General features: G+C 68.8%; 42 protein-coding genes, 3 rRNA genes and 1 pseudogene (2 of these 46 running past the window's edge). 40 read left to right on the top strand and 6 right to left on the bottom strand.

The features are described from left to right. Nucleotides 1–21, top strand: partial view of a DinB family protein gene (locus F9C11_RS01045; RefSeq protein WP_409183082.1) — the final stretch only. The gene continues 561 nt to the left of window position 1, outside the view; the window shows 21 of its 582 coding nt (coding positions 562–582); its start codon lies beyond the left edge, outside the window; it ends in the stop codon at nt 19–21. Between the two features lie 497 nt (nt 22–518). Here the strand turns inward: F9C11_RS01045 and F9C11_RS01040 are convergent, their stop codons facing one another. Next, nucleotides 519–1,052 carry a methylated-DNA--[protein]-cysteine S-methyltransferase gene (locus F9C11_RS01040; RefSeq protein ID WP_409183081.1) on the bottom strand — a complete coding sequence of 178 codons (534 nt, stop codon included), beginning with the start codon at nt 1,050–1,052 and terminating at the stop codon, nt 519–521. 170 nt (nt 1,053–1,222) lie between these two features. Between F9C11_RS01040 and F9C11_RS01035 the strand changes: the two are divergent. Further along, nucleotides 1,223–1,346: pseudogene (locus tag F9C11_RS01035) on the top strand (diacylglycerol kinase family protein); the annotation flags it as partial. A 175-nt stretch (nt 1,347–1,521) separates the two neighbouring features. Here F9C11_RS01035 and F9C11_RS01030 read toward each other — a convergent pair. Next, nucleotides 1,522–3,243: an NAD+ synthase gene (locus F9C11_RS01030; RefSeq protein WP_409183080.1), complete on the bottom strand. Its 1,722-nt coding sequence runs from the start codon at nt 3,241–3,243 to the stop codon at nt 1,522–1,524. Nucleotides 3,244–3,346: 103 nt separating this feature from the next. Then, on the bottom strand, nt 3,347–5,686 hold the full coding sequence (gene secA2, locus F9C11_RS01025; protein ID WP_409183079.1) for an accessory Sec system translocase SecA2: 2,340 nt from the start codon (nt 5,684–5,686) through the stop codon (nt 3,347–3,349). A 144-nt stretch (nt 5,687–5,830) separates the two neighbouring features. Here secA2 and F9C11_RS01020 point away from each other — a divergent pair, with 144 nt between their 5' ends. Continuing rightward, on the top strand, nt 5,831–7,408 hold the full coding sequence (locus tag F9C11_RS01020; protein ID WP_409183078.1) for an alpha/beta hydrolase: 1,578 nt from the start codon (nt 5,831–5,833) through the stop codon (nt 7,406–7,408). Nucleotides 7,409–7,448: 40 nt separating this feature from the next. On the opposite strand, the gene F9C11_RS01015 is transcribed toward F9C11_RS01020, so the two are convergent. Then, on the bottom strand, nt 7,449–8,084 hold the full coding sequence (locus F9C11_RS01015) for an LppX_LprAFG lipoprotein (RefSeq protein ID WP_409183077.1): 636 nt from the start codon (nt 8,082–8,084) through the stop codon (nt 7,449–7,451). Nucleotides 8,085–8,176: 92 nt separating this feature from the next. Between F9C11_RS01015 and F9C11_RS01010 the strand changes: the two genes are divergently transcribed. The 6 genes from F9C11_RS01010 (at nt 8,177) to rrf (ending at nt 18,306) form a co-directional block, all read left to right on the top strand. Further along, complete coding sequence (locus tag F9C11_RS01010; protein ID WP_409183076.1) at nt 8,177–9,466, top strand: MFS transporter; 1,290 nt, start codon at nt 8,177–8,179, stop codon at nt 9,464–9,466. 64 nt (nt 9,467–9,530) lie between these two features. Further along, entirely contained in the window at nt 9,531–10,874 is a 1,344-nt protein-coding gene (gene glnA / locus F9C11_RS01005) for a type I glutamate--ammonia ligase (RefSeq protein WP_009073159.1), read from the top strand. A gap of 44 nt (nt 10,875–10,918) precedes the next feature. Beyond that, nucleotides 10,919–12,505, top strand: a complete 1,587-nt coding sequence (locus F9C11_RS01000; protein ID WP_409183075.1) for an amidase — start codon at nt 10,919–10,921, stop codon at nt 12,503–12,505. 679 nt (nt 12,506–13,184) lie between these two features. Beyond that, nucleotides 13,185–14,704, top strand: a 16S ribosomal RNA gene (locus F9C11_RS00995). Between the two features lie 285 nt (nt 14,705–14,989). Continuing rightward, nucleotides 14,990–18,107, top strand: a 23S ribosomal RNA gene (locus tag F9C11_RS00990). Nucleotides 18,108–18,189: 82 nt separating this feature from the next. Then, nucleotides 18,190–18,306 (top strand): 5S ribosomal RNA (gene rrf, locus F9C11_RS00985). The 16S, 23S and 5S rRNA genes sit together here, the layout of an rRNA operon. A 123-nt stretch (nt 18,307–18,429) precedes the next feature. Here the strand turns inward: rrf and F9C11_RS00980 are convergent. Continuing rightward, nucleotides 18,430–18,867, bottom strand: coding sequence for an Lrp/AsnC family transcriptional regulator (locus tag F9C11_RS00980; protein ID WP_409183074.1), 438 nt, complete (start codon nt 18,865–18,867; stop codon nt 18,430–18,432). A gap of 126 nt (nt 18,868–18,993) precedes the next feature. On the opposite strand from F9C11_RS00980, the gene F9C11_RS00975 reads away from it, so the two are divergent. The 5 genes from F9C11_RS00975 (at nt 18,994) to F9C11_RS00955 (ending at nt 24,826) form a co-directional block, all read left to right on the top strand. Then, entirely contained in the window at nt 18,994–19,389 is a 396-nt protein-coding gene (locus F9C11_RS00975) for a rhodanese-like domain-containing protein (RefSeq protein ID WP_409183073.1), read from the top strand. A 17-nt stretch (nt 19,390–19,406) separates the two neighbouring features. Further along, a complete protein-coding gene (locus tag F9C11_RS00970) occupies nt 19,407–20,156 on the top strand; it encodes a type 1 glutamine amidotransferase (RefSeq protein ID WP_409183072.1) in 750 nt (249 codons plus the stop codon). Between the two features lie 94 nt (nt 20,157–20,250). Then, nucleotides 20,251–21,381 carry an anion permease gene (locus tag F9C11_RS00965; protein ID WP_409183071.1) on the top strand — a complete coding sequence of 377 codons (1,131 nt, stop codon included), beginning with the start codon at nt 20,251–20,253 and terminating at the stop codon, nt 21,379–21,381. Nucleotides 21,382–21,411: 30 nt separating this feature from the next. Further along, nucleotides 21,412–24,387 carry a bifunctional [glutamine synthetase] adenylyltransferase/[glutamine synthetase]-adenylyl-L-tyrosine phosphorylase gene (locus F9C11_RS00960; protein WP_409183070.1) on the top strand — a complete coding sequence of 992 codons (2,976 nt, stop codon included), beginning with the start codon at nt 21,412–21,414 and terminating at the stop codon, nt 24,385–24,387. Nucleotides 24,388–24,397: 10 nt separating this feature from the next. Further along, complete coding sequence (locus F9C11_RS00955) at nt 24,398–24,826, top strand: acyl-CoA thioesterase (protein WP_409183069.1); 429 nt, start codon at nt 24,398–24,400, stop codon at nt 24,824–24,826. A 64-nt stretch (nt 24,827–24,890) separates the two neighbouring features. On the opposite strand, the gene F9C11_RS00950 is transcribed toward F9C11_RS00955, so the two are convergent. Beyond that, entirely contained in the window at nt 24,891–25,442 is a 552-nt protein-coding gene (locus tag F9C11_RS00950) for a TetR/AcrR family transcriptional regulator (protein WP_409183068.1), read from the bottom strand. Between the two features lie 256 nt (nt 25,443–25,698). Here F9C11_RS00950 and F9C11_RS00945 point away from each other — a divergent pair, with 256 nt between their 5' ends. The 26 genes from F9C11_RS00945 to F9C11_RS00820 form a co-directional block, all read left to right on the top strand. Continuing rightward, nucleotides 25,699–26,151, top strand: coding sequence for a (2Fe-2S)-binding protein (locus F9C11_RS00945; RefSeq protein ID WP_037712534.1), 453 nt, complete (start codon nt 25,699–25,701; stop codon nt 26,149–26,151). Further along, the gene (locus tag F9C11_RS00940; protein WP_409183067.1) at nt 26,138–27,100 is read left to right on the top strand and encodes an FAD binding domain-containing protein; all 963 of its coding nucleotides are present in this window, start codon (nt 26,138–26,140) and stop codon (nt 27,098–27,100) included. The genes F9C11_RS00945 and F9C11_RS00940 overlap by 14 nt, the downstream gene beginning before the upstream one ends. Next, a complete protein-coding gene (locus tag F9C11_RS00935) occupies nt 27,097–29,268 on the top strand; it encodes a xanthine dehydrogenase family protein molybdopterin-binding subunit (protein WP_409183066.1) in 2,172 nt (723 codons plus the stop codon). The genes F9C11_RS00940 and F9C11_RS00935 overlap by 4 nt, the downstream gene beginning before the upstream one ends. Nucleotides 29,269–30,182: 914 nt before the next feature. After that, entirely contained in the window at nt 30,183–33,029 is a 2,847-nt protein-coding gene (locus tag F9C11_RS00930; RefSeq protein ID WP_409183065.1) for an AAA family ATPase, read from the top strand. A 120-nt stretch (nt 33,030–33,149) separates the two neighbouring features. Further along, entirely contained in the window at nt 33,150–34,601 is a 1,452-nt protein-coding gene (locus F9C11_RS00925) for a DUF4157 domain-containing protein (protein ID WP_409183064.1), read from the top strand. A gap of 73 nt (nt 34,602–34,674) precedes the next feature. After that, nucleotides 34,675–35,427, top strand: coding sequence for a BTAD domain-containing putative transcriptional regulator (locus F9C11_RS00920; protein WP_409183063.1), 753 nt, complete (start codon nt 34,675–34,677; stop codon nt 35,425–35,427). A 44-nt stretch (nt 35,428–35,471) separates the two neighbouring features. Continuing rightward, nucleotides 35,472–35,687 (top strand): hypothetical protein, encoded by a 216-nt coding sequence (locus F9C11_RS00915; protein WP_409183062.1) that lies wholly within the window; start codon nt 35,472–35,474, stop codon nt 35,685–35,687. A gap of 55 nt (nt 35,688–35,742) precedes the next feature. Continuing rightward, entirely contained in the window at nt 35,743–37,389 is a 1,647-nt protein-coding gene (locus F9C11_RS00910; RefSeq protein ID WP_409183061.1) for a phage tail sheath family protein, read from the top strand. 15 nt (nt 37,390–37,404) lie between these two features. Beyond that, nucleotides 37,405–37,926: a phage tail protein gene (locus tag F9C11_RS00905; protein WP_409183060.1), complete on the top strand. Its 522-nt coding sequence runs from the start codon at nt 37,405–37,407 to the stop codon at nt 37,924–37,926. Continuing rightward, complete coding sequence (locus F9C11_RS00900) at nt 37,926–38,597, top strand: hypothetical protein (protein WP_409183059.1); 672 nt, start codon at nt 37,926–37,928, stop codon at nt 38,595–38,597. The genes F9C11_RS00905 and F9C11_RS00900 overlap by 1 nt, the downstream gene beginning before the upstream one ends. Next, a complete protein-coding gene (locus tag F9C11_RS00895; protein ID WP_409183058.1) occupies nt 38,594–39,325 on the top strand; it encodes a hypothetical protein in 732 nt (243 codons plus the stop codon). Before F9C11_RS00900 ends, F9C11_RS00895 begins: the two co-directional genes overlap by 4 nt. Further along, nucleotides 39,322–40,557, top strand: a complete 1,236-nt coding sequence (locus tag F9C11_RS00890) for a DUF4255 domain-containing protein (RefSeq protein WP_409183057.1) — start codon at nt 39,322–39,324, stop codon at nt 40,555–40,557. Before F9C11_RS00895 ends, F9C11_RS00890 begins: the two co-directional genes overlap by 4 nt. After that, entirely contained in the window at nt 40,554–42,371 is a 1,818-nt protein-coding gene (locus tag F9C11_RS00885) for an ATP-binding protein (RefSeq protein WP_409183056.1), read from the top strand. The genes F9C11_RS00890 and F9C11_RS00885 overlap by 4 nt, the downstream gene beginning before the upstream one ends. Further along, a complete protein-coding gene (locus F9C11_RS00880; RefSeq protein WP_409183055.1) occupies nt 42,368–42,598 on the top strand; it encodes a hypothetical protein in 231 nt (76 codons plus the stop codon). Before F9C11_RS00885 ends, F9C11_RS00880 begins: the two co-directional genes overlap by 4 nt. Before the next feature lie 78 nt (nt 42,599–42,676). Next, nucleotides 42,677–43,333, top strand: coding sequence for a hypothetical protein (locus tag F9C11_RS00875; RefSeq protein ID WP_409183054.1), 657 nt, complete (start codon nt 42,677–42,679; stop codon nt 43,331–43,333). Nucleotides 43,334–43,343: 10 nt separating this feature from the next. Continuing rightward, a complete protein-coding gene (locus tag F9C11_RS00870) occupies nt 43,344–43,658 on the top strand; it encodes a LysM peptidoglycan-binding domain-containing protein (protein WP_409183053.1) in 315 nt (104 codons plus the stop codon). Next, complete coding sequence (locus tag F9C11_RS00865; protein ID WP_409183052.1) at nt 43,651–44,772, top strand: hypothetical protein; 1,122 nt, start codon at nt 43,651–43,653, stop codon at nt 44,770–44,772. The genes F9C11_RS00870 and F9C11_RS00865 overlap by 8 nt, the downstream gene beginning before the upstream one ends. Continuing rightward, a complete protein-coding gene (locus tag F9C11_RS00860) occupies nt 44,769–45,305 on the top strand; it encodes a phage baseplate assembly protein V (protein ID WP_409183051.1) in 537 nt (178 codons plus the stop codon). Before F9C11_RS00865 ends, F9C11_RS00860 begins: the two co-directional genes overlap by 4 nt. Before the next feature lie 11 nt (nt 45,306–45,316). Next, a complete protein-coding gene (locus F9C11_RS00855; protein WP_409183050.1) occupies nt 45,317–45,643 on the top strand; it encodes a hypothetical protein in 327 nt (108 codons plus the stop codon). 5 nt (nt 45,644–45,648) lie between these two features. Then, nucleotides 45,649–46,008 carry a GPW/gp25 family protein gene (locus tag F9C11_RS00850; RefSeq protein ID WP_409183049.1) on the top strand — a complete coding sequence of 120 codons (360 nt, stop codon included), beginning with the start codon at nt 45,649–45,651 and terminating at the stop codon, nt 46,006–46,008. Further along, complete coding sequence (locus tag F9C11_RS00845) at nt 46,005–48,755, top strand: putative baseplate assembly protein (protein ID WP_409183048.1); 2,751 nt, start codon at nt 46,005–46,007, stop codon at nt 48,753–48,755. Before F9C11_RS00850 ends, F9C11_RS00845 begins: the two co-directional genes overlap by 4 nt. Continuing rightward, nucleotides 48,752–52,000 carry a putative baseplate assembly protein gene (locus tag F9C11_RS00840; RefSeq protein ID WP_409183047.1) on the top strand — a complete coding sequence of 1,083 codons (3,249 nt, stop codon included), beginning with the start codon at nt 48,752–48,754 and terminating at the stop codon, nt 51,998–52,000. The genes F9C11_RS00845 and F9C11_RS00840 overlap by 4 nt, the downstream gene beginning before the upstream one ends. Next, the gene (locus F9C11_RS00835) at nt 51,997–54,123 is read left to right on the top strand and encodes a hypothetical protein (RefSeq protein ID WP_409183046.1); all 2,127 of its coding nucleotides are present in this window, start codon (nt 51,997–51,999) and stop codon (nt 54,121–54,123) included. Before F9C11_RS00840 ends, F9C11_RS00835 begins: the two co-directional genes overlap by 4 nt. Nucleotides 54,124–54,132: 9 nt before the next feature. Then, complete coding sequence (locus F9C11_RS00830; protein ID WP_409183045.1) at nt 54,133–56,340, top strand: DUF6519 domain-containing protein; 2,208 nt, start codon at nt 54,133–54,135, stop codon at nt 56,338–56,340. Then, nucleotides 56,327–57,253: a glycoside hydrolase domain-containing protein gene (locus tag F9C11_RS00825; protein ID WP_409183044.1), complete on the top strand. Its 927-nt coding sequence runs from the start codon at nt 56,327–56,329 to the stop codon at nt 57,251–57,253. Before F9C11_RS00830 ends, F9C11_RS00825 begins: the two co-directional genes overlap by 14 nt. Before the next feature lie 274 nt (nt 57,254–57,527). Next, nucleotides 57,528–57,671: the beginning of a hypothetical protein gene (locus F9C11_RS00820; protein WP_409183043.1), read on the top strand. It continues 732 nt past the right edge of the window; only the first 144 of its 876 coding nucleotides appear in the window; it begins with the start codon at nt 57,528–57,530; its stop codon lies beyond the right edge, outside the window.

The raw sequence follows: 57,671 nt of genomic DNA, 5'->3' as shown, positions 1-57,671 counted from the left end.
CCGTGGAAACCGGGGGAGTGACGCTGCTTTTCGCACCGGGCCCATCGCTCGGTTAGCTGCGCTGTCCGGATTGGTTTTCCGGCAACTGCTGGCTGTCGAGCGCTTTGGATGGCAATGACCCGGCCAGCTGGCGCACTGCGGCGAGCGCCGACCGGGCATTCGGCTGACTAAGTGCCGCGCTCCGGCCGTGTTGGTTGAGCGATCGCCGAGCCAGCCGTTCTTGACCACTAGTCGGATCGGTGGCCTGGTCGGCGAGCGGTCTGCACGGCCGGTTCGTTCGGCTGGCTGGATTGCGGGTTGGACGGAGGCCATCGGCTGACTGACAGCGATGGGGGCGAGCTGCCGACTGGGGCAGCTTCGGCCACCCGCGTCCTTTGCCCGGCGAGTTCGGTGCGCTCGGTTGGCGTCCAGCGGCACTGGGGGTGCGGCGGGAATCCGACCGAGCACATCCAAACTCCCGACGGACCAAGACCTTCCGTTCAAGAACCGAGAGCAGACCGGTCCCCGCGGCCGGTCTGTCAGAACAGCGTCGGCTCCTCCGGAAACGCTCCCTCGATCACCAGCATCCGCCGTTTGGTCTCGACGCCGCCCGGAGCCGAAAAGCCGCCCGTGTTCTTGCCGGCGCCCAAAACCCGGTGGCACGGCACGATGATCGGAAACGGGTTGTTCCCCATCGCCTGCCCGACAGCCTGCGCGGATCCCGGCGCACCCAGTTGATGCGCGATGTCCCCGTACGTCAGCACTTTCCCCGGCGGAATCGCACGCGCGACGTCGTACGCGCGCCGGTTGAACTCCGGCACATCCCGGTAATCCAGCGGAGCCGCACGCAAATCGCGAGCCTCCCCCGACAACAGGGCGACGACATCCTCCACCACCACGCGCAACTCCTCCGGCACCGGCGACTCCACCGCGTCCGGAAAGCGTTTCGCGAGGTTCGCGCGCGTCCGCTCAGCCGTGCTGCCCGGAAGCGCGGTCCCGATCACCGCACCGTCCCGCCAGGCGAGGCCGCACGCACCGATCGGGGTGTCGAACACCGTGTACCCAACCGTCATACCGCCCAGCGTACGACCCGGCACCGACAGAAACTGGCGAGAAAACGACACGACCCTGCAGCCCCCGCCACCCGCAGTGGTGAGCCCGGAAGTGCAGCAGTCAGCCGAGTCGGAAACCGGTCTGTGGAGCCGGAAATCCCAGTCAGCCGGACTTGCCCAGCCGACTTCGCCGCGGGCACGCACTCGCGACAGCCCGTTCGGCGGCGCGATGGCTACGACCTGGTGGTGACGCACGGCGGCGACGGCACGGTCAACGAGGTCGGCAACGGCCTCCTCGCTGATTCCAGCCGCGCCTGTCCGGCTAACCTCGCCGACCGCGCCTCAACCAACGCCACCGACCGGGTCAGTCCGCAGCCGCGCGCCCCCAACGCCACCGGCCGGGTCAGCCCGCAGCCGCGCGCCCCAACCCCAACGACCGGGGCACCCCACCGGCCGCGCGCCCCTCAACCACCGCGGCCACAACCCCCGCTCAGGCCTTCCGCTCCCGCCACCCATTCGTCATCGGCAGCCGCCGGTCCCGGCCAAATGCCTTGAACGTGATCTTCGTGCCCGGCGGGTACTGCCGCCGCTTGTACTCCGCTCGGTCGACCATCCGCACTACCCGGTCGATCGTCTCCGGGTCGAAGCCCGCCTCGATCAGGTCCACGTACCCGCGGTCGTTCTCGACGTAGTCGTCCAGGATGTCGTCCAGCAGTTCGTAATCCGGCAGCGAGTCCGAGTCCTTCTGGTCCGGCCGCAGTTCCGCCGACGGCGGCTTCGTGATCGAGTTTTCCGGGATCGGCGGCGTTTCCCCTCGCTTGACCGCCTCCTCGTTCCGCCACCGCGCCAGCTGCCACACGTGCGTCTTGAACAAGTCCTTGATCGGCGCGAACGCTCCGACCGCGTCGCCGTAAATGGTCGAGTAGCCGACGGCCAGTTCGGTCTTGTTGCCGGTCGCCAGCACCAGGTGTCCGTCCAGATTGGACAGAGCCATCAGTAGCATCCCGCGCACCCGAGCCTGGATGTTCTCCTCCGCGAGCCCGGTCAGCCGCAGCTGGTTGACATAAACGTCGACCATGTCGCCGATCGGCTCGACCCGGTAGTGGGCACCGATCCGCTCCGCCAAGTCCGAAGCGTCGTCCCGTGAGTGCGAGGACGAGTACTTCGACGGCATCGAAACGCCGTACACGTTGTCCCCGCCGAGTGCGTCCGCCGCGAGTGCCGCGCACACTGCCGAGTCGATTCCGCCGGAGAAGCCGAAAGTGACCGTCGAGAAGCCGTTCTTGTGCACGTAATCGCGCAGTCCGACGACCAGCGCCGACCACACCTCGGCCTCGTCCGACAGCGGTTCGCTGATCGTCGGAGCGACCAGCGGCGAGTACTCAGCCAGTGGCGAGTCATTCAAAACCCGCCGGTGCACTTCCAAGCCCTCGAACGAGCCCGTGGCAGCCGCGCCCGAAGCGGGCAGGTCCAGGTCCAGCACCAGCAGGTGCTCCACGAACTGCGGCGCCCGCGCGAGCAGCGTCCCGTCCGCACCGACCACCAGCGAGTCGCCGTCGAAAACCAGATCGTCCTGTCCGCCCACCTGGTTCGTGTACACGAGCGGCGCACCCGCCTCCGCCGCTCGCCGGGCGATCAGCGGCAGCCGCTGTTCGTCCTTCGACCGTTCGTACGGCGACGCGTTCGGCGCGACCACCAGGTCGACCCCGGCCTTGCCCAGCGCGGAGATCGGGCCGCCGTCCTGCCAGATGTCCTCGCAGATCACCATGCCGATGTCGACGCCGTGCAGCCGCAGCACCTCAAGCTCGGTGCCCGGCTTGAAGTACCGGTGCTCGTCGAACACGCCGTAGTTCGGCAGGTGGTGCTTGAACTGCCGGGCCACGACCTCGCCGCGGTACAACGCGGCCGCGGCGTCGCGCGGGCCGACCTCGTCGTGGTCGAGGTAGCCGACGTACGCGAGCACCTCGCCGCAGCCCGCCTCGTCGAGCCGGCGGGCCAGTTCGGTCACCGAACGCCGGGACGCTTCGGCGAACGTGCGCCGGAGCGTGAGGTCCTCGACCGGGTAACCGGTTTGGGACATCTCCGGGAACACGACGACGTGCGCGCCCGCCTCGGCGGCCTTGCGGGCCCACTCGACGGTGAGCGCGGTGTTCCCGTCGATGTCGCCGACGGTGGTGTTGACCTGGGCCAGTGCGATGCGCAGTTGCGGCATACCGCCATTCTGTCCCACCGCACCGACAGAAACTACGCGGAGGTGAGCCAGAGAACGGCGAAGGGCTCCTCACCCGCGGCGAGGAGCCCTCCGAAAGAAGGAATCAGGATTTCTTCATCCGCATCATGCTGCGCACCTTCTTCACCGTCTGCTCGAAGTCCGAGTCGAACGGGTTGTCGTGCACCAGGTACGTCCACGTGGTGTTCGCCCGCCGCACGCCGACTTCCTCGAGGTCGAGGCCGTTGTCGGTGATCTCGGCTTCCTCAAGCGTCTTCGCCGCCCGCGACGCGGCTTCGGCGATGATCTTGTGGAACTCCGGGATCGCCGCGCGGTGGAACTCGTCCAGCGGCGTCTCGCGGGCCAGCGCGCGCAGGTGGATGCTCTCGCGCACGTCGGTGAGGTACGCCAGGTGATCCGACCACAGCTGGTCGAGGTGGAACAGCCGGACCTCGCGGCACACCTGCTCGAGCCGGTCGGAGTCGTCCAGTTTCTCCTTCAGCTCGGCGAACTTCTCCGGCTGCGCCTTCTCCAGCTCCTCGGCCGCGAGCCCGGTGTGCAGCACCTTGTCGCGGTGTTCCAGCAGCTCAGCGCGCTGCCGCTCGATCAGCCGGGTGTAGCGCCAGGTGTTGCGGTGGATCTCCAGGTCGACGCCCTCGGCGACGCGCTGGGCGTGGTTGAGCTGCCGGTGCGCGGCCGGGTCGGTGATCTCGCCGGTCTCCGGGTCCGCGTCGATGCCGTCCGGCAGGTCCGGCGCGTTCGACAGCACGAGGTCGTCGTTGAGGCTCGCGAAGAAGATCGCGCTGCCCGGGTCGCCCTGCCGTCCGGACCGGCCGCGCAGCTGCCCGTCGAGGCGGCTCGACGGATACCGCGCGGTGCCGATCACGTGCAGCCCGCCCAGTGCGGCGACCTCCTCGCGGGACGCGCCGTCGCTGCCGCCGAGCCGGATGTCGGTACCGCGGCCCGCCATCTGCGTGGACACGGTGACCGCACCCTTCTTGCCCGCCTCGGCGATGATCGCGGCCTCTTCGGCGTCGTTGCGCGCGTTCAGCACGACGCACGGCAGGTCGACCTTCGCCAGCTTCTCCGCCAGTTCCTCGGATTCGGCGACGTCCTGGGTGCCGACGAGAATCGGCCGCCCGGTCTCGTGCACCGTCCGGATCTCCTCCTCGATCGCGCGCAGTTTCTGCGACGGCGAGGCGAAGACGCGGTCCGGCAGGTCCTCGCGGACGTTCGGGGTGTTCGGCGGGATGACCGCGACCTCGAGCTTGTAGAACTCGCGCAGCTGCTCGGCGACCGCGACCGCGGTACCGGTCATGCCCGCGACCTCGGGGTAGCGCGCGAGCAGCGCCTGCACGGTGATCGAGTCGAGGATTTCGCCCCGGTCGGTGGCCGTGACCTGCTCCTTCGCCTCGACCGCAGCCTGCAGGCCGTCCGGCCAGCGCTGCAGTTCGGCGACGCGGCCGCGGGCGGCGTTGATCAGCTGCACCTTGCCGTCGCGGACCAGGTAGTCGACGTCCCGGGTGAGCAGCGCGTGCGCGTGCAGCGCGACGTTCACCGCGGCGAGCCGGTCCGAGCCGGACTCGTCGTACAGGTCGACGCCGCCGAGCGACTTCTCCACGACCGACGCTCCGGCGCTGGTCAGCCACGCGTTGCGGCCCTCGGAGTCGGTCTCGTAGTGCAGGCCGAGCCGCAGCCGCCGGACGATCTTGGCGACCTCCTCGTCCGCGTCGTTGTGGTCGATCGAACCGGCCATCACCAGCGGCACGCGCGCCTCGTCGACCAGCACCGAGTCGGCCTCGTCGACGATCGCCACCTCGGGAGCCTTCTGCACCAGGTCGTCGGGGTGCGTGACCAGCCGGTCGCGCAGCACGTCGAAGCCGATCTCGGCGACCGCGCCGTAGGTGACCTCCTTGCCGTAGGCCTCCTTGCGCTCCTCCTTCGCATGCGCCGGTTCGACCCAGCCGACGGTGACGCCGAGCAGGTCGTACACCGGGCCCATCCACTCCGCGTCGCGGCGGGCGAGGTAGTCGTTGACCGTGACCACGTGCACGCGGCGGCCGCGCAACGCGTATCCCGCGGCGGCCAGCGCGCCGGCGAGCGTCTTGCCCTCGCCGGTCTCCATCTGCACGACGTGGCCGGTGAGCAGGCCCATGGTGCCGAGCAGCTGCACGTCGAAGGCCCGCTCGCCGAGCTTGCGCCGGGCGGCCTCGCGGCCGAGCGCGCAGATCTCGATCAGCTGGCTGTCGGTGAACGAGGCGGCCCCGCCGATGGAGTCCCGCAGCTCGCCCGCGCGCTCGGTCAGCTCGGCGTCGGCGAGTTTCTCCAGCTCCGGCTCGAGCTTCTCGACGGCGGGCAGCAGCGCTTCGTAGCGGGTCAGCTCGACGCTGCCCGGCCGCTGGATGATCCGGCGGAGCCGCTTGCCCACTCGGCTGATCAGTGCCACCCCTGGTCTCCTCGTGTCGATGTGTCTCCGGTCGCACCCGCACTGCCCAACGCGCCGACGGTGCGTTCGAGTTCCGCGCCCGGATGGCACGATCAAACCGTGTCCCGTCATCCCAGCGCCAGCCCGAAAGTCCATCCGATAGTCGTGTTAGCGGCTGCCGGCGTGCTCGCGACCACGCTCGCGGCGTGCGCGTCCGACTCCGGCCAGGCCGCGCCCTCGCCGACGGTCGAATCGCACGCGCCGGTCGGCCCGGTGCCCGCCGGACTGGAGCGGTTCTACGGGCAGAGCATGACCTGGTCCGCCTGTGCACCCTACGCGACCTCGGACGACGCCCGGTCCGCCTTCAAGACCCAGGGCATCGAGTGCGCCCGCCTCACCGTTCCGTTGAACTATGACAAACCGGACGGGCAGACGATCGCCATCGGCGTGCTGCGGCACCGCGCGAGCGAGGCGGGCGGCAAAATCGGTTCGCTCGTGGTGAACCCGGGCGGACCGGGCGCTTCGGGCATGGTGGCCGCGGCGAGCCTGCTCGACCAGGTGTCGAAGTCCGATCTCGGCGACCGGTTCGATCTCGTCGGCTTCGACCCGCGGGGGATCGGCGCGAGCGAACCGCAGATCAAATGCCTGACCGGACCTGAGCGCGACGCCGACCGTGCCGACGACAGCGAGACCGACGGTTCTCCCGCGGGTGTCGCAAAGCAGGAAGCGGAACAGAAGGACTTCGCCGCGAAGTGCACACAGCGGACGAAGTACGGCGACGACATGCTCGCGCACGTCGGTACGCGCGACGTCGTGAAGGACATGGACGTGCTGCGAAGCGTCCTCGGCGACGAGAAGCTCACGTACCTCGGTTACTCGTACGGCACGCGCATCGGCTCCACGTACGCGGAGACCTTCCCGAAGAACGTGCGCGCGCTCGTTCTCGACGGCGCTGTCGACCCGACGCAGAGCCCAGAAGAGTCGCTCGTCGCGCAAGGCCAAGGCTTCGGCGGCGCGTTCAACGAGTTCGCGAAGTGGTGCGCGGCGCGTCAGGACTGCGCGCTCGGCCACAACCCGGCCGACGCGACGAAGCAGTTTCAAGACCTCACGCGCCGGCTGATCGACTTCCCGGTTCCGGTGGGCGACGGCCGCAAGCTCTCGTACGAGGACGCCACCACCGGTGCCATCCAGGCCCTCTACCAGCAGAATCTCTGGGAGTACCTGAACACCGGCCTCAACGAGCTGAAGCTGCAGCGCGGCACCACGCTCGAGAAGCTGGCCGACATCTACAACGAGCGCAATCCGGACGGCAGCTACGGCACGACGCAGGACGCCTTCACCGCGATCCGCTGCGTAGACGACCCGCGCGTCACCGATTCGAAGCAGATCCTCGAAGCCCAGGAGAAGTACGTAAAGGCCGCGCCGTTCCTCGATGACGGCCGCGAAGCCAGCTCCGCCCGCGACGCGTGCGCGTTCTGGCCGGTGCCGAACACGTCGAAGCCGCACGAGCCGAACGTCGAAGGCCTGCCGAAGACGCTGACGATCTCCACGACGAACGACCCCGCGACGCCGTACCAGGCGGGCGTGAACCTCGCGAAGGCGCTGAAGGGCTCGCTGCTCACCTTCGAGGGGACTCAGCACACGGTGTTCCTGCAGGGCAACGCGTGCGTCGACAAGGCGGGCACTGCTTACCTGATCGACGGGACGACGCCTCCGGACGGCACTCGCTGCAAGGCCAACTGAGGTTGGTGGCTCGCTTGGGCGAGCCACCAACCGGCGCTTGTCAAGGCTGCTGATCCGTCAGCAGCACCTCGTACATCACCGGGCTGTCGCGCTCCGTAGCCGGCGGCACCTGCAGCCACATCCGAGCGAAGCGGCGCGGCTCCGCGGCCGTCACCCAGACCTTCACGTTCACGTCAGCGCGGATCTGCGGTACCAGCTTCGCCGCGACCGCCTGGGGAACGGTTCCGCCGACGCGGTAGCCGTCGACGTGCTGGATCGTCTCGCGGATTTCGGTCTTCGGCTGCTGGAGCGAGTCGAGGAGACGGACCAGGCCGCCGTGCGGGCCGAGGAACCGGTCGACGGTGAAGGGCGTGGGGCCGTTCGTTTCGCGACCCTTCGTGTCCTTTGTGGTCGCGGTGTGCCCGGAGACGGTGAACGAGAACGACCGATCGGTGAATTCCGCGCTTCCGCTCGCCTGGCCGCCGTTCTTGAGGTTCGCGTTGCCGACGAGCTTCGTCATCGGCAGGCCGGGCAGGACCCCGTTGACGCCGACCGAGAAGTGCAGGCTCGAGACCTGGGCGAAGTTCGTCTTGGCGGCGGCGAGCAACCCGTCCGCCGCGGGCAAGGGGGGTGCCGCGGTGCAACCGCCGACCAGCCCGAGGAGCAGCAGCGCCGGCAGGACACGTCGGCTGAGCATGGCCGAAAGCCTACTCGGCTGGCCCGATCCTTTCGGATAGTGTCCTTCCGGCCACTGTCGACAACGCTTCCGGCACACCAGACTGACTGCTCGTGACCGTTGAGACTCGTCCCGCCCGCCGCCTGCACCGCGCCTGGTTCGTCGCGGCGGCCGCGTTCGTCGCCCTCCTCGCCGCCGCCGGCTTCCGAGCCGCGCCGGGTGTTCTGATCGATCCGTTGCACGAAGAGTTCGGCTGGTCCCGCGCCACGATCGGCTCCGCGGTCTCGGTCAACCTCGTCCTGTACGGCCTCTTCGCGCCCTTCGCCGCCGCGCTGATGGAGCGGTTCGGCATCCGCCGGGTCGCGGCTACCGCGCTGTGCGTCGTCGCTCTCGGCGCGGGCGGCACCGTCTTCATGAGCGCCAGCTGGCAGTTGATCCTCTGCTGGGGCGTGCTCGTCGGCCTCGGCACCGGCTCGATGGCGATGAGCTTCGCCGCGATGGTCGCGACGCGCTGGTTCGTCCGCCACCGCGGCGTCGTCACCGGCGTGCTGACCGCTGCCGGGGCGACCGGACAGCTGATCTTCCTGCCGTTGATCGCGTCGCTCGCGGTGGACGACGGCTGGCGGACGGCGTCGATGGTCATCGCCATCGCGGCTCTCGCGGTGGTCCCGGTCGTGCTGTTGGCCGTACGCGACCACCCCGCCGACATCGGCACTGTCGCGTACGGAGCGCCCGAAGGCACCGAAGTGGAGCGTCCGGCACCAAAGGTCGGCACTGTCCGCCGAGGACTGTCCGTGCTGTTCCAGGCCGCGCGCACCCGGACCTTCTGGTTACTCGCTGTCGGGTTCGCCATCTGCGGGGCGACCACGAACGGGTTGGTCAGCACGCACTTCGTCCCGGCCGCGCACGACCACGGCATGCCGCAAACGACCGCGGCCAGCCTGCTCGCGCTGGTCGGCGTCTTCGACGTGGTGGGAACGATCGCGTCGGGATGGCTCACCGACCGCGTCGACCCGCGGATCCTGCTCGGCGTTTATTACGCGTTGCGGGGAGTTTCGCTCGCCCTGTTGCCGCAGCTGTTCACGGATTCGGTCCAGCCGAGCATGTGGGCGTTCATCCTCTTCTACGGCCTCGACTGGGTCGCGACCGTCCCGCCGACGGTCGCGCTCTGCATCCGCGCCTTCGGCGAAGCCGGTCCGATCGTGTTCGGCTGGGTTTTCGCCTGCCACCAGCTGGGCGCGGCGTTCGCGGCGTCCGCCGCCGGCGCGGTGCGCGACCAGCTCGGCGATTACGCGGTCGCCTGGTACGTCGCCGCCGGGCTCGCGGTGATCGCCTCGGTCGCGTCGTTGTCGATCACCCGATCAGGGAAGACCCGGAAACCCCAGCTCGCGCAGGTGGCGTGACCTCGCCGCCGTGGTGGGTGACCCGTGAAACATGGCGTTAACACGTGCTGGTTAGGGTTCGGCCATGGATCGCCAGCAGGAATTCGTGCTCCGCACCTTGGAAGAGCGCGACATCCGTTTCGTTCGCCTGTGGTTCACCGACGTGCTGGGGTTCCTGAAGTCCGTTGCGGTCGCGCCCGCCGAACTGGAGGGCGCGTTCAGCGAGGGCATCGGGTTCGACGGCTCGGCCATCGAGGGCTTCGCGCGCGTCTACGAGTCGGACATGGTCGCCAAACCCGACCCGTCCACGTTCCAGGTGCTGCCGTGGGAGACCCCGGAGGGCGGCCCGTACTCCGCCCGGATGTTCTGCGACATCGCGATGCCCGACGGATCGCCGTCCTGGGCCGACCCGCGGCACGTGCTGCGCCGCCAGCTGTCGAAGGCCAGCGAAGCCGGGTTCACCTGCTACGTGCACCCGGAGATCGAGTTCTTCCTGCTCGCCAACCTGCCCGACGACGGCAGCGAACCCGAGCCCGCCGACAACGGCGGCTACTTCGACCAGGCCAGCCACGCCACGGCGACGCACTTCCGCCGGCACGCCATCGAGACCCTCGAGGCCATGGGCATCTCGGTCGAGTTCAGCCATCACGAGGGCGCGCCCGGGCAGCAGGAAATTGACCTTCGCTACGCCGACGCCCTGACCATGGCCGACAACGTGATGACGTTCCGTTACGTGGTCAAGGAGGTCGCGCTGACCCAGGGCGTGCGCGCGACCTTCATGCCGAAGCCGTTCACCGACCAGCCCGGGTCGGGCATGCACACCCACGTAAGCCTGTTCGAAGGCGACCGCAACGCGTTCTACGACGCGGAGGACCCGCACGAGCTGTCCGAGACCGGCAAGGCGTTCGTCGCCGGCGTCCTGCACCACGCCAAGGAAATCTCCGCCGTCACCAATCAGTGGGTCAATTCCTACAAACGGCTGATCAGCGGCAGCGAGGCGCCCACGACGGTGTCGTGGGGGAGGGCGAACCGGTCGGCGCTCGTGCGCGTGCCGATGTACTCGCCGGGCAAGGCGTCGTCGCGGCGCGTCGAAATCCGGACGCTCGACTCGGCGTGCAATCCGTACCTGGCCTACTCGGTGATACTGGCCGCGGGGCTGAAAGGCATCGAAAAGGGCTACGAGCTGCCGCCGCCGGCCGAGGACAACATCTGGCAGCTGTCGGACTCCGAGCGCCGCGCCGCCGGTTACTCGCAGTTGCCGCAGAACCTCGGCGAGGCGCTCGCCGAGATGGAGAAGTCGGAGCTGCTGCCGGAAGCGCTCGGCGAGCACGTTTACGACTTCTTCTTGCGCAACAAGCGGGTCGAGTGGGACAACTACCGGAGCGCGGTCACTCCGTACGAGCTCCGGACCCTGTTGCCGATGCTCTGACGCGGGCCCCGGGCCGTGCTCCGACGTTGGGGAGGCATCGGAACATGGGAAAAAGACTGCCCGCCGTACTCGCCGCACTGGTCGCGGCGGCGGGCTTGGCCACCGCGCCGCCGGCGGTCGCGATGGCGGCTGAACCCGAGATCGACGCCGCCGGGCTGCACTTCGACCTCGACCGCGCCGACATCCCGTCGCTGCAGCGCCGGATGGCGTCCGGGCAGCTCACCGCGACCCGGCTGACCAGCGCGTACCTCGCCCGGATCCGAGTGCTGGACCCGAAGGTCAACGCCGTCCTCGCGCTCAATCCGGCCGCGCTCGCGCAAGCCGCGGCCAGCGACGTCCGGCACCGCACCGGCCACACGCTCGGCCCGCTCGACGGGATCCCGGTGCTGGTCAAGGACAACGTCGACACCCGCGACCAGCAGACCACCGCCGGTTCGCGCGCGCTGCGGAGCCGCCCGGCCAAGGACGCCACGCTGATCACCCGGCTGCGCGAGGCCGGCGCGGTGATCCTCGGCAAGGCGAACCTGTCGGAATGGGCCAACTTCCGCGCCGCGAAGCCGACTTCCGGCTGGTCCGGGGTCGGCGGGCAGACCAACAACCCGTACGTCCTGGACCGCAACCCCTGCGGTTCGTCCGCCGGATCCGCGGCCGGCGTCGCCGCGTCGCTCGCGCAGGTCGCGATCGGCAGCGAGACCGACGGGTCGATCGTGTGCCCGGCCGGGATGACCGCGACCGTCGGGCACAAGCCGAGCCTTGGGCTCGTCAGCCGCACCGGTGTCGTGCCGATCTCCGCGGAACAGGACACGGCGGGACCCATCGCACGCAACGTCGTCGACACCGCGCTGACGCTCTCGGTGCTGCAGGGCCGCGACCCGTCCGACCCGGCCACCCTGCGCTACCCGTCGACCCAGCCCACCGATTACGCGAAACTCCTCCGCCCCGGCGTCCTGCGCGGCGCGCGAATCGGCCTGTGGCGGTTGCCGGTGCTCGGCCCGGACACGGACGCCGTGGTCAGCAAGGCGAAGGCTGCGCTGGAACGCGCCGGCGCGACGGTCGTCGAGGTCAGCCTGCCGTACCAGGACCGGCTCTCGGAGCTGGAGTTCCCGGCACTGCTGACCGAGTTCCACCGCGACATCGACGCCTACCTCGCCACGCGCCCGACCGGGCCGCGGAACCTGGCCGACCTCATCGCGTACAACCGCGCTGACCCGCTGGAACGCACCTGCTTCGCTGGTCAGGAGCTGTTCGAGCAGGCGCTCGCCGCGCCCGGCCCGCAGGATCCGACCTATCTGAAGAACCGGGCCGAGCTGACCGACCTCGCGCGCCGGTCGCTGGACGAGACCCTCGCGAAGCACGGCCTGGACGCCATCGCGTCGCCGACGAACCCGCCCGCCTGGAAGACGGACTGCAAGGTCGGGGACAACGACGTGATCCCGTCCTCGACGCCGGCCGCGGTGGCGGGGTATCCGGACGTCACCGTCCCGGCCGGTTCGGTCGGACCGCTGCCGGTCGGGATTTCGTTCATGGGCGGACAGTGGACGGACGGGAAGATGCTCGCGCTGGCCGCGGACTACCTGCGGGTCGCGCCGGTGCGGGTTCCTCCTCGGTATCTGCCCACGTTGCCTCGGTAAGCCGTTCGGGGTTGCCCGGAGTGGGTGAAGGTTTGTGGCCGCCGGTCAATGCACTGCATTGACCGGCGGTTTGCGTTACGGGCGAGCTGGCTCTTGCCGGAAGTTGCCGGGCAGCGCTCTGACCTGCTGAGTTGGGCTGGCTGCCCACTTCTGCGGCAGCGGGAGGTTCGTCCGATGGGGGAGACCTGGGTCACTTGGAGCCCTTCCGCGGCCCCTCCGCGCGCGGTCCGCGGGTCTCGAACCGGCCGGATCCGGCCGCTGGCAACGCTCTGACCAGGCGCGATGCCGTTAAGTGACCCCCCTGTTTTCGGGTGGTTGGAAGGCATGTAATCTTCTCTTCGTCGCCAGGAACACCGGGTCGGCGGGGCCGAAAGCCTCACCGACTAGGAGCCAGGGCCGAGCGGGTTGACACCGCGAAACGGACCAGGTAATGTTCAGCGTCGGCCCACGAGCGGCCGCCGACTCCCTACGACTAACCTCGTAGGTACCGGCATGCTCGACCAAAAGCTTGAAATAACGCATCGAGCTTGGCCTGGTTGATTCCGGGGCTGGTTCGGGGTGTGTTGCTTGAGAACTCAACAGTGTGCTAGTGAACTAAGCCAGTAGAGCTTATATGAAACCCCCTCGTCGGGGTTTCCTTTGAGAATATGATTGAGAGTAGTCTCGATCGAACTGTTCATTGTTGGAGAGTTTGATCCTGGCTCAGGACGAACGCTGGCGGCGTGCTTAACACATGCAAGTCGAACGCTGAACCGGTTTCGGCCGGGGATGAGTGGCGAACGGGTGAGTAACACGTGGGTAATCTGCCCTGTACTCTGGGATAAGCCTGGGAAACTGGGTCTAATACCGGATACGACCACTGGGGGCATCCTCAGTGGTGGAAAGTTCCGGCGGTATGGGATGAACCCGCGGCCTATCAGCTTGTTGGTGGGGTAATGGCCTACCAAGGCGACGACGGGTAGCCGGCCTGAGAGGGTGACCGGCCACACTGGGACTGAGACACGGCCCAGACTCCTACGGGAGGCAGCAGTGGGGAATATTGCACAATGGGCGCAAGCCTGATGCAGCGACGCCGCGTGAGGGATGACGGCCTTCGGGTTGTAAACCTCTTTCGCCAGGGACGAAGCGAGAGTGACGGTACCTGGATAAGAAGCACCGGCTAACTACGTGCCAGCAGCCGCGGTAATACGTAGGGTGCGAGCGTTGTCCGGAATTATTGGGCGTAAAGAGCTCGTAGGCGGTTTGTCGCGTCGGCCGTGAAATCTCCACGCTTAACGTGGAGCGTGCGGTCGATACGGGCAGACTTGAGTTCGGCAGGGGAGACTGGAATTCCTGGTGTAGCGGTGAAATGCGCAGATATCAGGAGGAACACCGGTGGCGAAGGCGGGTCTCTGGGCCGATACTGACGCTGAGGAGCGAAAGCGTGGGGAGCGAACAGGATTAGATACCCTGGTAGTCCACGCTGTAAACGTTGGGCGCTAGGTGTGGGCGACATTCCACGTTGTCCGTGCCGTAGCTAACGCATTAAGCGCCCCGCCTGGGGAGTACGGCCGCAAGGCTAAAACTCAAAGGAATTGACGGGGGCCCGCACAAGCGGCGGAGCATGTGGATTAATTCGATGCAACGCGAAGAACCTTACCTGGGCTTGACATGCGCCAGACATCCCCAGAGATGGGGCTTCCCTTGTGGTTGGTGTACAGGTGGTGCATGGCTGTCGTCAGCTCGTGTCGTGAGATGTTGGGTTAAGTCCCGCAACGAGCGCAACCCTTATCCTACGTTGCCAGCGCGTCATGGCGGGGACTCGTGGGAGACTGCCGGGGTCAACTCGGAGGAAGGTGGGGATGACGTCAAGTCATCATGCCCCTTATGTCCAGGGCTTCACACATGCTACAATGGCTGGTACAGAGGGCTGCGATACCGCGAGGTGGAGCGAATCCCTTAAAGCCGGTCTCAGTTCGGATCGCAGTCTGCAACTCGACTGCGTGAAGTCGGAGTCGCTAGTAATCGCAGATCAGCAACGCTGCGGTGAATACGTTCCCGGGCCTTGTACACACCGCCCGTCACGTCATGAAAGTCGGTAACACCCGAAGCCCATGGCCCAACCCGCAAGGGAGGGAGTGGTCGAAGGTGGGACTGGCGATTGGGACGAAGTCGTAACAAGGTAGCCGTACCGGAAGGTGCGGCTGGATCACCTCCTTTCTAAGGAGCACAACACATCCCGGTCCAGCGTGGCTGGGAGTGGGCTCGGTTTAACATCCGAATGCGGTGTTGCCGGGCTTGCTCAAGGAATTGTGGAACTACTGGTTTATGTGAACTCGTGGTGGCGCTGCCGCCGGTTAGTACTGATCGCTTGCGATCGTGGAATCCCGGGGTGTGGTGCCGGGCGGTGTTCATGTTTGCTGGCGCGCTGTTGGGTCCTGAGGCAACACACGTTGTTTCTGGTGTGGTGTTTGAGAACTGTAGAGTGGATGCGAGCATCTTTGTGGTCAAGTTGTTAAGGGCACATGGTGGATGTCTTGGCTTCAGGAGCCGATGAAGGACGTGGGAGGCTGCGATATGCCTCGGGGAGCTGTCAACCGAGCTGTGATCCGAGGATTTCCGAATGGGGAAACCCAGCACCAGTGATGTGGTGTTACCCGCCGGTGAATATATAGCCGGTGTGGAGGGAACGCGGGGAAGTGAAACATCTCAGTACCCGCAGGAAGAGAAAACAAAAGTGATTCCGTGAGTAGTGGCGAGCGAAAGCGGAAGAGGCTAAACCGTTTGCATGTCAAGCTGTCAGGCGTTGTGCAGGCGGTGTTGTGGGACCCACCTTGGAGAGACTGACATTTCTCCGGATGTACGCGATGGTTAGCGGAACGCCTTGGGACGGGCGGCCGGAGCGGGTGAGAGCCCCGTACGCGAAAGCTGTCGTCGTAGGTCTTGGTGGTGTTCCCGAGTAGCAGCGAGCTCGTGGAATTTGCTGTGAATCTGCCGGGACCACCCGGTAAGCCTAAATACTTCCTGGAGACCGATAGCGGACGAGTACCGTGAGGGAAAGATGAAAAGTACCCCGGGAGGGGAGTGAAAGAGTACCTGAAACCGTGTGCCTACAAGCCGTCAGAGCCTTCGGGTGATGGCGTGCCTTTTGAAGAATGAGCCTGCGAGTTAGTGCTGCGTGGCGAGGTTAACCCGGGTGGGGTAGCCGTAGCGAAAGCGAGTCTGAATAGGGCGAATGTAGTCGCGTGGTCTAGACCCGAAGCGGAGTGATCTACCCATGGCCAGGGTGAAGCGACGGTAAGACGTCGTGGAGGCCCGAACCCACTTAGGTTGAAAACTGAGGGGATGAGCTGTGGGTAGGGGTGAAAGGCCAATCAAACTCCGTGATAGCTGGTTCTCCCCGAAATGCATTTAGGTGCAGCGTCGCGTGTTTCTTGCCGGGGGTAGAGCTACTGGATGGTCTAGGGGCCTTACCGGGTTACCGAAATCAACCAAACTCCGAATACCGGTTAGTGAGAGCGCGGCAGTGAGACGGCGGGGGATAAGCTTCGTCGTCGAGAGGGAAACAGCCCAGAACACCAGCTAAGGCCCCTAAGTGTGTGCTCAGTGGGAAAGGATGTGGGATTGCCCAGACAACCAGGAGGTTGGCTTAGAAGCAGCCACCCTTGAAAGAGTGCGTAATAGCTCACTGGTCAAGTGGTCCTGCGCCGACAATGTAGCGGGGCTTAAGCACACCGCCGAAGCTGTGTCATTCACACAATACATCCGCGAGAGCTTTCGGGCTCTTGTGCAGTGGTGTGGATGGGTAGGGGAGCGTCCTGCATCCAGGGAAGCGGCCGCGGAAGCGAGTCGTGGAGGGTGCGGGAGTGAGAATGCAGGCATGAGTAGCGAATGCAGAGTGAGAAACTCTGCCGCCGGATGACCAAGGGTTCCTGGGCCAGGCTAATCCGCCCAGGGTAAGTCGGGACCTAAGGCGAGGCCGACAGGCGTAGTCGATGGACAACGGGTTGATATTCCCGTACCCGAGCATGTGCGCCCATGGCGAGGCGGTTGACACTAACCACCCGAAGCCGCGGACGATGTCTTCGGACGGAGTTCGTGTGTGGAGCGTGGGACCTGATTCCGTAGTAGTCAAGCGATGGGGTGACGCAGGAAGGTAGCTCCGCCAGGCGATGGTTGTCCTGGTGTAAGCGTGTAGGCCGTCATGTAGGCAAATCCGCATGGCATATAGGCTGAGACGTGATGCGTAGCCGTTTGAGGCGAAGTGGGTGATCCTATGCTGTCGAGAAAAGCCTCTAGTGAGTGCATGCACGGCCCGTACCCCAAACCAACACAGGTGGTCAGGTAGAGAATACCAAGGCGATCGGGTGAACTGTGGTTAAGGAACTCGGCAAAATGCCCCCGTAACTTCGGGAGAAGGGGGGCCAAGCGCTGTGATGCCCCTTGCGGGCGGAGCGGTGGTTGGCCGCAGAGACCAGCGGAAAGCGACTGTTTACTAAAAACACAGGTCCATGCGAAGTCGCAAGACGATGTATATGGACTGACGCCTGCCCGGTGCTGGAACGTTAAGAGGACCGGTTAACTCCTTCGGGGGTGAAGCTGAGAATTTAAGCGCCAGTAAACGGCGGTGGTAACTATAACCATCCTAAGGTAGCGAAATTCCTTGTCGGGTAAGTTCCGACCTGCACGAATGGCGTAACGACTTTCCGGCTGTCTCGACCACAGGCCCGGCGAAATTGCATTACGAGTAAAGATGCTCGTTACGCGCGGCAGGACGGAAAGACCCCGGGACCTTTACTATAGTTTGGTATTGGTTTTCGGTTCGGCTTGTGTAGGATAGGTGGGAGACTGTGAAGCGGTGACGCTAGTCATTGTGGAGTCGTTGTTGAAATACCACTCTGGTCGGATTGGGAATCTGAACCTCGGACCATGATCTGGTTCAGGGACAGTGCCTGATGGGTAGTTTAACTGGGGCGGTTGCCTCCTAAAGGGTAACGGAGGCGCCCAAAGGTTCCCTCAGCCTGGTTGGCAATCAGGTGTCGAGTGCAAGTGCACAAGGGAGCTTGACTGTGAGACAGACATGTCGAGCAGGGACGAAAGTCGGGACTAGTGATCCGGCACCTCCTGGTGGAAGGGGTGTCGCTCAACGGATAAAAGGTACCCCGGGGATAACAGGCTGATCTTGCCCAAGAGTCCATATCGACGGCATGGTTTGGCACCTCGATGTCGGCTCGTCGCATCCTGGGGCCGGAGTAGGTCCCAAGGGTTGGGCTGTTCGCCCATTAAAGCGGCACGCGAGCTGGGTTTAGAACGTCGTGAGACAGTTCGGTCCCTATCCGCCGCGCGCGCAGGATACTTGAGGAAGGCTGTCCCTAGTACGAGAGGACCGGGACGGACGGACCTCTGGTGTGCCAGTTGTCACGCCAGTGGCATGGCTGGTTGGCTATGTTCGGAAGGGATAACCGCTGAAGGCATCTAAGCGGGAAGCCTGTTCCAAGATGAGGTATCCCACCCCTTTGCGGGTTAAGGCCCCCAAGAGACGATTGGGTTGATAGGCCAGAAATGGAAGCACAGTAATGTGTTGTCGAGTTGACTGGTACTAATAGGCCGAGGACTTGCCTACGAAGATGTTGCGCATCCACTCTACGGTTCTGAAACACCACACCGGCCCCACCATGTGGGGGGTGTGTGTTGTTTCGGAGTGTTTCGGTGGTTTTAGCGTCAGGGAAACGCCCGGTCCCATTCCGAACCCGGAAGCTAAGCCTGACTGCGCCGATGGTACTGCAACCGAAGGGTTGTGGGAGAGTAGGACACCGCCGAACTTAACGTGACAGTCTGGGCCCCGGTCCGAGAACCCTCGCTGGTTCTCCCGGGGCCCAGACTCATTTCCCGGTCGGAAAAGGCCCGGACCCCCGCGTGGGTCCGGGCCCTTTGTCGTGTCCGGGTCACAGCGACAGCCCGCGGCCGCGCACCGGAGACGAGAACACCAGCGAGGTCGTCGTCTCGCCGTAGCGTTGGGCCTGTTCCACGAAGTGCTCCAGCTCCGCGGTCGTGCGGCAGTGCACACGGAGCAGCCAGCATTCGTCGCCGGTGACGTGGTCGGCGTCGGTGATTTCCGGCAGCGGCAGGATCGTCTCGCGGAAGCGCGGACCGTCCAGGCTGCGGACTCGGACCCGGACGATCGCCTGGATCGGGCGGCCCAGCTTCTCCGGATCCACGCGGGCCGCATAGCCGGTGATCACCCCGCGCTGTTCCAGCCGGCGTACCCGTTCCGTCACGGCGGGAGCGGACAGCGAGACCCGGCGGCCGAGCTCCGAGAACGTCAGGCGGCCGTCGGTCTGCAGCAGCTCCAACAGGTGCCGGTCGACATCGTCCAGGTCCATCGCGGCAACTCTCTCCAGGAACTCCAGGCCAACTGCCGTCCAGACCCGGGAAACCCTGGTGAGGACGGCGGAACACCTGGATCTTCCCCTGTCCGGAACCCGGACCGGAACGAGAGGATCAACACCGTGAAACCTCGCATCCTCTCCCTCCCCAGCGAAGCCTCCAGCGCCGTCGAGTACTTCGGGCGCGAACTCGCCTTCGAGGTCGACCCGGTCGACCTCGCCCTGGACCTCGCCGACGGGCGCACCGACGGATATGTCCTCGTCGAGACCCGCAGTCCGGGGGCGTACGCGGAAGCTCGCCTGCCGGGCGCGATCTGCTTGCCGTACCGGGAAATCACCGAGGAAAGCACCCGTGACCTCGACCGGAATCTCGTCTACGTCTGCTACTGCGAGAGCATCTACTGCAACGCCGCCACCCAGGGCGCATACCGGCTCGCGCGGCTCGGCTTCACGGTGAAACGGCTCTCCGGCGGCATCACGACCTGGCTCGCCCACGGCTACCCGACGGAGGCCGGATAGGCCGTACCCTGGACGCCGTGACTCGTCTGCTCATCATCCAGCCCGATGCCAGCGATCCCATCGGCCCGCTCGGGGAGTGGCTCACCGAGGCCGGCGCGGAACTCGACGTGCGGCTGCCGCCGGAGCAGGAGCTGCCGGCGAGTCTCGACGGGTACGACGGGGTGGTCTGTCTCGGCGGCGGCATGGGTGCGCTCGACGACGCCGAACACCCCTGGCTCGCCGACGTCCGCAAGCTTCTCGCCGCCGCGGCGGGCAACGCGGTGCCGACGCTCGCGATCTGTCTCGGCTCGCAGCTGCTCGCGGTCGCGATCGGCGGGCAGGTCGCGGAGGGCGGGTCCGGGCCCGAGGTCGGGCCGGGGCTCGTGTCCAAGAAGGACGCCGCGTGGGTCGATCCGCTCTTCGCGGACATGCCCTTCCTCCCGGATGTCCTGCAGTTCCACCGCGACGTCATCACCGTCCTGCCGCAGAGCGCCGAGCTGCTCGCGTCCACGCCGAAGTACCCGCACCAGGCCTACCGGATGAACCGGTGCGTCTACGGCGTCCAGTTCCACATCGAGACGACGCCGGACGTCGTCCGCGCCTGGGCCGAGGCGGAGCCGGAAATGGCAGAACTCACCCGTCCGGGCGCGCTGGAGGACGACACCTTGATCTCAGCGCACGCGGACATCGCCGAGACCTGGCGTCCGTTCGCGCGCCGGTTCGTCCAGTTGGCCGCCGGTCAGCTGGAGGCGGCTCCGGAAAGTCAACGCCAGTTGCCGCTGGCTTAACGGATGACGTCGGAATCACTTACGGCGAGTTAACGGTTCACCCAAACGGTCAGGTACCTTGCGAGAGGTATTTCCGTAGGGTTCGGAGGTCGGGGTGGACCCCTCGCTGCTCGTTGTCGTCGTGATCTGCACGGCGCTGGTTTTCGATTTCACCAACGGCTTCCACGACACGGCGAACGCGATGGCGACCTCGATCGCCACCGGAGCACTCCGGCCCCGCGTCGCCGTCGCGATCTCCGCGGTGCTGAACCTGGCCGGCGCGTTCCTGTCGGTCGAGGTCGCGAAAACGATTTCCAGCGGACTCGTCGACGAGACGAGGATCGGGCCCGCCATCGTGTTCGGCGGGCTCATCGGGGCGATCGTCTGGAACCTCTTCACCTGGTACGTCGGCCTCCCGTCGAGTTCGTCGCACGCGCTGTTCGGCGGCCTGATCGGCGCGACCTGGGTGTCCGCGGGCGCGGACTCCGTCCACTTCAGCAAGATCGTCGACAAGGTGCTCGTCCCGGCCGCCGCGTCGCCGGTGATCGCGGGGGTGGCGGCGGCCGCGGTCACCTACTTCGTTTACCGGTTCTTGGTGCGCAAGCGCGGCGGGCGCGGATTCCGGGTCGGACAGATCGTTTCCGCGTCGCTGGTTTCGCTCGCGCACGGCACCAACGACGCGCAGAAGACCATGGGCGTCATCACGCTGACGCTCGTGGCCGCGGGCAGCCTCCCCGCCGGGTCCGCGCCGCCCGTCTGGGTGATCGTCAGTGCGGCGTCCGCGCTGGCGCTCGGCACCTATCTCGGCGGCTGGCGGATCACCCACACCCTCGGCAAGGGCCTCACCGACATCGAAGGCCCGCAGGGATTTTCCGCGCAGACCAGCAGCGCGGTCGTCATCCTGCTGTCCTCGCACCTCGGTTTCCCGCTGTCGACCACGCACGTCTGCTCGGGCGGCATCATCGGGTCCGGCGTCGGCCGTCGCGAGGCTCCGGTGCGCTGGCGGATGGCCGGCCGGATGGTGCTCGCGTGGCTGTTCACGCTGCCCGCGGCGGCGATCGTCGGCGCGGCGGCGGGCAAGATCGCCTCGCTCGGCGAGGCCGGGACCATCGCGGTCGGCGTCGCCGGAATTCTCTTCGCCGCCGGGATCTACCTGCTCTCCCGGCGCAAACCCGTCACCGCGCACAGCTTCCAGGTCCCCGAACCCTCTGCCGCCGATACCGAACCGGACCGCCTGGCTGCCTGAACCGCCCCGAGTCCGGCTACGGTGTGAGCGATGGCAGAGCGCGCGCGGACCACAGCTTCGGCGGCCAGGTACGGCTTCACCGACACCCGGGCCGACGGTCAACTGCGCGCGGCGGGCTGGTGGACCGAAGGCGGACCGGCCGAGGGCGCCGCCGATGTCCTTCTCGCTCTTTCCCGGGCCGCGGATCCGGACCTCGCGCTGGCCGGGCTCGACCGCATCCGCGAGGCCGACGAACCCGGTTGGCCTGAGCTGGACAGCACGCTCCGCGAGAACCGCACCTTCCGCGGTCGCCTTCTGGGCGTGCTCGGCACTTCCACCGCGCTGGCGGACTTCCTCGTCGCCAATCCGGGCGAGTGGCGCTGTCTCGCGGACAACCGCTGCACGGACCCGGCGAAGTTCGCCGAGCGGCTGCTCGAGCGCGTTCGCCAGGACGACGGGACGTACCTCACCAGGACCGCTGCCGAACACGCGCTGCGGGCCGGCTACCGCGGGCTGCTGCTCGGCATCGCCGCCGCTGACCTCGGGCACCTCGTCGAACCCGGGCTGGAACACCCGCAGTTCCGGGATGTGGCCAGCGAACTGACGACGCTCGCCGAGGCTGCGCTGCAGGCCGGGCTCGTGGTCGCCGAGCAGGAGGTCGGCGCGTCCGCCGAAGGCTCGCTCGCGGTGATCGCGATGGGCAAGACCGGCGGCCGCGAGCTGAACTACGTGAGCGACGTCGACGTCATTTTCGTCGGGGCCGGCGACCTTGCCGTCGCGACCCGGCTGGCCAGCACGATGATGCGGCTGGTCGGCAACGCGTGCTTCGAGGTCGACGCGGCGTTGCGGCCGGAAGGCAAGAGCGGCGCGTTGGTGCGCACGCTCGAAGGGCACACCGCGTACTACCAGAAGTGGGCGAAGACCTGGGAGTTCCAGGCGTTGCTGAAGGCGCGTCCGGTGGCCGGCGACGCCGAGCTGGGCCGGCAGTACGCGGAGATGGTCGCGCCGATGGTGTGGTCGGCAGCGGACCGCGACAACTTCGTGACCGAGGTCCAGCAGATGCGCCGGCGAGTGGAGGAACACGTCGCGTCGGAGCATCTCGAGCGCGAGCTGAAGCTGGGCCGCGGCGGGCTGCGGGATGTCGAATTCGCCGTGCAGCTGCTGCAACTCGTGCACGGCCGGGTGGATCCCGCGTTGCGCTCGCCGTCCACTTTGGAGGCGTTGGCCGCGCTCGGCGACGGCGGGTACGTCGGCCGCGCGGACGCGGCGGAAATGGGTTCGTCGTACGAGTTCCTGCGCACCGTCGAGCACCGGCTGCAGTTGCGTCGGTTGCGGAGGACACACCTGTTCCCCGCTGCGTCGGACACCGATGAGCTGCGGATTCTCGCGCGCGCGTGTGGCATTCGGCCGGTGCGTGGGCGTAGCCAGGGCGAGGCGCTGCTTGCCGAGTTCCGCCGTCACGCACAGGGAATTCGGCGGCTGCACGAGAAGGTTTTCTACCGTCCGCTGCTGCAGTCGGTGGCGAATGTGCCGACGGAAGCGTTGCGGCTCACCACGAAACAGGCCGCCAGCCGGCTCGCCGCGCTCGGGTACGCCGCGCCGGAAGGGGCTCTGCAGCACATCAAGGCGTTGACCTCCGGGGTGTCGCGGCGCGCGGCGATTCAGCAGGCGCTGCTGCCGGTGTTGCTGGACTGCTTGGCCGATACGCCGGATCCGGACGGTGGGCTGCTCTCGTATCGCAAGGTGTCCGAGGCGCTGCAGGACACGCCGTGGTACCTGCGGGTGCTGCGTGACGAGGGCACTGTCGTCGAACGGCTGGCGTTCTTGCTCGGGACGTCGCACCTGGTCCCGGATCTGCTCGTGCGCGCGCCGGAAGTGCTGCAGCTGCTGGGAGATCCGGCTCGGTTGACCGGACGTACGCCAGCCGAAGTGGCGACGTCGCTTCGGGCGGCCGTACGCCGTCAACCCGGGTTGAGTGCGGCGGTCACCGCTGCGCGGTCGCTGCGTCGGCATGAGCTGCTTCGCGTCGCGTGCGCGGATTTGTTGGGACTGCTGGATGTTCCGTCGGTCTGCGAAGCGCTGTCGAGCGTGTGGGTGGCGGTGCTGCAGGGCGCGTTGTCGGCGGCTTATCGGCAACGGCAGGCTGAGCTGGGGCGCACTCCGGCGACGATCGCGGTCATCGGCATGGGGCGGCTTGGCGGGGCGGAACTGGGCTACGGCTCGGACGCCGACGTGCTTTTCGTCTGCGAGCCCGCCGAAGGGGTTTCGGACGCCGAGGCGGTGCGGTTCGCTTCGTCGGTCGCGGAGACCGTGCGGAAGATCCTGGGCGCGCCGAGCGCGGACCCGGCGCTGATCGTCGACGCCGATCTCCGGCCGGAAGGGCGCAGCGGGCCGCTGGTGCGGACGCTGGAGTCGTACCGGGCGTACTACCAGCGCTGGGGCGAGGTGTGGGAGTCGCAGGCCTTGCTGCGGGCCCGGTTCGTCGCCGGCGACGACGAGCTTGGCCAGCGGTTCATCGAGATGATCGACCCGCTGCGTTATCCGGAAGGCGGGCTCGGCCCGACCGACGCGCGCGAGATCCGGCGGATCAAGGCCCGGGTGGAGACCGAACGGCTTCCGCGCGGCGCCGACCCGACGCGGCACACGAAGCTCGGCCGGGGCGGGCTCGCCGACGTCGAGTGGACTGTCCAGCTTCTGCAGCTGCAGCACGCGCACGAGGTGCCTGGCCTGCGGACGACGTCGACGCTGGACGCGCTGACCGCCCTGGCCGAGGCCGGTCTCGCCTCAGCGGAAGCGGCGGACTCGCTGCGTGAGGCGTGGCTGCTGGCCACGCGCGTGCGGAACGCGACGATGCTGGTGCGCGGCAAGGCGGCGGACGAGGTGCCCGGCACCGGCCGCGACCTGGCCGCGGTGGCGCGAGTGTTCGGCTACTCGGTGGACGACGACCCCGGCGAGTTCCTCGACGCCTACCGCCGTGTGACGAGGCACGCGCATGCCGTGGTCGAGGAACTCTTCTACGACAACTAGCCTGGACGTCGTGACCGACCGCGAACCGTTCCGCACCCGGATCAAGGTGCGCCACTACGAACTCGACACGCTGGGCCACCTGAACCACGCCGTGTACCACTCGTACGGCGAGGTCGCGCGGCTGGAAGTCTTCGAGGCGGCGGGCGGCGACGCCCTGCACGAATCGCGGCTGGCGCCGGTGCTGCTCGAATCGAACATCGTCTACCGGCGGGAACTGCGCGCGGGCGACGTGGTGGACGTGACCTGCGACGCCTCGTTCGGCGACGGCAAGGTGTTCTGGATGACCTCGCGCATCCTCAAACTGGACGGAACGCTGTCCGCCGAGATCAAGTGCACGCTGGGGCTGATGGATCTGGACAAGCGCAAGCTCGTGCCGGATCCGAGGGGGCATTTCGAGCGGGCGGGGATCGACCTGAAGGTGTTGTCCACTTCGGAGTGACCGCGGTTCGCCGTGGCCAGTGCCGAACGCCTGCCTGCAAATCCTTGCCCCGGCGGGAAACCGGTCAGTCCATCCGCATCCCGTGCCACACCAGGTCCACCACCCCCTCCGTCTCGGTCTTCCAATCCCCTTGCGGGCTCAGGAAAAACAGCCCGCCAAGGCCCCGCATCAGCGTTTCCGTCTTCAGGTCCGGGCGGATCGTGCCCGCTTCCGCGTTCGCCTTGCGCAGGGTGTCCAGCGCGTCGAGCATCCGGGCGTACGCCTGGGTGGGCAGTTCGCTCTGCGACGCGCGCAACGCGTTGGCCAGCCCGCGTTTCGTCATCATGTAGTGCGCCAGGTGGTCCACGATCCAGACGCGCAACGCCTGATCGGGGGAATGGTTGGCGAGCAATTCGGGCACGATCTCGACGAGCTGGTTCACCTCGCGTTCGTAAACGGCCAGCACCAGCGACTCCGGCGTCGGGAAGTGCCGGTACACCGTGCCGACGCCGACGCCCGCTTCCTTGGCGACCGCGTTGAACGACACTTCTCCCGCGCGGCTCACGGTTTCCGCCGCCACCGCCAGGATCCGTTCGTGGTTGCGCCGGGTGTCCGCCCGCCGCGGGCTCACCGGCATCGCGCCTCCCGCGTTGCTTCGCCTGACCTGACCTGACCTGACCTGATTTGACCTGACCTGGAGCCGCTCCAGCACGACCTGGAGTAGCTCCACTTCGTTGCGTAGCGGATTCTAATCCGCTAGCCTCGGTCAAAGCGAGCCAAGCGGATGAATATCCGGTTTACCCCGGCGGCTCGTGTTCCCGAAGGGCCGTCACCACCACCATCACGCCGCAGGACGTCCGCCGCGGACGGACTGCGGGAAAGCGAACCCTACTGTGGACATTTCCCTTGAAGTCAATGGAAGAACCGAGCAGCTCGGCGTCGAGCCGGGAGTGACCCTCCTGGACGCGCTGCGCGAGCGGCTCGGCATCACCGGCCCGAAGAAGGGCTGCGACCGCGGGCAGTGCGGAGCCTGCACCGTGCACGTCGACGGCAAGCCGGTGCTGTCCTGCCTCACGCTCGCCGCCGCCGTGCGCGGTCCCGTCACCACCGTCGAAGGACTGTCCACTGAGGACGAGCTGCACCCGGTGCAGCAGGCGTTCGTGGACCAGGACGCGCTGCAGTGCGGGTTCTGCACGTCCGGCCAGGTGATGTCGGCGGTCGCCGCGGTGCGCGACGACGTGTCCGACGTCCGCGAGTTCATGTCCGGCAATCTGTGCCGGTGTTCGGCGTACCCGAACATCGTGCGCGCCGTGGAGCAGGCGAGGCAGGCCGATGCGACCGTTTGAGCTGACCGCGCCCGCCACCCTCGAGGACGCGTTGGGCAGCGCGGGCACCTACCTCGCCGGCGGCACCACCCTCGTCGACCTGATGAAGCTCGACGTTCTCACCCCGCAGAAGGTGCTGGACATCAACGATCTGCCGCTGCGGGGCATCGACACCGCCGAAGGCCTGCGGTTCGGCGCGCTGGAGCGGATGGGCGACATCGCCGCGCATCCCGGCGTGTACCCGGCGATCTCGCGCGCGCTGCTGCTGAGCGCGTCGCAGCAGCTGCGGAACATGGCGAGCATCGGCGGAAACCTGATGCAGCGCACGCGATGCTCGTACTTCCGCGATGTCGCGATGCCGTGCAACCGGCGTTCTCCGGGCAGCGGCTGTTCGGCGATTGCCGGCGTCAACCGGATGCACGCGATCTTCGGCACCAGCGATTCGTGCGTGGCCACGCATGCCAGCGACGTCGCGGTCGCGCTGGTCGCGCTCGACGCGGAGGTCGTGCTAGCTAGTGCCGAGGGCACCCGGACGGTCGCGCTGACCGACTTCTACCGGCAGCCCGGCGACACCCCGGAAATCGAGCACGACCTGCGTCCCGGCGAGCTGATCACCGAGGTGCGCGTTCCGCGGCTCGACTGGGCGGAGAACTCGACGTACGTCAAGATCCGCGACCGGCAGTCGTACGAGTTCGCGCTGTGCTCGGCGGCGGTCGCGCTCGACGTGCGCGACGGGAAGATCGCCGACGCCCGCGTGGCGGCAGGCGGAGTCGGGACGGTGCCGTGGCGGCTGCCCGCCGTGGAAGAGGCACTGCGCGGCGCGGAGCTGACCGAAGATGCCTTCGCCGCGGCCGCCGCGGTGGCCGCGGAGGGAGCGAAGCCGTTGTCCGGCAACGTGTTCAAACCTTCGCTGCTGAAGCGGACGATCGTCCGCGCGCTGCTCGAACTGACCGAAGGGAGCCGGGCATGAACGCGCGGCTGGACGCTCCGCGGAAAGTGACCGGCCAGGCCGATTACGCGCTGGACCGCACGTTCCCCGGCATGCTGTACGGGTACCTCGTGCTCAGCACGATCGCGCACGGCGAGATCACCGCGATGGACGTGACCGCGGCGAAGAGCGCGCCCGGGGTGGTGCAGGTCTACAGCCCGTTCGACCCGCTCGAGCTGCACCCGTTCAAGTCGCAGCTGATGGGCGACGTGTGGTTGCCGCTGCACGACCGGGACGTGGTGTTCTACGGGCAGCCGATCGGCCTGGTCGTCGCGGAGACCTTCGAACAGGCGCGGGACGCGGCCGGGCTGATCGAGGTGTCCTATCTGGAAAAGCCCGCGCTGACGTCGATGGAGGACGGGCTCGCGACCGCGGAGGACGCCCCGGAGAGCCGGGGCAGCGAGCCGTCGATCGAGGTGCTCGCCGACGGCGTGGAGTCCATTGCGGACGCGTTGGCGCAAAGTCCCGTGGTCGTTTCGGAGACCTATCGCACCGCGACGCAGAACCACGCGGCGATGGAACCGCATTCGGCGGTCGCGAAGTGGGACGGCGGCGAACTCACGCTCTACAGCGGAAACCAGGCCAGTTACCTGCAGGCGATGGAAATGGCCGGGGTGCTGGGCATCGAGCCGTCGGCCGTGCACGCGGTGAACCCGTACGTGGGCGGGGCGTTCGGCGGCAAGGCGGGCACCTCGGCGCCGGCGATGCTGGCCGCGGCCGCCGCCAAGGCGCTCGGCCGTCCGGTGAAATGCGCGCTCACCCGCGAGCAGGTGTTCACCGCGACGGCGAACCGGCCGGCCACGGTGCAGAAGATCGCCTTGGGCGCGGACCGCGACGGCACGCTGATCGCCGTGCAGCACGATTCCTGGTCGGCCACGTCGATGAGCCGGTCCTTTGTGGAGCCGACGTCGCACGGCACCTCGCGCGAGTGGTACGCGACGCAGAACCTGTCGATCAGCCAGAAAATGGTGCCGCTGCACATTCCGCCGGGCACGTTCATGCGCGCGCCCGGGGAGGCGTCGGGGTCGTTCGCGCTCGAAAGCGCCATCGACGAACTCGCGATCGCGCTCGAGATGGACCCGATCGAACTGCGCAAGCGCAACAGTTCGCTCGCTCCTCCCGGCGTCGATCTGCAGTGGTCGAGCAAGCATCTCGACGAGTGCTACGAGATCGGGGCGCAGCGGTTCGGCTGGGCGAACCGGTCGCCGCGCGGGCACGTCGACGGGGACTGGCTCGTCGGCATGGGCACCGCGACCGCGATGTTCCCCGGGCTGCGCTTCCCGGCGACGGTCGAGATCAAGCTCAACGCGGACGGGACCGCGGACGTGTCCACCGGCGGGGCCGACCCGGGCACCGGGCTGCTCACCGTGCTGGCCACGATCGGAGCCGAATCCCTCGACATCGACCCGGACCGCGTCACCCCGCACCTGGGCGACTCCCGGTTCGCGCCGGGCGGCATGTCCGGCGGCTCGACCGCGACGGCGAGCACCGGCACCGCGATCATGCTCGCGGCCACCGAACTGCTCGACGAACTGGTGGCGCTCGCCGCCGAACCGGGCGCGCCGTTCGAGGGCGAGGTCGTCACGTACGCGGAAGGGCTGCTGCACGGCAACCGCGGCACCATGCCGTTCGGCGAGCTGCTGCGTGCGCTCGGCCGGGAATCCTTGTCCGCCAAGGGTTCCTCCGCGCCCGGCGAGGAGATGACGAAGCACTCGTTCAGCTCGTTCGGCGCGCAGTTCTGCGAGGTCCGGGTGCACCGGCTGACCCGCGAGGTCCGGGTGTCGAGGATGCTGGGCGTCTTCGACGGCGGCCGGATCATCAACCCGACGCAGGCCCGGAGCCAGCTGTCCGGCGGCATGATCTGGGGCGTGTCCGCGGCTCTGCACGAGGGGCTGGAGGTGGAGCCGAACGGACGCCCCGCCAACGCGGACTTCGCGAGCTACCTGCTGCCGGTCAACGCCGACATCCCGGAGATCGACGTCCAGTTCGTGGAGTACCCGGACACGCTGCACAACGCGGTCGGAGCCCGCGGAGTCGGCGAGATCGGCGCGGTGGGCATGGCGGCCGCGGTGGCGAACGCGGTGTGCAACGCGACCGGGATCCGGGTGCGGAGCATTCCGATCATGATCGAGGATCTGCTGGTGGAGTGACCTGGAGGGGGCGTCCGGGGCGGACGCCCCCTAGCCGGGGTTGCTCGGCTGGCTGCCGGGTTGTGGCGAGGGGAGCGCTCGGCGGGGTTGGGGCCGTTGACGGGCGCGCTTGGGGCTGTCTCGCGGCGGCGGTGCCGGGATGCGGGCTTGGCGGTTCTGCGGCGGGCGGGCTGGCGGTGCGGGAAGGGTGCGTTGGCGTCTCGGCGCGGCGTCCGCCGGTTGGTCTGCGGTGGGCGGCGGTGCGAGGGAGTTAGCCAGCGTGGGGCTGGCTTGGCGGGCGCTGGTAGGGCTGTGGCGGGGCGGGCAATGCGGGCGAGCGCTCGTGAGTGCGCGTTTGTCTCGGTGCGGTGGCTGGTTGGTGTGGGCCGGGTGGTTGGTGGCGGGCTAGCTGGCGTGCGTTGTTTCGGCGTGGCGGGTCGGCGGGCGTTGGTGGGGCAGGCAACGCTGGCGAGTGCTCGCGAGTGCGCGTTTGTCTCGGCGCTGCGGTGCTTAGCGGCGGGCTAGCCAGTGTGCGTTGTGTCGGCGTGGCTGGTGGGTCGGCGGCGGTACAGGCAGCGCGGGGGAGTGCGCGCCGTTTCCCGGTTCAGCCCCAGCTGAGCGGATCCGCCGCTCTGGAGGGCGGCCAGCACTCGCCTCGTACGCCCTCGCCGAGTCCGGTGCACTCGAACCGGCACCCCGAACGGGCGCGGTTTTGCCATGGCCCGAACTGCTCCGCGGCCCCATTCACCCCTTTGCTCGCCTCCGGAGAATTGTCCTCAGCTGTGCGGGCGACGCCTGGCCCGAGTGGTGCGGGATGCGTCCTCCGCAGGTCAGCGGCCAGATTCTGGTCGCCATTTCCCTCTGCGAGAAATTCGCTGGTGCCTCCGTCCCCGGGAGGTATGGTTTCGTGGGCACTTGTTCGGGGAGGCTGGCGAATGGACGCAGCACCGGCCGGGAGTGCGGACCTGCCGCGAAGAGGCGGGGTCGGCTCGTATCGAGGATCCGAACCGGGCGTTCCGCTGATCGGCCGGGACGCCGAATTCGCTGTGCTGGCAGGGGCGATTGACGCCGCGGGGGGTGGGCGCGGGGGTGTCGTGCTGGTGCGCGGGCAGCCGGGGATCGGCAAGTCCCGGCTGGCCGCCGAGGCGATCGGGGCGGCTCGGGGCAACGGATTCGCCATTGTCGAGGGGCGGGCGGACCCGTTGTTGTCGGGCCTTTCGTACGCGCCGATCGTCCAGGCTTTCCGCGGCCATCTGAGTGAATCCGCCGGATTATCTCCGGAGCCCGGTAATCTCGGCGCATTGTTCCCCGATCTGCGTCCGGTTTCGCCTGAAGCCGGGGATCCGGGACTGCAGCGCACCCGGATGTGCGAAGCGGTGCTCGCGGCGACCCGGCAGCTCACTGCCCGCGGTCCGGTGCTGCTCGTGGTCGACGACCTGCATTGCGCTGATCGGGGGACCATCGAACTGCTGCACTACCTCGGGCGCAACGCGGAGGAACTGCCGCTGCTCGTGATCGGCTGTTTCCGTTCCGGCGTGGACAACGAGGCGCTCGACGCGATGGCGGAGGCGACCCGGCGGCATCCGGCGGGGCAGCTGCTCGAACTCGCCCCGCTCACCGACCAGGCGGTGCGCGATCTGGTGCAGCACGTCCTCGGCACGCCGCCGCCGCTCGCGTTGCTGCGTGCGGTCACGTCGCGGGCGTCGGGGGTCGCGTTGTTCGTCGTCGCGCTCACCCGGCATCTCGCCGCCAGCCGGATGTGCGGGCCGTTGCCCGAGGTGATCCGGGACGTGGTGCGGGAGCAGATCGGCCGGCTCGGCGAGGTGGACCGGCGGCTGCTGGAGGTGGTCGCGGTCGCCGGGACGCACGGTCGTCCGGAGGTGCTGGCCGACGTGTCGGGAATGAGGCTGCCCGAACTGCACGCGACGTTGCGGCGGCTGGTGGGGCGGCGGCTGGTCGTCGAGCAGCAGTCGGCGGTCGAGCCGCTTTACCAAGTGGCGCATCCTCTTTACGCCGAGGCGGTTTATCACGAACTTCTGCTCGCCGAGCGCAGGGCGCTGCACGCGGCGATCGGGGCGGCGCTGCACCGCGCCGACCGCACCGTCGCGGCCGCCCCGCACTACGCGGCTGGCGGCGACAGCGTTCCGGTGGACCGGGCGATCGAGGCGTTCAGCGCGGCGGGCGCCCGGGCGCTGACCGTCGGGGATTTGGACGAAGCCGCCGAGTATCTCGCCGCCGCGCTCCGGCGGGCGCGGGATGCGCGTCCGGACGCGGTGCCGGCGTTGCTTGTCGATTTAGCGAGATTGCAACAGGGCCGTGGCCGGCTGGACGAGGCCGCCGAACTGCTGCAGGACGCGGTCGCGCTCAGCGAACGGCGCGGGCAGGACACCGAACGGCGGCGGGCGTGGCGGCATCTTCAGGCGTTGCTCGAGGTCGAGCGCGGGAACCTGCCCGCGGCGGTCGGGCTGGCCCGGGCCAGCGGCCGGCGTCCGGACACGGATCCGCCGACGCGGTTGCTGGTCCACTGGATCATCGCGCTGCGGCACGGCGATTTCCCGGAACTGGCGGTGATTTCGCAGGAACTCGTCGCGCTTCCGTCCACAAGCGACACTCCGGCGGCGCATTCGGTCGCGCATCTCGGGGCCGGTGCGCTGGCGGCGTTGGCGGGCGACGTCGAAACGGCGGTCGTGGAATTGCGCAGTGCGCTGGAGCTGGCACTGCGCTGCGGCGACGAAGGGCCGCGGCTCGCGTTCGCGCCGCGGATGATGCTCAACGGTTTGTCGACCCTGCGCGGGGACCTCGTCACGGCGATCCGGGTCGCGGACATCAGCACCACCCCGGCGGTCCGGCAGTGGCTTCCGTCCGCCACGTGCTACCTGCAGACCATGCTCGCCACCACGCGCTACTTCGCCGGCGACCTGCGCACCGCACTGTCTGAAATGGACAGCGCGGTCGCCGAGGCGCGCCGGGTCGGGCAGGACCGGCTGATGGGGCGAACGCTCGCCGGGCGGGCTTTCGTCCGCGCCGAACGCGGGAACCTCGACGAGGCGGCGGCGGATCTGGCCGACGCGCGCCGGCATTACGACCCTTCGCAGATCGACATGCTGGATGCGTTCGATCTGGCGGCGACGGCCTTGGCGGTGCGGCGCGGGGTAGCGGCGCAGGCCCCGGCACTGACCGACACGCTGCCGTTCGGCGACACGCAACTGAACTGCCTTCGGGTTTCCTTCGCCGGATACGCCGCGGTGCAGCGGGGAGATCTCGCCGAAGCGGACCGGGTGGTCGGCCTGCTCCGCGCGGCGGGCTCCAACGCGCCGGTGCTGCACGCGCTCGCCGACCGGCAGCAGGGATTCGCCGCCGCGGCCCGGGGGAACGCGCCGGAGGCGGTCGACCGGCTGCGTGGTTCGGCGACCGTGCTGCGCGGCTTCGGGATGAACCTGCTTGCCGCGCAAGCGGAAGTGGAACTGGCCGAGCTGCTGGACCCGCCGGAGGCGGAGGTGGTGACGTCCGCGGCGACGGCGGCGTTCACCGCGGCGGGGAGCACGCCCTGGCCGGAGCGCATCGTCAAGCGAGGGCATTCGGTGCAGAGGTCCGGGCCGCTCACCCGGCGGGAATCGGAGATCGCCGTGCTCGTCGGCAAGGGGCTGTCGAACGCGGACATCGCGTCGGCGCTGTTCCTCAGCGAGCGGACGGTGGAGACGCATTTGCGCAACGTCTATCGCAAACTCGGGTTCACCTCCCGGGTGCGGCTGGCGCACTGGGTGCAAGACCGCGCGCGGTAACGCCAAAAAAGGAATATGCCGAAATGCGCCGCTGCCGAGGAGAGAAGCCGAGACGGTGACGTCGCGGTGACGGATTCCGCTGACACTGCCCCAGTGGTCCAGTGATCGGGAGGGTCCTCGATGGAGCAGCACGTCCGGGTGCCCGCGCCGGGACCGGCCGCACCCGAACCCGTGGCGAGGCCGGGCGGAAATCCTCTCGAACCGGACATTCGACACTTCATGGAGCGCCGCTTCGGCCAGGACTTCAGCCAGGTGCGGGTGTATTCGGACCGGAGCGCGGCCGAGTCGGCGGCCTGGCTGGGCGCGAAGGCTTACACGGTGGGCGAGCGCATCGTCTTCGGTACTGGGGAATACCGTCCGGAGACGACCTCGGGCAGGCGGTCTCTCGCGCATGAGCTGGCGCACGTCGTCCAGCAGCGCCGGGGCGGCGGACCCGCCGCGGGGCACGCGCTCGAACGGTCGGCGGACGGAGCGGCGGACGCGGTCGTCAGCGGCGGGCCGGTAACGGTCTCCGGAGCCAGCGAGCCCGGTCTCGCCCGGCAGGCCGAGCCCGACGCCCGGGTGGTGGTCACGAACCTCCGCGGCAACCGGATTTTCGGAGCCGCGCGCACCGCGGTCTCTCTACTGTCCGCGCCGCTGAGGTTGCTGGGGTGGGCGATCACCGGCGCGGCGGTCGGGATGCGGGCCTCCGGCAACGCCGGTGCGGTAGTGGGGGCGGGGGCCGGGCAGGACACGATGGTGTTCGTGAACCTCGAGTCCGGCGAGGTGACCACCGACGTCATCGGCTACGCCGAACTCGGGATCGGCGTGACCGCGGGCGGCAGTGAAGCGATCGTCCTGGCGCTCCGGCTCGGTCCGGCCGGCCGGGCGGGAAATGTGTCCGGGGCGTACGCGGGCGGGAGCGTGAACGTCGCGGCGAAACTGCTCGCCGGGGTCGGTTTTTCGGTCAGTACTGGGCTTTTCTCGGGGGAGGAAGGCTGGGTGGCGGCCGCGTTCAGCCTCGGCGCCGAGGCGGGTGCGCGAGCGTCGGGGAGTTACGGCGTGAGCGTGACGGACACGGTGGCCCCGGCGATCGCGGCGTGGACGCAACGGGTCGCGGCCGGGCTGGCGTCGGGAGTGCAGACGGCGGGCGCGATCGGACAGGGCGTCGGCAGTGTGGTGGCGCAGATGTTCGGCAGCGTGCTCGGCATTCTCGACCCGGCCAACTGGAATCTCACCGGGTACACGCCGGCGGAGCAGCAGGCGTGGCGCGAATTCGGCGGGTATCTGTCCCGGGTCATCACCAGCACGACCCTCGACCGGTTCCTCGCCGGGGAAGCTCAGGGGGTGCCGGTGTCGCGGCGGATCGCGTCGATCGGGGATGTCGGAATATTCATTCGGGTCTCGGAGGCCATCAACGCGCGGTACCGCCGAATGGCTGGCGGCGCGTTGCGGCCGGGTGACGAAATCTGGCCGGCGAGCGCGTTCACCGAGCGCACGTATCTCCAGTTCCTTGCTTTCCTGCGGGATCAGCGGCTGCTGGCCGGGGCCGGTCCGGGAGGTTCGTTCGCGCCGGTGCGGGAGCGGCCGTGAGCGAAGTTACGTGGTAGCACGGATGGCGCGGCGACGGGCCGGTCACGATCATCGGAAGACGAGGATCGAGGGGGTGTCGGTTCGGATGGTCGGTTCGCGGATCAAGACGTACGAATCGGGAGAGGGAACTGGAACGGCGGCAGTGCTCGTGGTGCAGACCTTGCCGTCCTTCGCGGTGGACGGCGCGGCCGGAGCGCGGCCGCTTTCCCGCGCGGCGCAACGGTTGGTGACTTATCTGGCGCTGCGCGACCGGCCCGTGCTGCGGGCTGAGGTCGCGCACGCGTTGTGGGCGGATTCGTCGGAGGAACACGGTGCGGCGAGCCTCCGCACCACGTTGTGGCGGATCGGCCGGGTGCATCGGGATTTGGTGCAGGCGACCGGGGAACGGCTGGCGCTCGCCGATACCGCGGCCGTCGACGTGCAGGCCGCGTCGAATCTGGCGCGGTCGCTGGCGTCCGCGGCCGCGGAGCTTCCCGGCGACAGCGTGCCGGTGATCGGCTTGCTGTCGACCGATCTGCTGCCGGACTGGTACGACGACTGGCTGTTCGTTTTCCGCGAGCGGTGGCGGCAACTTCGGTTGCACGCACTGGAATGCCTGGCCGGACGGCTCGGCGAAGCGGGCCGGTTTTCCGAGGCGATCGACGCCGCGCTCACCGCGGTCGACGCCGAACCGTTGCGGGAGAGCGCGCATCGGTGCCTGATCCGGGTGCACCTTCTCGAAGGGAATCGCGGCGAAGCGGTGCGGGCTTACCGGGCCTTGGCGGAGCTGCTGCACACCGAACTCGGCGTGCGGCCCAGCCCCGGCGTACGGGCTCTGCTCGCCTGAGCGAAGTGACGGTGCGGTGACGGGGAACCGTTGTACTGCACCACATGGCAGGTGCGGACCCGGAGCGAATCGCGCTGCACGTCCTTCGGGCGTGGTGCACGTCCGACGGACAGCTGCGGGTCCGCGTCACGACTACCGCGGACGTGCGCGCCGACGCGACCGCGTCGGAGGTTTTCACGAGCCGCGAACAAGTTCTCGCGTCCGTGGACCGCTGGCTGAGCCGGATCGGCGCGCCGGACGGCGACGTGACGCCGCGGTGACGGAACCAGAGCACGCTCACGACCACGGCCGAGCAAGCCGCGGAGGGAGACGGCCATGCCCATCACGCCCACTTTCCCGGGTGTCTACATCGACGAGCTGCCCAGCGCGGTTCGGACCATCACCGGGGTGCCCACCTCGGTCGCGGCTTTCGTCGGCACCGCCTCGCGCGGCGTGCCGGACGTGGCGGTCCACATCACGAGCTGGGAGGACTACGAACAGCAATTCGGCGGCCTCGATCCGGCGAGCGACCTCAGCTACGCGGTCTGGCAGTTCTACCAGAACGGCGGCAGCGAGGCCGAAATCGTGCGGGTGACCGGCACCGCGCCGCCGAAGACGCCGGACGCCCAGCCGGACGCTCAACCGGACGCCGAGCCGGAGGCCGAGGAGCCTAAAAAGCCGGATAAGGCCGTCGCCGCGACGATCGCTTTGCCGGGCGGGCCGACCCTGCACGCGTCCGGCCCGGGGAAATGGGCCAACGGAAAACTGCTGGCGCGCGTCGACTACAACACCGCCGAGGACAAAGACAACAAGCTGTACAACCTGACGATCCGCGACGCGACCACCAACGTCACCGAGCAGTATCTCAACGTCAGCATCGACCAGAATTCCCCGCGCGCGTTGAAGAACGTCCTCGCGTCCTCGACGTTGATCGGCTCGGCTGACGCCCCCGAGAAGCGGCCGTCCGAGCACAGTTCCACGGATCTGGAGGACGGCGCGGACCCGTTCCTGAACAAGGATAAGAAAGGCGTCTGGTACACCGCGGCGGATCAGGGCGACGACGGCCCGAAGCTGAGGCGCGCGGATTATCTGGGCGACCCGGTAAAGCAGTCCGGCCTCTACGCCTTGCTCAAGACCGACATCTTCAACATGCTCTGCCTTCCGGGCGTCCCGGGGCAGATCGGCAATCCGGACAACGTGCTGCAGGAGGCGCTCAAACTCTGCGTGGACCGCCGGGCGATGCTGATCGCGGATCCGGATCCGAAGTGGCAGACCGCGCGGGCGGTCGCCGACGATGTGAAGAAGGACAATTTCGTTCTGAACAACGATTTCGCGCGCAACGCGGCACTCTATTTCCCGCAGGTCAAACTTCCCGATCCGCAGCAGGAGAATTTCGTTCGCCCGTTCCCGCCGTGCGGGATGATCGCCGGAACCTGGGCCCGCACGGACGTCCAGCGAGGGGTCTGGAAGGCGCCGGCGGGCACCGAGGCGACGCTGAACGGGATCAGCGGTCTCACCGTCCGGCTCACCGACCTGCAGAACGGCATGCTCAATCCGCTCGGCGTGAACTGCCTGCGCGGCCTGCCTTCGGTCGGGAACGTGATCTGGGGCGCGCGCACGCAGCGCGGCGCGGACGTGCTCGCGAATCAATGGAAGTACCTGCCGGTGCGGAGGTTGGCGCTCTTCATCGAGGAGAGTCTGTTCCGCGGCACGCAATGGGTGGTCTTCGAGCCGAACGACGAACCGTTGTGGTCGTCGATCCGGCTCAACGTCGGCGCGTTCATGAACACGCTGTTCCGGCAGGGCGCTTTCCAAGGGCGCACGCCGAAGGACGCCTATCTCGTGAAATGCGACGCGACGAACAATCCGCAGAACGACATCGACCGCGGCATCGTCAACATCCTGGTCGGGTTCGCCCCGCTGAAGCCCGCCGAGTTCGTGCTCATCCACATCCAGCAGCTCGCCGGCCAGATCCAGGTGTAGCAGGAGGCAGACGTCATGTCCGACAGCAAGACGAAACGGCGCGATCCGTACAAGAACTTCCGCTTCCGGGTCAAGTTCAGCGGCGGCGACTATCTGCTCGGAGTCAGCAAGATCACCGGGTTCAAGCGGAGCACCGAGGTGATCAAGCACCGGTCCGGCGGCGATCCGGCGACGAGCGCGAAACTCCCCGGTCGCACCGAATACGACGCGATCACCCTCGAACGCGGCGTGACCGCGGACAAGGCGTTCGCGCAGTGGGCGAACCGCGTGTGGAGTTTCGCCAATTCCGGGCAGGGACTGGAGACCTCGCTCAAGGACTTCCGCCGCGACCTCATCGTCGACGTGTTCGACGAGGGCGGCCAGAAAGTGCTGTCCTATCAGGTTTTCAACTGCTGGGTGTCGGAATGGCAGCCGGTGTCCGATTTGGACGCCAACGCCAACGCGGTCGCCGTGCAGCACATCAAGGTCGAGAACGAGGGGTGGGTCGCCGAGGAGGTCACCGAACCGCAGGACGTGTCCTTCGAAGACCCGGCGTGATGGCCGCGTTCACCGAAGCGAGCCTCCTGGACGTCTGGGAGGCGGCGCACGGGCTGAGCGGGGTGCGGCGGGCGCTCGCGCTGGCTGTCGCCGCGGGCGCGGAACCGGCCGGGGTCGGCGATCTCGCGGTGGGCCGGCGGGACGAGTTCCTGCTGGCGCTGCGGGAGCGGTGTTTCGGGACCGCCTTTCCGTGCCTGGTGGATTGCCCTTCGTGCGGTGCGGAACTCGAGCTGGAACTGTCGAGCCGGGATCTGCGTCCGTCGCAAGTGGACTCTGCGCCGGTGTTGGCGGTTGCCGGGTACGAGGTCGAGTTCCGTGCGGTGACGAGCCGGGATGTGCTGGAGGCCACCAGCAGACGAGCGTTGCTCGAACGGTGTGTGGCTGGCGAACTGCCGGAGGCGGTGCTCGCCGCGTTGCCGGAGGCGCTCGCCGCGGCTGATCCGCAGGCCGATGTCCGGATCGAGCTGGACTGTGCGGTGTGCGGTCATCGCTGGGCTTCGCCGTTCGACATCGCGGGTTATCTGTGGACGGAGCTGGAAGCTCGCGCGCGGCGGCTGTTGTACGACGTGCACGCGCTGGCGCTCGCGTATGGCTGGTCGGAGGCCGAAGTGCTGGCGGTGAGCCCGGGACGGCGCCGGCGTTATCTGGAACTCGCGGGGACTGTGGCATGAACGATTTCGTGGACCGGTTGCTGGGCCGGATCGACGCGCCGCCGATTCGGCCGCTGGTGCCGACGTTGTTCGAACCCGCGAGTCCGGTGGGTGCGGAACCTGAGCTGCCGATGGGGACGTTCACCGAAACGGTGCCGAAGCCATGGGCGGCCAAGGAAACCGAGCACGTCCGCGAAATGTCGCTCCGGGAGCGGGTCGAACGCATCCGGGAAACTCCGGGGCTGCGAACGGAATCGGTGGAACACATCCGCGAAGCCCCGATGCCGGTGCCGGGCGAACCCGGTATGAAGACTCACGAACGTGTTGTCGAGTCTCGGACGCATACCGACCGCGAGACCGCCGGGTTCAGCTCGGAGCGCGTCACCGAGTCGTTGCTGGAGCGCGAAGTGCGGACCGAACAGCTGGAGCGGGAGACGGTGCCGCAGCCCGTCCGCGCAGCGGAGGCGCAAGCCTCCCCGGAATTGCCGCCGGGATCGCCGCCGGTCGAGCTGGAACGCGTGGTCGAAACGGTTCGCGCGCATCCAGTCGCACGGCAACGGCCGGATCCGCCACCGCCGCCGCAGCCGGTGCTGATCCGGCGGCACAACGCACCGGCGGAGCCTGAGGTGCACATCAGCATCGGCCGGGTCGAGGTCACCGCCCGTCCCGCGCCGACGTCGGCGCCGAAGCCGCAGAAGGAGCGGAAACCGTTGCTGAGCCTGGACGACTACCTCCGGGGGCGGGGATGAGCGACGCCAACGCCATCGAGGCGGTGACCGAGGCGCTGGTTCAGCTGGTCCTCGAAGGCGCCCGCGAGGTCGAAAGCGGCGCGAAGGTCGAAGCGCGGCCGCCGCACGAGACGCCGGGGCCGAGCGGCGATCCGCAGCTGAACCTGTTCCTCTACCAAATCGGCATCGACGAGGCGCTGCGCAACGAGGATCCCGTCGGGCTGCGGCCCGGCGACCACGGCGATCCGCAGCTGCCGCTCGTCCTGCATTACCTGCTGACCGCGTACGTGCCGGGCGGCGCGGACACCATCGCGCACCGGATGCTCGGCGGCGCGCTGCGGACGCTGCACGAGCATCCGCACCTCAGCCGTGCGCGACTCCGGCAGGTGCAGTCGCCCAGCGACGTCTCGGAACAGTCCGAGCTGATCCGGCTCACCTGGCAGTCCTTCGCGGAGAAGGACATCTACTCGCTCTGGTCGGCGTTTCAGACCAGCTACCGGCTCACCGTCGCGTTCGAGGCCGGGCCGGTGCTCATCGACAGCCGCCGCCCGCCGCGGGCACCGGTTCCGGTGCTGCGCCGGGGCGCGCAAGACCGGGGCCCGGAAGCTGCCGCCAGCGTCGAATCGCCGTTCCCGCAGCTCACCGCGGCGGTGCCGGTCGCGGTCGGCGCCGACGGGCGCGAGCACGAGCAGGCGTCGGTCAAGCTCGGCGGGCGCGTCGTGCTGCGGGGCGCGCATCTCGATCAGGCGACCGAGGTCCGGCTGTCGCATCCGCTGCTGGCCGATCCGGTGTCGATTCCGGTGGTGCCGGGCAACGCGGCCGAGGTCCGGTTCGAGCTGACGGTGCCGCCGCGCGCGTTTCCGGCGGGCCTTTGGTCGGTCGCGCTGGTCGCCGGCACGACGGTGACCAACGAGGTTTCGCTGGCCGTCGCGCCGGAGATCACCAGCCGGATGCCGATGACCGTGCGCCGGCACGGAACCGGCGCGGTAGTCCGGATCGCCTGCCGGCCTCCGGTGCGGACCGGGCAGCCGGTGCTGCTGGTGCTCGGGTCGCGGTCGGTGCTGGAGCGGCGCGCGGTCGCGGCTCAGCCGGAGGATCCGGTGACCGGCGCGGACCTGACCTTCGACGTTCCGGACGCGCCGGTGGGCACCCACCTCGCCCGGCTCCGGATCGGGGGCGTGGACAGCCTGCTGGTCGACCGGACGGGTCCGAAGCCGGCGTTCGACGCCACCCAGACGGTGACCATCACATGACCTGGGAAGCAGCCAACGGGCGTTTCCTCGCCGCGTCGCTGGAGTGGCTGCGGGAGGTGATGCGGCACCCCGGCGAAGCGATTCCGACCGACGCCGTCGAGGAAGCCGAGGCAAGCGGTCCGCCGCCCGCGCTGGCGGTGCTGGCGGCGCGGCTCGGGTTGTCCCGGTTCGAACGGGACACCCTGCTGTTGTGCGCGGCGGTCGAGCTGGATCCGTCGATCGCGGGGCTTTGTGCCGAAGCGCACGGCAACGCGCACATGGCGTATCCGACGTTCGGGCTGGCTCTGCGCGTGCTGCCCGATCCGGCGTGGGAAGCCGTGTCGCCGCAAGGAGGTTTGCGGTACTGGCAGCTGGTCGAGGGGGTTTCCGGGCAGGGCGTGGTGTCCGCGCCGCTGCGGGCCGCCGAGCGCGCGGTCGACTACCTGAAGGGGCTCAACAGTCTGGACGACCGGCTGACTCCGCTGGTCACGCCGCTGGTGCCGGGTGAGTTGTCGGCTTCGCAGCAGCGCGTCGCCGAGGAAGTGGCGAGCCTGTGGGCGCTCGCGGGCCCGGTTCAGCTCACCGGCGCCGACGAGGCGGCCAAACGACAGGTCACCGCGCATGCCGCGGAGATCTCCGGGCTGGCGGCGTATCGGCTCGAGGCGGCCGCGTTGCCCGCGCAGCCGGTCGAGCTGGATCTCCTGGCTCGGCTGTGGCAGCGGGAGTCCGCTTTGCTGCCGCTGGCGTTGTATCTCGAAGCCGACGAGACGGAGGCAGCCAGCCGGTTTCTCGACCGGATCGCCGGACCGGCGGTGCTGGCCGTGCGGGAAGGCGGGCCGGGGCTCCGGTCGATCGAGGTCCGCCCGCCGACCCCGGCGGAGCGCGCGCTGGCGTGGCGGGAGGCGCTCGGGTGCGAGCAGGCGGTGATCGATTCGCTGGCCGCGCAGTTCTCGCTCGACCTGCCGGGGATCGCGGCGGTGGCGGCGGTCGCGGGAGCCGATCCGGAGAAGGTGTGGCAGGAATGCCGGATCCGCACCCGGCCGCGGATGGACGGCCGCGCGCAGCGGCTCGAATCGAGCGCGAGCTGGGACGATCTCGTGCTGCCGGAGCAGTCCCGCCGGTTGCTGGGCGAGATCGCCGACCAGGTCGGGCAGCGCACGCGGGTGCACGAAACGTGGGGCTTCGGCGACCGCGGGCTCGGCTTGAGCGTGCTGTTCACCGGGCCGAGCGGAACCGGCAAGACGATGGCGGCCGAGGTATTGGCGAACCGGCTGGCGCTGGACCTCTACCGGATCGATCTGTCCACAGTGGTCAGCAAGTACATCGGGGAGACCGAGAAGAACCTGCGGAAGCTGTTCGACGCGGCCGAGGGCGCGATCCTGTTCTTCGACGAGGCGGAATCGCTGTTCGGCAAACGCGGCGAGGTCCGCGACGCGCACGACCGGTACGCCACCATCGAGGTCGACTATCTGCTGCAGCGCATGGAAGCCCACCGCGGGCTGGCGATCCTGGCGACCAACATGCGGTCGACGCTGGATACCGCGTTCCTGCGGCGGCTGCGCTTCGTGGTCGAGTTCGTGTTTCCCGGCCCTGCCGAGCGAAAAACCCTGTGGCAGAAGGCGTTCCCCACGCGGGCCCCCTGCGAAGACCTCGACTTCGACCGGCTGGCGCACCTGCAGACGAGCGGCGCGATGATCCGTAACATCGCGCTCAACGCGGCCTTCCTCGCCGCGGCCGCCGGGTCGCCGATCACGATGGAGACCGTGCTGGCCGCGGCGCGCACCGAGTTCCGGAAACTCGAACTTCCCGTGCCGGAACGGGATTTCCGCCGGTGATCTCGATCCGGATCGATCGGGTGGTGCTGACCGGGCTGGCTGAGGAGCCCGGTCAGCTCCGCGATGCCGTGCGGGCAGAACTGGCCCGGTTGCTGGCGGACGAGCCGCCTCGGGGGTGGCGGGCGTCGCGGCGGCGTCGCGTCGTGGTGCCGGAATCGTCGGCGGGAACCCTCGCGGAAGCGATCGCGAGTGCGATTCACCGCGGAATTCGCGAGGTCGCCGGCTGAGCGGTGACGCCTCGGTGACGCGGTCGCGGCACGCTTTGGGCCAAGGCGTTCCGCCGTTCGCTGGGGAGGACTACGACGATGACCACCTTTCCGCAGAGCCTGAATCCCGTCCGGGGCGGGTTCGTGCTGGTGGATCCGGACAGCGGGCGGGCGTCGAAGACGATTCCGTTCCAGTACAACCCGGACACGCTCACGCGCACGCTGCAGGTGCAGGGCGTCGGCGGGGAACCGGGCGACCGGCTGGAAGCGTTGCGGCTCAAGGGTCCTTCGCACGAGTCCTACAAGTTCGAGGCCGAGTTCGATGCCACCGCCGCTCCGGACAAGTTTCCCGACGGCTTGTTCCCGGTGCTTTGTGCGCTGGAGAAAAGCCTGTCGCCGACGTACGCGCAATTGCTGAATGAAGACCAGCTGGCCGGACAGGGCCAGTTGGAAATCGTGCCGGTGGAGGCCCCGCTGACGGTGCTGGTGCTCGGGCCCAAACGCGTGCTTCCGGTGCGGATCACCGACTTCAGCGTCACCGAGGAAGCGTTCGACGCCGCCCTCAATCCGATCCGGGCCAAGGTCAGCGTCACCGTCCGAGTGCTCACTGTGGACGATCTCGGCTATCCGCATCCCGGCGATCCGGGGGCGCGAGCCAAGGGCGGAACGCTGTACCTGACTTATCTCCAGCAGAAAGAACGATTCGCCGACCGCGTGACCAATCCGGTGACCGACGTCGGCGTGCCGACCGTTTAGGAGGTGCTCGATGTTCTCCGCGACCAGTCGTTACTACGGCCTGCCCACCGCGGTCCGCGACCTTCCGGACGGCCGCTCGGTCCGCTTCGTCCAGCGGAGGTTGCTGCCCCAGCCGGAGCAGCTCGCGCAGATCGGCGAGCGCGTGGTGAAGCCCCGCGACCGGCTCGACCGCATCGCCGGCGAGGTGTTCGGCGACGCCGAGCAGTACTGGCGGATCGCCGACGCGAACCGGGCGATGGACCCGGACGAGCTGACCGCGGAGCCGGGCCGCCGGTTGCGGATCACGCTGCCGCCCGGGATTCCGGCGGGAGGGACCGGTGGGTAAGAGCTTCCAGCTGCACCTGATGATCGGCCGCACCCTCGCCGTGCCGGTGCCGCACGAACTGGTCGACGCGTTGCAGTCCGTGCAGGTCACCTCGGCCGCGGGCGAGCGCAGCGGATTCCAGCTGACCTTCGCGGTGAGCCGGAATTCCCTGCTCGCCCGGACGTTGCTGCCGTCCGGGCTGCTCGATCCGCCCGCGCGGGTCGTGCTCGCGGTGATCGTCGGCGGCTCGGCGGACGTGCTGATGGACGGGGTGATCACCCGGCACGAGATGAGCCCTGGCTCCGGTCCCGGCGAATCGCGGCTCACGGTGACCGGCGAGGACCTCACCGCGCTGATGGAGCTCCGGTACGAGCAGGACATCTTTCCCGGGATGCCGCTGCACGTGCGGGTGCTCAAAATCCTGGCCAAGTACGCGAGGTACGGCATCGTGCCCGCCCCGGTGCCGGTGCTGTTCGGGGAACCGCAGCTGCCGCAGGAGAGGGTGGACGGCCAGTCCGACACCGATCTCGGCTACCTGCGGGGGCTGGCCAAGGACGCGGGGTACGCCTTCTACCTGATCCCCGGGCCGGTGCCGGGCGCGAGCGTCGCGTACTGGGGTCCGGAAGTCCGGGCCGGGGTCGTGCAGCCCGCGCTCACCGTGGATTCCGGGACCGCGACCAATGTGGAATCCCTGTCGTTCGGCTTCGACGGGATGTCCCGGACGCAGTACACGATCCGGATCGCCGAGCCGAGGACCAAGATCGGCTTCTCGATTCCCGTGCCGAGCGTTTCGTTGCTGCGGCCGCCGCTGGCGGTGCGTCCCGCGGTGGCCTTGAAGGAGGAACCGTTGCTGGACCTGGCCGGACGGCCGACGCCGCAGGTGTTGCTGCGTGCGCTGAGCAAAGCCGCGAAGGGCTCGGACGCGGTGACCGGACAGGGAAAGCTCGACGTGCTCCGGTACGGCCACGTGCTCAAGTCGCGTGCGCTGGTCGGCGTGCGGGGCGCGGGGCTCGCGTACGACGGGCTCTATTACGTCAACCGGGTCACGCACGAGATCAAACGCGGCGAGTACAAGCAGAGTTTCGGCCTGACCAGGGACGGTTTCGTCCCCTTCTCCCAGCAGGTGAGCGCATGACGACCGAAGGAACGCGGTTCGACGGCACCTACGAGGGCGTCGTGGTGTCCAATGTAGACCCGCTGGGACTGGACCGGCTGCTCGTGCGGGTCGTCGACGTACTGGGCGACAACGCCATCTGGGCGGCGGCGAGCACCGCGGCTCCGGGCATGAACGTGGTGCCGCTGGTCAATTCCGGGGTGTGGGTCGAGTTCCAGGGCGGCGACATCGGCCGCGCGGTGTGGACCGGCTTCCGGCGCGACGTGCGCGAGGAGGGACCGCCGATCGCGTCCAGCATCGTGCCGGGCGTGCCGCAGGTGGTCATCGGCACGCCGCTGACGCCGTTCGGCCAGCCGCCGCAGAACTACCTGCTGATCACCCAGCAGCCCGGTCCGACCGGCGGGATCCAGTTGCAGATCATGGGGCCGTCCGGGCCGTACGTGAAGCTCAACGAGACCGGGATCGAACTGTCCTGCGGCCCCGGTCTCGCCTCGATCCGGCTCGCCGGGACCTCGGTCGTCATCAACAACGGCACGTTCGTCGTTCCGAACTAGGGGGTGCGGGCGTGCCGGGCTTTCTGCTCCACAGCGGAATGACGATGACCTGTCCGCACGGCGGCGCGGTGACCGCGATCCCGGCGGGCCCGCCGGCGGCGCTGGTGAACGGAATGCCGGTGCTCACCACGAAAGACCAGTTCGTCGTCACCGGGTGCACGCTGACGCCGCCGTGCACGACGGTGCAGTGGACGAACCTTTCGTCCCTGCTGGCGGGCGCGACTCCGGTGCTCACGCAGCTTCCCCCGGCCGGACAGGGCGGCGGCACCTGCCTCGGCTCTCTTTCGCCCGGACCGCCGATCGTGGTTCTCATGCAACAGTTCGTGACGGGAAGGTGACCACTGTGGACATTGATTTCCCGCTCCATTTCGACGAACGCGGCCGCGTCGCCGAAGCGGGGTACGCGAACCACGTGCTCGACCTGATCGAACAGCTGCTCTTCACCACGCCGGGGGAGCGCGTGATGCGTCCGGACTTCGGCTGCGGACTGCTGGACCTGGTGTTCGAGCCGAACAGTCCGGAGCTGGCGGCGGCGGTGCAGGCGTCGGCGGAGGGCGCGTTGCACCGCTGGCTGGGCGACCTGATCACGGTGCAGCACCTGGACGTCACCGCGGAGGAAAGCGCCTTGCGGATCGAGATCGGCTACGTCCTTCTCGCGACCGGCGAACGGCGCGAGGACGTCATCACCGGGAGGGCGGCATGATCGGCTGTGCGGACGAGCGCCGCCGGGCGGACGTGCGCGTCGCGGGCGGCAACGGCATCGACTCGGTCAGCGTGAGCGACGACGGCAGTTCGCTCACCGTGGGCTTCTTCGGCAAAGCACCGGAAGACCTGGGGCCGGCCAACTTCCGGATCGACGGTGGACGGCGCGTGAGCGGGATCGCCGTCGTGGCGGTCGAACTGTGGGGGAGCGACGATCCTGACCTCGCCGACGCGGTGCGGCTGACCGTCGACCGGGCCGGAGATCTGTCCACCTACCGGTTGTCCATTGTGGAGGCCGGGCCGATCGGCAAACCGGGGACGAGGCCGTATCCGGGCTTCGATCCGCGCTATTCCTTTGTGGACTTCACGTTCGGCAGCTGCGGCGACGTCGACTGCGCGCCGGTCGAGGAAAGCACCCCAGCGGCGGACGCGGCGGTCGAGATCGATTATCTCAGCAAGGATTACGCCAGCTTCCGGCAGCTGCTGCTGGACCGGTTGAAGCTGACGATGCCGTCCTGGACCGAACGACACGTCCCGGACGTCGGCATCATGCTCACGGAACTGCTCGCCTACGAGGGCGATCGGCTGAGCTACCAGCAAGACGCGGTGGCCACCGAGGCGTACCTGGACACCGCGCGCCTGCGGGTTTCCGTGCGGCGGCACGCCCGGCTGGTCGACTACCTGATGCACGACGGATGTTCCGCGCGGGCCTGGGTGTGCATCGACGCGGCCGAGCAGGTCACGCTCCCGAAGCGGACTTTCCGGTTCAGCACGGTGGACAGCGATTCCCGCGGCGCGGCGGAGGTGTTCGAGCCGGTCCACGACGAGCCGGTCGAACTGCGCCCGGCACGCAACCGGATCAGCCTGTGGACCTGGGGCGACCACGACTGCTGCCTGCCCGCCGGGGCGACCTCGGCCGCCCTCGTGGACAGCGACCGGGCGTTGTGCCTGGTGCCGGGCGACGTGCTGCTCTTCGAAGAACTGATCGGGGTTCCGTCCGGTCTTCCGGCCGACGCCGACCACACGCACCGGCAGGCTGTCCGGCTGATGTCGGTCACCGAGACGACGGACGAGCTGTATCAGCAGAAACTGCTGGAAGTGACGTGGGCCCGGGAGGACGCGCTGACGTTCGCGTTCTGCGTCAACGCCCGCGGTGGACCGGACTGCGTCGATCTCGAAGTCGGAGTGGCCCGGGGGAACGTGGTGCTGGTCGAGCACGGCCAGCGGATCCGCCCGGAATCCCACGAGGTTCCCGATCCCGCGCCGGAGGAACCGCAGTGTCCGCGCGAGTGCGGCTGCGGTTGCGGAGAAACCGAACCGGTACCCGCTTATCCGCCGCTGCCGGTGGTCGTGCAGCCGCAGTTGCGGCACCAGCCGGTCACCCAGAGCGTCCCCTTCCCGGATCCCGCCGGCGTCGCGGCCGCGCAGGCGCAGTGGCTGGTCGGGCTCCCCGGCCGGATCCGCGCTCGGCTGACCAAGCTGTGGCGAAGTGAACTGTCCGAAAAGGACATTGAATTCGTCACCGTGCTTTTCGGGACCAAGCTGGTGAAGAAGCTCGGCCTTCGTGACCACCCCCGACGCGCGCTCCGGTATCTGCTGGCGTGCTTCGACGACTTGCTGGAAACGAAGCTGGAGCGGCTGAAAGACCTCATCCGCCAGGCCCGCGCGGGCTACGTGCTCACCGCGGCGAACGAGGGGTGGGAGATCGGCCAGAGCTGGGGCGCGGCGGAAGGGGACAAGCTGGACGAACACCGTGCGGCGTTCCGCGGTCCGGCAAGTCTCGCCACGCGACCGGATCCGCGATTGGCACTGCCGGCGGTCACCGTCACCGACCGAAACCACGAGGTTTGGCTGCCGCGACGGGATCTGCTCGACAGCGGCCCGGCCGACCGGCACTTCGTCGGCGAGGTCACCGACACCGGCGCGACCGTGCTGCGGTTCGGCGACGGCCGCAACGGCGCGAAGTTTCCGTTGGGCGGTCAGCTCAGCGCGGCGCTGCGGGTGGGAACCGGGCTGGCGGGGAACGTCGGCCGCGAAGCGATCAGCAGCATCGTCTTCGACCACGTCGACGTGCCCGGCATCCGAAGCGTGCGCAATCCGTTGCCTGCCGTGGGCGGGGTCGATCCCGAACCGGTGTCCGAGGTCCGCCTGCGGGCCCCGCAGGAGGTTCGCCGCCGGCTGCTGCGCGCCATCACCGCGGACGACTACGCGACGCTGGCCGGTGCTTCCCCGGGCATCCAGCGGGCCGCGGGCGATTTGCGGTGGACGGGCAGCTGGTACGAGGCGCAGGTCGCGATCGATCCGCTCGGCCAGGAGGTCGCGCCGAGCTGGCTGCTCGACGAAACCCGCGCCGCGCTGTTCCGCTACCGCCGGATCGGGCACGACCTTTCGGTGTTCAGCGCGACCCTCGTCCCGCTCGAGCTGACCCTGCGCGTCGAGGTGCTGCCCGACCACCTCGCCGGGCACGTGCGCACGGCACTGCGGCGCGCGCTCGGCGCGTTCTTCCAGCCGGATCGCCTCACCTTCGGCACCCCGGTCCGGGTCGGCCAGCTCGTCGCGGCCGCGGCGGCGGTACCCGGCGTCCGGCACGCCGAGGTGACCCGGCTGGAGCGGCTGTTCGGCCCGCCCGGCACCGCACTCGCCACCGGCGTCCTCCCGATCGGGCCGCTCGAGGTGGCGCAACTCGACGACGACCCGGCCCGGCCCGAGAACGGGCGGCTCACCCTCGACCTGGCAGGCGGACGATGAACTGCGGCACGGGACAAGGCCCGACGACCCCGGCGACGACTTACCAGCGACCCGGCTTGCCCGCGCTGTCGCGGCGGATCGGCACGTACGCGCGGTTCCGCCAGTCGATGCTGGCGCGGCTGGCGAGCCGGGAGGCGCTGGCTCCGCTCACCACGCGGGACCCGGACGATCCGGCGATCGCGCTGCTGGACTGCTGGGCCGTCGTCGGCGACGTGCTGACCTTCTACCAGGAGCGGATCGCCAATGAAGGCTATCTGCGCACCGCCACCGAACCCGAATCCCTCCTCCACCTCGGGGCTCTCGTCGGCTACACCCCGCGGCCCGCGCTGTCCGCGACGACTTACCTGGCGTACACGCTGGATCCCGGTGCGCGGACGGTGATTCCGGCGGGTACCCAGGCGAAGAGCGTGCCCGCGCAGGGCCAGCTGCCGCAGACCTTCGAGACCGCGGCGGAACTCCAGGCCCGCGAGGAATGGAACGCGCTGCAGGTGGCCACCGCCGAGCCGGTGGACGTCACCGCCGTAACCGCCCGGCAGATCCCCCGGCTCGGGATCCAAGGCACCACCGCGGCGCTCAAGCCGGGAGACCGGTTGCTGCTGCTGTTCGGCGCCTTCGCCCCGGCCGTCCGGGTGGTCGCCGAGGCGACGCCGGATTTCCCGGCCAACCGGACCACCGTCAAGCTGGTCACCTCGGGCATCGTGCTCGACGACCTCAACCAGACGATCCGCGACCTCGTCGAGGAGATCGCCACCGCGGTGCGGCTCCAGCCTCCGCCCTCGCCGTGGGTCGACCCCACGGGCACCGCGTTGACCACTGCCAAGACCTATTTGGAGAGTCTCGGCACCTCGGCCACCGCGAACCTGGTCCTGGCCCGCACGGTCTACCAGTTCAGCGCCGAACTGGCGGAACAGGCCGCGCTCGCCCGGGCGCACGCGAACTGCGCGATCCAGGACTGGTTCCGCGATTTCGTCGGACCAGTCTCGGACACGGCAGACGCGCTGCTGAAGCTCTGCACCGCGGCGTTGCGCGAAAGCGATCCGGAGCTGCGCTACCTGACCGAGTTCGGCAGAGAATTGTTCTGCACGTCGCCGGGATACCGCTTCGACGGCTGCGGCTGCGGCTGCGGTTACGGCACCGATTGCGACCGGGCGGCGGCGCTGCTCGGGCTCACCCCGGTGCTGCCGTGGCTGCGGCGAGAGCCGTCCCGGCCGCCACGCAAGGCAATCGATCTACCATCCACAGTGGACCAGCTGTTCCACCCCAGTTCCGACGTGCACCCGAAACTGCTCATCGCGGCCGATCCCCGGCTGGGTGCGAATCTGCACCACGCGTGGGCGAACGAACAAATCGCGCCGCCGCCGGAGCTGTCCGGCGTACAGGTGCTGCGGACCCGGGCGGTCGTCCTGGACCGGCCTGCCGAAGCGATCGCGGACGCGGCGGGCACCACGACCATGTGGCTGGACGCGGTGTACGACGGCATCACCCGGGGCAGCTGGGTCGTGCTGGAATCGGCGAACGGCGAGCAGTCCTCCGCGCGGGTGACGGCGGTGGAGCTGGCGACGGTCAAGGTCACGGTCCCGAACCAGTCCGCGCCGATCGGGACCAAGCAGTTCACCAAGATCACCGTCGACCGGGTCGTCTTCCCGGTTCCGGCGGCGGGCACGGTCGTCTGGGCGAACGGCGAAGCGCTCACCGCGATCGGCGACCCGATCACCCAGGACGTGCGGGGCGACGAGATCGAACTCGCCCGGGTCTACGACGGGCTCCGGCCGGGCCGATGGCTGGTGGTGGCGGGCGAACGCACCGACGTGCCGCACACCAGCGGGGTCCAGGCCGCCGAGGTGACGATGGTCGCCGGGATCCGGCAGCGGGTCGAACCGAGCCGGCACGGCAGCCGGGTCCGCACGTTCCTGTCGCTCGCCACGGCGTTGTCCTACCGGTACCGCCGGGACACGGTGACCGTCTACGGCAACGTCGTGGAGGCCGACCAGGGCGAGACGCGCACCGAGGTGCTCGGCAGCGGCGACCCGGGCGTGGCGAATCAGGTTTTCCCGCTGCGCCAGGCCAATGCGGACAACCCGCTCACCTTCCGGCCGTCCGCCAACGCCTCCGGCGCGGAGAGCACGCTCGCCGCTCGCGTGTCCGGCGTGCGCTGGCACGAAACCGAGGGGCTGGTCTGGTCCGGGCCGACGAGCCACGACTACGAGGTGTCGCTCGGCGCGGGCGGGACCCGGACGCTTCGGTTCGGGGACGGCGTCCACGGCGCACGCATCCCTGCCGGCGTGGAGAACGTGACGGCGGTGTACCGGGTCGGCGCGGGCCACGACGGGAATGTCGCGGCCGGGCAGATCAACCAGGCCACCGGCCGTCCGCCGGGCGTGCGTGCGGTGACCAACCCGCTGGCGTCCGGCGGGGGAGCGGACGGCGACGGACCGGCGGACGTCCGCGCGTCGATCCCGCTGCGGATGCTCGCGCTCGATCGGCTGGTGTCCATCCGCGACTACGAGGACTTCACCCGCGCCCGGGCGGGGATCGGGAAAGCCAAGGCGGTCAAGCTTTCCGACGGCGGACGGCGGGTCGTGCACGTGACGGTCGCGGCGACCGGGGACGCGCGGATCGACCCGTCCTCCGGCTCGGTGGTCGCGCTGGAAGCGGCGTTGGCGGGCTTCGGCGACCGCGGCGTCGAGGTGCGGGTCGCGGTGCGGGAACGGGTGCTGCTCGTGCTGCGCGCCGGGATCAAGGTGCTCCCGGACTACACCTGGGAACTGGTGGAACCCGCGGTGCGCGCCGCGTTGCTGGACGAGTTTTCCTTTGCCCGCCGCGAACTCGGCGAACCCGCGTTCCTCAGCGAAGCGTTCGCCGCGATCCAGGCGGTGCCCGGGGTCGACTACGCCGCGATCACCGTGTTCGACGGCATCGCGGGCGACGTCACGCCGATCGAACTGGCCACGATCGCGGGCCGGCTCACCGAGGCGAAGCCGTGCGTCGGGGCGTCCGGGGCGCGGTTCGAGGAGGTTTTCGACGAGGTGGGCTATGTGGACGGGTTCGACACGGACACCTTGACGACGATCGCGCTCCGGCACGGGCTGACCGTGGACGAACTGGTCCGGTTGAACCCGGATCTCGATTCGACGGAGCTTGAGGAGGGCCAGCAGCTGACCGTGGGGCGCGGAATCCGGCCCGCCCGGCTCGCCGTGCTCCCGGCCGGGGTGCCGGAAGCGCTGATGGTGGTGAGGATCCCATGACTCGCAATCCAGACCGGCTCTACGAGCTGATGCCGTCGGTCTACCGGCGGCGCGACGAGGAGAACGCGGGGCCGCTGAAGGCGTTGCTCGGCGTAATCACCGAACAGGCCGACCTGATCGCCGCCGACCTGGACGCGCAATACGCGGACTGGTTCATCGAGACCTGCCAGGACTGGGTCGCGCCCTACCTTGGCGACCTGGTCGGGTACCGGATCCTGCCGGGCGCGGACGAGACGCTCGCGACGGGTTCGGCCGCGGCTCGACGGCTGCTGTCCGCTCTCGCGCCTCGCCGCGATGTCGCGCACACCGTCGGCAACCGGCGGCGCAAAGGCACCTTGGCGTTGCTGGAACAACTCGCCGAAGACGTCGCGGAATGGCCCGCGCGGGCGGTCGAATTCCGGCAGCTGCTGGCGGTTTCGCAGGCTGTCCGGCTGCACGGCCGGGACCCGCGGGCGGACCGGCGGCGGCTGACCCGGGGCCAGCTGGCCGACCTGCACGGGGCCGACGCGCTCGACCGGCTCGACGGGCCGTTCGACGAACTGGCGCATTCGATCGACGTCCGGCGGATCACTTCGCATCGCGGGACCGGACGGTACGGGATCCCGGAGATCGGCCTGTACGTATGGCGGCTCAAGCCGTATTCGATCACGCACGGGCCCGCGTACTGCGAGGATCGGGCACGCACCCGATTCACCTTCAGCATTCTCGGCAGCGACACTCCGCTCGTCGTCTCCCCGGTTCGGGAACCGTCGCCGAATCACCTCGCCGACGAAACGAACGTGCCGGTTTTCATTCGCAGGCAAGCTTTCGCCGAGCGACCGGCGGTCTACTATGGACCTGGCAAAAGCCTGTGCGTCTACCTGGGCGACGGGAATCCGGTGCCGCTGGCCGACATCGTGCCCGCGGATCTGTCCGGCTGGCGTTACCGGCCGGCGCACGGGAAGGTCGCGCTCGACCCGGTGCTGGGCCGGATCGCCTTTCCGGTCCGGCAAGCCCCGGAAGCCGGAGTGTGGGTCGACTACCACTACGCGTTTTCCGACGACCTCGGCACCGGGGAGTACCCGCGCGCGACGGAACCGTCGGACCACGTTTACCGCGTCGGCCCCGGGCACCACGAATTCGTCATGGAAGCCGTCGAGGAATGGCAGCGGGACAAGGAAACCGACCCGTCGGCGCGCGAGGCGGTCATCGAATTCACCGACAGCGGGGCGTATCAGGAACAAATCAAGCTGACCGTCGACCGCGGCGACTGCCTGACGTTGCGGGCAGCGAGCGGGACGCGTCCGGTGTTGCGGCTGCTGGACTGGAACAGCAACCGTCCGGACGCGTTGCGCATCGTCGGGACCGACCGCGGCGCGAAAGACGATCCGCTGCCCAAGGTCGTCTTCGACGGGCTGCTGATCACCGGGCGCAGCGTGCAGGTGCACGGTCCGGTCGGGCAGTTATCGTTGCGGCACTGCACATTGGTGCCCGGCTGGTCGCTCGACGCACAGTGCTGTCCGGAACACGAGGAAGAGGCGAGCATCGAACTCGCTGACACTCCCGCCTGCCTTTGCGTGGAACGCAGCATCCTCGGCACGATCCTGGTCACCGCCGACGAAGTGCACCGCGAACCCAACCAGATCCGGCTCGCCGACAGCATTCTCGATGCCACCGGACCCGGCCTCGCCGCGCTGTCCGGACCGGACGACGGATGCGCGCACGCGGTGCTCACCGTGCGCCGGTGCACGGTGTTCGGCTCCGTGTTCGCGCACGCGGCCGGGGTGCTCGAAAACTCCATTTTGGACGGTCGAGTGCGGATCGCCCGGCGCCAGGACGGCTGCGTGCGGTTCTGCTGGCTGCCGGAAAGTTCGCGCACGCCGCCGAGATTCCATTGCGAGCCCGAGCATTCCGGCGATCCGGCCCGAGTCGTCCCTCGGTTCACTTCGGTTCGCTACGGCACCCCGGGTTACGCCCAGCTCGCGCGATCCGGGCCGGAGGAAATCAGCCGCGGCGCGGAGGACGGTGCGGAGATGGGCGCCTTCCACGACCTGTTCCAACCGCAACGCGAGGACAGTCTCCGGCTGCGGCTCGCCGAGTACACCCCGGCCGGCACGGACGCCGGCATCCTGTTCGCCACTTAGGAGACCGCCATGCAAGCCGACTTCTCGCGCCGCACCTTCGACTCGCTGAAGCACTTCTCCGCGGTCCTGGCGCAGCAGGGCCGGGTCCAGCTCGACGCGGACGCGAACGAGCAGGCCGCGATCCTGCTGTACCAGCTGCGGACCACGGTGGCCGACCTGCTCGGCCAGTCCGCCGCGCCCGCCGAGGCTCCCGGGTTCCGCATCGACCCCCGCCCGGACCACGCGAAAATCACCGACCTGGGGATCTCGGCCGGGCGGCTGTACGTCGACGGGCTGCTCGTCGAGAACGACCGGCCCACGAGCTACTGGACGCAGCCCGAGGGCTACCTCGACCAGGACGCCGACGACCCGCTGCCCGAAACCGGGCCGTTCGTGGTGTACCTGCGGGTGTGGGAACGGCTGGTCACCGCGCTGCAGGACCCGGCGATCCGCGAGATCGCGCTCGGCGACCCCGGCCCGGACACCGCGGCGCGGGCCAAGGTCGCCTGGCAGGTGGCCTGGTGCGCGGGACAGAGCGGCGAGGATTTCGCGGACTTCCTGCGCTCGCTGAACCCGGAGCCCGGTCTCCTTGCCGCCCAAGCGAAACACCCCGGCGACACCGACGCCTGCCACCTCCCGCCCGAGGCCCGGTTCCGCGGGCAGGAGAATCAGCTGTACCGCGTCGAGGTGCACACCGGCGGACGCGCGTGGACGGATTCCTTGCCCGTCAAGGGATTCAACCGGACTTTGCACGGCGCGACCTTCAAATGGTCACGGGAGAACGCGTCGGTGGTGTTTCCGGTCGTCTCGGTATCCGGTGCCACGGTGACCCTCGGCACGCTGGGCCGGGACAGCAAACTGGACCTCGACGTCGGCGACTGGGTCGAACTGCTCGACGACGCCTCCGCCACCCGCGTCGCGGACGACGTCCCGGCAGGGAACCGGCCGGAATCGGCGCCGCCGCTGCGGAAAGTCGTCGCGATCGACCCGGCGGACCGGCTGGTCACCCTCGATGACGACCTCGGCGAGCACTGCGGCCCCGGCTCCGATCCGGACCTGCATCCGTTCCTGCGCCGCTGGGACCACCTCGCCCCGGCCGACAGCGAGGACGGCGCGGTGCCGCTGGTCGAGAACACCTGGATCGACCTGGAGGACGGCGTTCAAGTGCGGTTCGAAGCCCCGCCGAGGACGTCGGCGGACGTAGCGGCCGGACAGGGCGGCACCTACCGCCGCGGCGACTACTGGCAGATCCCGGCCCGCACGGTGACCGGGGACGTCGAATGGCCACGCGGCGACGACGGTCCGCGCCCGGTCCCGCCGCACGGCGTCGAATACCACTACGCGGTGCTGGGCGTGCTCGACGCGAACGGCACGGTGACCCATCCGCCGGACACCTTCGAACCGCTCTTCCGGCAAGGCCCGAACCCGGCCGCGCCCGAGCCACCGGCGGAGAAGCCGAAGCCGGCACCCGAAATCGACGCGCCGCCGGTCGCGCACCCGACCGATTCGGTGGTGTTCGCGGCGGAGAAAGCAGCCGGGGCGACCGCGCCTGCCGAGCCGAAAGCCGTTTCCCCGGCACCGACTCCTCCGACGGGTTCCGCGGGCGCGGGCGGCAACGGTTCGGCCACGGCCGCATCGACCGCGACATCGACGCACTCGGCCGGGGCCGCTGAGCCGGAGCCGAGTTCCTCGGTGGTGACGCACTCGGCTGAGGCCGCTGAGCCGGAGCCGAGTTCCTCGGTGGTGACGCACTCGGCCGGAGCCGCTGAGCCGGAGCCGAGTTCCTCGGTGGTGACGCACTCGGCCGAGGCCTCCGAGCCGGATCCGACTTCCTCGGTGGTGCCAACCTCCTCCGCCGTCCCCGCGGCGGACGACACCACCAGCACTTCACCGACCACCCCCAACCCGCCCGAACCGTCCACCGAGCCGGAGAAACCAGCCATGCCGCAACCGACCACCCCACTCGGCGACCACTTCACCTCCTGGCTGCGCACCGTCGTCCCCGGCCTGTGGTCGGCACTCGTCGCGTGGCTCGTCTCGCTCGGCCTGCCCTCGTCGGTGACCGACGCGGTGGCCGGGCTCGGCAACCAGGTCATCGTCCCGCTCGTGCTGGCCGTCGTGTACGCGCTGCTGCGGCAGCTCGAACCGAAGATGCCGCCGTGGCTCACCAGGGTCCTGCTGGGGTCGAACCGGCCGCCGAGCTACGCCGAAACCGAGGCGGACCATGCGCTGGGCTGACTATTCCGCGGGCACGCCGAGCCCGTCCGCCCTCAAGGCGGCCGGTTTCGGCGGCGTGATCCGCTACGCCGGGCTGGGCCGCGGAAGGAAACGGCTCACCGGAAGCGAGTACCGGACCCTCGTCGGCGGCGGGATCACCGTCGCGCTGGTCATCGAGCTGGGCACCGACGACGCGTGGGGAAACCGCAACGACGACGATTTCGCCCGCGGCGTCGCGTTCGGCCAGGCTGGCCTCGCCGACGCACGCGGGATGGGCGTCCCGGACTCGGTGCTGATGGCCTGCGCCGCCGACAGCCACGCGGCGGCCTATCAACTCGACGACGTCGTCCGGTTCGCGAGCGGATTCGCCAGCGTGGTCGGCCGGGGCCGGGCCGGGTTCTACGGGTTTTCCGAGACGCTGCGCGCGGTCCACGACGCCGGGGTCGTGTCGTGGTACTGGCGCTGCGGCTCCCAGCCCACGGCCGCCGAACGGACCTGGACCCATCTGTGGCAGCGCAACGACGGCAAGGTCGAGGTCGACTCGATCACGTGCGACATCGACGAGCAGTACATCGAGCTTCCCGGCGGCGGCGCCGGGCCCGGCCCCGCCTCCAGCAACGACGAGGAGACTCTGATGCTGATTCCCGCAGCACCGAACGGCGACCACTTCTACATTCCGCTCGCCGGCCGCCCGCCGTACCTGTACCTGTTCTGCGGGTATGGGGACACCATCGAGATCAAGCAGATGGACTTCGTGCGGGCGAGCAAATCCGGCAGCGAGGGCGACTACGTGCCCGGCTCGCAGATCCGGAACTTCACGTTCCTCGCCGACCGCCCCGGCCCGCTGGACCTGCGCAGCGTGGCCGCGGCCGGCGCGGTCGGCATCTCGATCTGGTACCAGGCGAAGCATTCCTTCACCGCGTACGTCGGCTGAGGCCCGTCCGGGAAAGCACGGTGGGCAGGAAGAGCTTCGTCGTGCCGCAAACTCCGCACGGCGGTCGAGCGGTCACCGTCGGTTCCGGGGATCGGCCAGGCGTGGCGCGGGGTGCCCGGCCGGGGTTGCGAGACCGGCCGAGGTCGTGCCCGTGCGGCCCCGGCGGGGGCGACATTGGGGCAACGATGGCTCTGCGCGGCCCTTGCGAGCAACGACATTCACTGCTTCGCGTCTTTGGGTTTAGAGATTCGCCAATAGACACGGGGAGCAGGAAATGGGATTCACCGCGCTGAAGTCGATGAAGCTGGTCATGGTCGGCGGGGCGGTCGCCGCGACCGCGTTGCTTTCCGCCTGCAGCGGAAACAATGTCGACGGAAATGGTTCCGCAGCGAAGGGCATTTCCGGCGCGGCCGCGGTA

The organism is Amycolatopsis sp. VS8301801F10, assembly GCF_046195355.1.
Taxonomy (GTDB): Bacteria; Actinomycetota; Actinomycetes; order Mycobacteriales; family Pseudonocardiaceae; genus Amycolatopsis.
The sequence above is the reverse complement of the archived record's forward strand: the minus strand, read 5'-3'. Positions and strand labels throughout refer to the sequence as shown.

What these genes read in the sequence shown, in the direction of transcription:
- F9C11_RS00960 (WP_409183070.1), top strand. Translation starts at nt 21,412, where the DNA reads ATGGCAGAGCGCGCGCGGACCACAGCTTCGGCGGCCAGGTACGGCTTC.
- F9C11_RS00935 (WP_409183066.1), top strand. Translation starts at nt 27,097, where the DNA reads ATGAACGCGCGGCTGGACGCTCCGCGGAAAGTGACCGGCCAGGCCGAT.
- glnA (WP_009073159.1), top strand. Translation starts at nt 9,531, where the DNA reads ATGGATCGCCAGCAGGAATTCGTGCTCCGCACCTTGGAAGAGCGCGAC.
- F9C11_RS00980 (WP_409183074.1), bottom strand. Translation starts at nt 18,867, where the DNA reads ATGGACCTGGACGATGTCGACCGGCACCTGTTGGAGCTGCTGCAGACC.
- F9C11_RS00870 (WP_409183053.1), top strand. Translation starts at nt 43,344, where the DNA reads ATGTTCTCCGCGACCAGTCGTTACTACGGCCTGCCCACCGCGGTCCGC.
- F9C11_RS00840 (WP_409183047.1), top strand. Translation starts at nt 48,752, where the DNA reads ATGAACTGCGGCACGGGACAAGGCCCGACGACCCCGGCGACGACTTAC.
- F9C11_RS00905 (WP_409183060.1), top strand. Translation starts at nt 37,405, where the DNA reads ATGTCCGACAGCAAGACGAAACGGCGCGATCCGTACAAGAACTTCCGC.
- F9C11_RS00900 (WP_409183059.1), top strand. Translation starts at nt 37,926, where the DNA reads ATGGCCGCGTTCACCGAAGCGAGCCTCCTGGACGTCTGGGAGGCGGCG.
- F9C11_RS01040 (WP_409183081.1), bottom strand. Translation starts at nt 1,052, where the DNA reads ATGACGGTTGGGTACACGGTGTTCGACACCCCGATCGGTGCGTGCGGC.
- F9C11_RS00890 (WP_409183057.1), top strand. Translation starts at nt 39,322, where the DNA reads ATGAGCGACGCCAACGCCATCGAGGCGGTGACCGAGGCGCTGGTTCAG.
- F9C11_RS00910 (WP_409183061.1), top strand. Translation starts at nt 35,743, where the DNA reads ATGCCCATCACGCCCACTTTCCCGGGTGTCTACATCGACGAGCTGCCC.
- F9C11_RS00885 (WP_409183056.1), top strand. Translation starts at nt 40,554, where the DNA reads ATGACCTGGGAAGCAGCCAACGGGCGTTTCCTCGCCGCGTCGCTGGAG.
- F9C11_RS00925 (WP_409183064.1), top strand. Translation starts at nt 33,150, where the DNA reads ATGGAGCAGCACGTCCGGGTGCCCGCGCCGGGACCGGCCGCACCCGAA.
- F9C11_RS00830 (WP_409183045.1), top strand. Translation starts at nt 54,133, where the DNA reads ATGCAAGCCGACTTCTCGCGCCGCACCTTCGACTCGCTGAAGCACTTC.
- F9C11_RS00950 (WP_409183068.1), bottom strand. Translation starts at nt 25,442, where the DNA reads ATGCCGGTGAGCCCGCGGCGGGCGGACACCCGGCGCAACCACGAACGG.
- F9C11_RS01030 (WP_409183080.1), bottom strand. Translation starts at nt 3,243, where the DNA reads ATGCCGCAACTGCGCATCGCACTGGCCCAGGTCAACACCACCGTCGGC.
- F9C11_RS00930 (WP_409183065.1), top strand. Translation starts at nt 30,183, where the DNA reads ATGGACGCAGCACCGGCCGGGAGTGCGGACCTGCCGCGAAGAGGCGGG.
- F9C11_RS01015 (WP_409183077.1), bottom strand. Translation starts at nt 8,084, where the DNA reads ATGCTCAGCCGACGTGTCCTGCCGGCGCTGCTGCTCCTCGGGCTGGTC.
- F9C11_RS00895 (WP_409183058.1), top strand. Translation starts at nt 38,594, where the DNA reads ATGAACGATTTCGTGGACCGGTTGCTGGGCCGGATCGACGCGCCGCCG.
- F9C11_RS01000 (WP_409183075.1), top strand. Translation starts at nt 10,919, where the DNA reads ATGGGAAAAAGACTGCCCGCCGTACTCGCCGCACTGGTCGCGGCGGCG.
- F9C11_RS00875 (WP_409183054.1), top strand. Translation starts at nt 42,677, where the DNA reads ATGACCACCTTTCCGCAGAGCCTGAATCCCGTCCGGGGCGGGTTCGTG.
- F9C11_RS00825 (WP_409183044.1), top strand. Translation starts at nt 56,327, where the DNA reads ATGCGCTGGGCTGACTATTCCGCGGGCACGCCGAGCCCGTCCGCCCTC.
- F9C11_RS00860 (WP_409183051.1), top strand. Translation starts at nt 44,769, where the DNA reads ATGACGACCGAAGGAACGCGGTTCGACGGCACCTACGAGGGCGTCGTG.
- F9C11_RS00845 (WP_409183048.1), top strand. Translation starts at nt 46,005, where the DNA reads ATGATCGGCTGTGCGGACGAGCGCCGCCGGGCGGACGTGCGCGTCGCG.
- F9C11_RS00940 (WP_409183067.1), top strand. Translation starts at nt 26,138, where the DNA reads ATGCGACCGTTTGAGCTGACCGCGCCCGCCACCCTCGAGGACGCGTTG.
- F9C11_RS00915 (WP_409183062.1), top strand. Translation starts at nt 35,472, where the DNA reads ATGGCAGGTGCGGACCCGGAGCGAATCGCGCTGCACGTCCTTCGGGCG.
- F9C11_RS00835 (WP_409183046.1), top strand. Translation starts at nt 51,997, where the DNA reads ATGACTCGCAATCCAGACCGGCTCTACGAGCTGATGCCGTCGGTCTAC.